At 71.6% G+C, this 55,398-nt stretch carries 56 protein-coding genes (1 of these 56 only partly in view); 40 read left to right on the top strand and 16 right to left on the bottom strand.

Features of this window, described 5'->3' with window-relative positions; all coding sequences use genetic code 11:
• The 3 genes from ACFYXK_RS27050 to ACFYXK_RS27040 all read right to left on the bottom strand — a co-directional run.
• Positions 1-955, bottom strand: the 5' portion of a protein-coding gene (locus tag ACFYXK_RS27050; protein WP_389413465.1) for a catalase. Its footprint begins 503 nt before the window's first position; the window shows 955 of its 1,458 coding nt (coding positions 1-955); the start codon lies at positions 953-955; its stop codon lies off the left edge, out of view.
• Between the two features lie 230 nt (positions 956-1,185).
• Positions 1,186-2,076: a 2-hydroxy-3-oxopropionate reductase gene (locus tag ACFYXK_RS27045; protein WP_389413464.1), complete on the bottom strand. Its 891-nt coding sequence runs from the start codon at positions 2,074-2,076 to the stop codon at positions 1,186-1,188.
• Positions 2,077-2,151: 75 nt separating this feature from the next.
• Positions 2,152-2,985 carry a TIM barrel protein gene (locus ACFYXK_RS27040; RefSeq protein WP_389413463.1) on the bottom strand — a complete coding sequence of 278 codons (834 nt, stop codon included), beginning with the start codon at positions 2,983-2,985 and terminating at the stop codon, positions 2,152-2,154.
• Positions 2,986-3,111: 126 nt separating this feature from the next.
• On the opposite strand from ACFYXK_RS27040, the gene ACFYXK_RS27035 reads away from it, so the two are divergent.
• From ACFYXK_RS27035 to ACFYXK_RS27005, 7 genes are all read left to right on the top strand, one after another.
• A complete protein-coding gene (locus ACFYXK_RS27035) occupies positions 3,112-3,363 on the top strand; it encodes a thiamine-binding protein (protein ID WP_383509964.1) in 252 nt (83 codons plus the stop codon).
• Entirely contained in the window at positions 3,360-3,743 is a 384-nt protein-coding gene (locus ACFYXK_RS27030; RefSeq protein WP_266662320.1) for a helix-turn-helix domain-containing protein, read from the top strand. Before ACFYXK_RS27035 ends, ACFYXK_RS27030 begins: the two co-directional genes overlap by 4 nt.
• A gap of 154 nt (positions 3,744-3,897) precedes the next feature.
• The gene (gene uraD, locus ACFYXK_RS27025; protein ID WP_053785704.1) at positions 3,898-4,416 is read left to right on the top strand and encodes a 2-oxo-4-hydroxy-4-carboxy-5-ureidoimidazoline decarboxylase; all 519 of its coding nucleotides are present in this window, start codon (positions 3,898-3,900) and stop codon (positions 4,414-4,416) included.
• Positions 4,417-4,418: 2 nt separating this feature from the next.
• On the top strand, positions 4,419-4,808 hold the full coding sequence (uraH, locus tag ACFYXK_RS27020; RefSeq protein ID WP_007267387.1) for a hydroxyisourate hydrolase: 390 nt from the start codon (positions 4,419-4,421) through the stop codon (positions 4,806-4,808).
• A gap of 1 nt (position 4,809) precedes the next feature.
• Complete coding sequence (pucL, locus tag ACFYXK_RS27015; protein WP_030293098.1) at positions 4,810-5,733, top strand: factor-independent urate hydroxylase; 924 nt, start codon at positions 4,810-4,812, stop codon at positions 5,731-5,733.
• A gap of 191 nt (positions 5,734-5,924) precedes the next feature.
• Positions 5,925-7,328 carry an 8-oxoguanine deaminase gene (locus tag ACFYXK_RS27010; protein WP_389413462.1) on the top strand — a complete coding sequence of 468 codons (1,404 nt, stop codon included), beginning with the start codon at positions 5,925-5,927 and terminating at the stop codon, positions 7,326-7,328.
• A gap of 301 nt (positions 7,329-7,629) precedes the next feature.
• A complete protein-coding gene (locus ACFYXK_RS27005; protein ID WP_389413520.1) occupies positions 7,630-9,015 on the top strand; it encodes a nucleobase:cation symporter-2 family protein in 1,386 nt (461 codons plus the stop codon).
• A 114-nt stretch (positions 9,016-9,129) separates the two neighbouring features.
• Here the strand turns inward: ACFYXK_RS27005 and ACFYXK_RS27000 are convergent, their stop codons facing one another.
• A complete protein-coding gene (locus ACFYXK_RS27000; RefSeq protein WP_389413461.1) occupies positions 9,130-9,741 on the bottom strand; it encodes a 3'-5' exoribonuclease domain-containing protein in 612 nt (203 codons plus the stop codon).
• A gap of 219 nt (positions 9,742-9,960) precedes the next feature.
• Between ACFYXK_RS27000 and ACFYXK_RS26995 the strand changes: the two genes are divergently transcribed.
• Both ACFYXK_RS26995 and ACFYXK_RS26990 read left to right on the top strand, forming a co-directional pair.
• Positions 9,961-10,179, top strand: coding sequence for a hypothetical protein (locus ACFYXK_RS26995; RefSeq protein WP_389413460.1), 219 nt, complete (start codon positions 9,961-9,963; stop codon positions 10,177-10,179).
• 3 nt (positions 10,180-10,182) lie between these two features.
• Entirely contained in the window at positions 10,183-11,511 is a 1,329-nt protein-coding gene (locus ACFYXK_RS26990) for a cytochrome P450 (RefSeq protein ID WP_389413459.1), read from the top strand.
• On the opposite strand, the gene ACFYXK_RS26985 is transcribed toward ACFYXK_RS26990, so the two are convergent.
• On the bottom strand, positions 11,508-12,311 hold the full coding sequence (locus tag ACFYXK_RS26985) for an SDR family NAD(P)-dependent oxidoreductase (RefSeq protein ID WP_389413458.1): 804 nt from the start codon (positions 12,309-12,311) through the stop codon (positions 11,508-11,510). The two genes, ACFYXK_RS26990 and ACFYXK_RS26985, sit on opposite strands and share 4 nt — an antisense overlap.
• Before the next feature lie 113 nt (positions 12,312-12,424).
• Here ACFYXK_RS26985 and ACFYXK_RS26980 point away from each other — a divergent pair, with 113 nt between their 5' ends.
• Positions 12,425-13,021 (top strand): TetR/AcrR family transcriptional regulator, encoded by a 597-nt coding sequence (locus ACFYXK_RS26980; RefSeq protein ID WP_389413457.1) that lies wholly within the window; start codon positions 12,425-12,427, stop codon positions 13,019-13,021.
• 61 nt (positions 13,022-13,082) lie between these two features.
• Here ACFYXK_RS26980 and ACFYXK_RS26975 read toward each other — a convergent pair whose 3' ends face one another.
• Complete coding sequence (locus tag ACFYXK_RS26975) at positions 13,083-14,273, bottom strand: GDSL-type esterase/lipase family protein (protein WP_389413456.1); 1,191 nt, start codon at positions 14,271-14,273, stop codon at positions 13,083-13,085.
• Between the two features lie 275 nt (positions 14,274-14,548).
• Between ACFYXK_RS26975 and ACFYXK_RS26970 the strand changes: the two genes are divergently transcribed.
• Positions 14,549-15,568, top strand: coding sequence for a hypothetical protein (locus ACFYXK_RS26970; RefSeq protein ID WP_389413455.1), 1,020 nt, complete (start codon positions 14,549-14,551; stop codon positions 15,566-15,568).
• An 85-nt stretch (positions 15,569-15,653) separates the two neighbouring features.
• On the opposite strand, the gene aceB is transcribed toward ACFYXK_RS26970, so the two are convergent.
• Both aceB and ACFYXK_RS26960 read right to left on the bottom strand, forming a co-directional pair.
• Positions 15,654-17,282 (bottom strand): malate synthase A, encoded by a 1,629-nt coding sequence (gene aceB, locus ACFYXK_RS26965; RefSeq protein WP_389413454.1) that lies wholly within the window; start codon positions 17,280-17,282, stop codon positions 15,654-15,656.
• Between the two features lie 273 nt (positions 17,283-17,555).
• Entirely contained in the window at positions 17,556-18,185 is a 630-nt protein-coding gene (locus tag ACFYXK_RS26960) for an NTP transferase domain-containing protein (protein ID WP_389413453.1), read from the bottom strand.
• A gap of 244 nt (positions 18,186-18,429) precedes the next feature.
• Between ACFYXK_RS26960 and ACFYXK_RS26955 the strand changes: the two genes are divergently transcribed.
• Positions 18,430-19,917 (top strand): PLP-dependent aminotransferase family protein, encoded by a 1,488-nt coding sequence (locus ACFYXK_RS26955; RefSeq protein ID WP_389413452.1) that lies wholly within the window; start codon positions 18,430-18,432, stop codon positions 19,915-19,917.
• A 74-nt stretch (positions 19,918-19,991) separates the two neighbouring features.
• Here ACFYXK_RS26955 and ACFYXK_RS26950 read toward each other — a convergent pair whose 3' ends face one another.
• Together ACFYXK_RS26950 and ACFYXK_RS26945 are read right to left on the bottom strand one after the other, a co-directional pair.
• Entirely contained in the window at positions 19,992-20,621 is a 630-nt protein-coding gene (locus ACFYXK_RS26950; protein WP_383510002.1) for a response regulator, read from the bottom strand.
• On the bottom strand, positions 20,621-21,820 hold the full coding sequence (locus ACFYXK_RS26945; RefSeq protein ID WP_389413451.1) for a sensor histidine kinase: 1,200 nt from the start codon (positions 21,818-21,820) through the stop codon (positions 20,621-20,623). Before ACFYXK_RS26945 ends, ACFYXK_RS26950 begins: the two co-directional genes overlap by 1 nt.
• A gap of 134 nt (positions 21,821-21,954) precedes the next feature.
• Here ACFYXK_RS26945 and ACFYXK_RS26940 point away from each other — a divergent pair, with 134 nt between their 5' ends.
• Together ACFYXK_RS26940 and ACFYXK_RS26935 are read left to right on the top strand one after the other, a co-directional pair.
• Positions 21,955-23,043, top strand: coding sequence for an ABC transporter permease (locus ACFYXK_RS26940; protein WP_389413450.1), 1,089 nt, complete (start codon positions 21,955-21,957; stop codon positions 23,041-23,043).
• On the top strand, positions 23,040-23,738 hold the full coding sequence (locus ACFYXK_RS26935) for an ABC transporter ATP-binding protein (RefSeq protein ID WP_389413449.1): 699 nt from the start codon (positions 23,040-23,042) through the stop codon (positions 23,736-23,738). Before ACFYXK_RS26940 ends, ACFYXK_RS26935 begins: the two co-directional genes overlap by 4 nt.
• Before the next feature lie 91 nt (positions 23,739-23,829).
• Here the strand turns inward: ACFYXK_RS26935 and ACFYXK_RS26930 are convergent, their stop codons facing one another.
• Positions 23,830-24,633 (bottom strand): IclR family transcriptional regulator, encoded by an 804-nt coding sequence (locus ACFYXK_RS26930; protein WP_266662288.1) that lies wholly within the window; start codon positions 24,631-24,633, stop codon positions 23,830-23,832.
• A 329-nt stretch (positions 24,634-24,962) separates the two neighbouring features.
• Between ACFYXK_RS26930 and allB the strand changes: the two genes are divergently transcribed.
• On the top strand, positions 24,963-26,303 hold the full coding sequence (allB, locus tag ACFYXK_RS26925) for an allantoinase AllB (RefSeq protein ID WP_389413448.1): 1,341 nt from the start codon (positions 24,963-24,965) through the stop codon (positions 26,301-26,303).
• Positions 26,304-26,306: 3 nt separating this feature from the next.
• Complete coding sequence (gene alc, locus ACFYXK_RS26920; RefSeq protein WP_389413447.1) at positions 26,307-27,425, top strand: allantoicase; 1,119 nt, start codon at positions 26,307-26,309, stop codon at positions 27,423-27,425.
• Positions 27,426-27,541: 116 nt separating this feature from the next.
• On the opposite strand, the gene ACFYXK_RS26915 is transcribed toward alc, so the two are convergent.
• On the bottom strand, positions 27,542-28,282 hold the full coding sequence (locus ACFYXK_RS26915) for an SDR family oxidoreductase (protein WP_389413446.1): 741 nt from the start codon (positions 28,280-28,282) through the stop codon (positions 27,542-27,544).
• A 191-nt stretch (positions 28,283-28,473) separates the two neighbouring features.
• Here ACFYXK_RS26915 and ACFYXK_RS26910 point away from each other — a divergent pair, with 191 nt between their 5' ends.
• From ACFYXK_RS26910 to ACFYXK_RS26900, 3 genes are all read left to right on the top strand, one after another.
• The gene (locus ACFYXK_RS26910; protein WP_389413445.1) at positions 28,474-29,094 is read left to right on the top strand and encodes a dihydrofolate reductase family protein; all 621 of its coding nucleotides are present in this window, start codon (positions 28,474-28,476) and stop codon (positions 29,092-29,094) included.
• A gap of 136 nt (positions 29,095-29,230) precedes the next feature.
• Positions 29,231-30,148, top strand: coding sequence for a DMT family transporter (locus tag ACFYXK_RS26905; protein WP_389413444.1), 918 nt, complete (start codon positions 29,231-29,233; stop codon positions 30,146-30,148).
• Positions 30,149-30,226: 78 nt separating this feature from the next.
• The gene (locus tag ACFYXK_RS26900; RefSeq protein WP_389413443.1) at positions 30,227-31,420 is read left to right on the top strand and encodes a cytochrome P450; all 1,194 of its coding nucleotides are present in this window, start codon (positions 30,227-30,229) and stop codon (positions 31,418-31,420) included.
• Between the two features lie 45 nt (positions 31,421-31,465).
• On the opposite strand, the gene ACFYXK_RS26895 is transcribed toward ACFYXK_RS26900, so the two are convergent.
• Positions 31,466-32,470 (bottom strand): Gfo/Idh/MocA family oxidoreductase, encoded by a 1,005-nt coding sequence (locus ACFYXK_RS26895; RefSeq protein WP_389413442.1) that lies wholly within the window; start codon positions 32,468-32,470, stop codon positions 31,466-31,468.
• A gap of 211 nt (positions 32,471-32,681) precedes the next feature.
• Between ACFYXK_RS26895 and ACFYXK_RS26890 the strand changes: the two genes are divergently transcribed.
• The 12 genes from ACFYXK_RS26890 to ACFYXK_RS26835 all read left to right on the top strand — a co-directional run bounded on the left by ACFYXK_RS26890 (position 32,682) and on the right by ACFYXK_RS26835 (position 42,817).
• Positions 32,682-33,662, top strand: coding sequence for a sugar ABC transporter substrate-binding protein (locus tag ACFYXK_RS26890; RefSeq protein ID WP_383510034.1), 981 nt, complete (start codon positions 32,682-32,684; stop codon positions 33,660-33,662).
• Positions 33,659-34,690: an ABC transporter permease gene (locus ACFYXK_RS26885; RefSeq protein ID WP_383510037.1), complete on the top strand. Its 1,032-nt coding sequence runs from the start codon at positions 33,659-33,661 to the stop codon at positions 34,688-34,690. The genes ACFYXK_RS26890 and ACFYXK_RS26885 overlap by 4 nt, the downstream gene beginning before the upstream one ends.
• The gene (locus ACFYXK_RS26880) at positions 34,690-35,568 is read left to right on the top strand and encodes an ATP-binding cassette domain-containing protein (RefSeq protein ID WP_389413441.1); all 879 of its coding nucleotides are present in this window, start codon (positions 34,690-34,692) and stop codon (positions 35,566-35,568) included. Before ACFYXK_RS26885 ends, ACFYXK_RS26880 begins: the two co-directional genes overlap by 1 nt.
• A gap of 16 nt (positions 35,569-35,584) precedes the next feature.
• Positions 35,585-36,829, top strand: a complete 1,245-nt coding sequence (locus tag ACFYXK_RS26875) for an ROK family glucokinase (RefSeq protein ID WP_389413440.1) — start codon at positions 35,585-35,587, stop codon at positions 36,827-36,829.
• Complete coding sequence (locus ACFYXK_RS26870; RefSeq protein WP_389413439.1) at positions 36,826-37,413, top strand: hypothetical protein; 588 nt, start codon at positions 36,826-36,828, stop codon at positions 37,411-37,413. The genes ACFYXK_RS26875 and ACFYXK_RS26870 overlap by 4 nt, the downstream gene beginning before the upstream one ends.
• A 78-nt stretch (positions 37,414-37,491) precedes the next feature.
• A complete protein-coding gene (locus ACFYXK_RS26865) occupies positions 37,492-38,124 on the top strand; it encodes an MBL fold metallo-hydrolase (RefSeq protein ID WP_389413438.1) in 633 nt (210 codons plus the stop codon).
• Between the two features lie 30 nt (positions 38,125-38,154).
• A complete protein-coding gene (locus ACFYXK_RS26860) occupies positions 38,155-38,940 on the top strand; it encodes an exodeoxyribonuclease III (RefSeq protein WP_389413437.1) in 786 nt (261 codons plus the stop codon).
• A 66-nt stretch (positions 38,941-39,006) separates the two neighbouring features.
• Complete coding sequence (locus ACFYXK_RS26855; RefSeq protein ID WP_383510051.1) at positions 39,007-39,447, top strand: DUF6278 family protein; 441 nt, start codon at positions 39,007-39,009, stop codon at positions 39,445-39,447.
• A gap of 140 nt (positions 39,448-39,587) precedes the next feature.
• Positions 39,588-40,331 (top strand): amino acid ABC transporter ATP-binding protein, encoded by a 744-nt coding sequence (locus ACFYXK_RS26850; RefSeq protein ID WP_389413436.1) that lies wholly within the window; start codon positions 39,588-39,590, stop codon positions 40,329-40,331.
• An 11-nt stretch (positions 40,332-40,342) separates the two neighbouring features.
• Positions 40,343-41,275, top strand: coding sequence for a glutamate ABC transporter substrate-binding protein (locus ACFYXK_RS26845; RefSeq protein WP_389413435.1), 933 nt, complete (start codon positions 40,343-40,345; stop codon positions 41,273-41,275).
• Positions 41,276-41,291: 16 nt separating this feature from the next.
• Positions 41,292-41,936 carry an amino acid ABC transporter permease gene (locus ACFYXK_RS26840; RefSeq protein WP_389413434.1) on the top strand — a complete coding sequence of 215 codons (645 nt, stop codon included), beginning with the start codon at positions 41,292-41,294 and terminating at the stop codon, positions 41,934-41,936.
• Positions 41,933-42,817, top strand: a complete 885-nt coding sequence (locus ACFYXK_RS26835) for an amino acid ABC transporter permease (protein ID WP_389413433.1) — start codon at positions 41,933-41,935, stop codon at positions 42,815-42,817. Before ACFYXK_RS26840 ends, ACFYXK_RS26835 begins: the two co-directional genes overlap by 4 nt.
• Positions 42,818-43,058: 241 nt before the next feature.
• Here the strand turns inward: ACFYXK_RS26835 and ACFYXK_RS26830 are convergent, their stop codons facing one another.
• Positions 43,059-44,288: an Ig-like domain-containing protein gene (locus ACFYXK_RS26830; RefSeq protein WP_389413432.1), complete on the bottom strand. Its 1,230-nt coding sequence runs from the start codon at positions 44,286-44,288 to the stop codon at positions 43,059-43,061.
• 216 nt (positions 44,289-44,504) lie between these two features.
• Here ACFYXK_RS26830 and ACFYXK_RS26825 point away from each other — a divergent pair, with 216 nt between their 5' ends.
• Genes ACFYXK_RS26825 through ACFYXK_RS26800 form a run of 6 tightly spaced genes read left to right on the top strand, consistent with a single transcriptional unit; the run spans position 44,505 to position 51,329 of the window.
• The gene (locus ACFYXK_RS26825) at positions 44,505-45,674 is read left to right on the top strand and encodes a lipid II:glycine glycyltransferase FemX (RefSeq protein ID WP_389413431.1); all 1,170 of its coding nucleotides are present in this window, start codon (positions 44,505-44,507) and stop codon (positions 45,672-45,674) included.
• Positions 45,671-47,350 carry a murein biosynthesis integral membrane protein MurJ gene (gene murJ, locus ACFYXK_RS26820; RefSeq protein WP_389413430.1) on the top strand — a complete coding sequence of 560 codons (1,680 nt, stop codon included), beginning with the start codon at positions 45,671-45,673 and terminating at the stop codon, positions 47,348-47,350. Before ACFYXK_RS26825 ends, murJ begins: the two co-directional genes overlap by 4 nt.
• A gap of 40 nt (positions 47,351-47,390) precedes the next feature.
• On the top strand, positions 47,391-48,074 hold the full coding sequence (locus ACFYXK_RS26815; RefSeq protein WP_383510071.1) for a response regulator: 684 nt from the start codon (positions 47,391-47,393) through the stop codon (positions 48,072-48,074).
• Entirely contained in the window at positions 48,071-49,513 is a 1,443-nt protein-coding gene (locus tag ACFYXK_RS26810) for an ATP-binding protein (protein ID WP_389413429.1), read from the top strand. The genes ACFYXK_RS26815 and ACFYXK_RS26810 overlap by 4 nt, the downstream gene beginning before the upstream one ends.
• Positions 49,510-50,013, top strand: a complete 504-nt coding sequence (locus ACFYXK_RS26805; RefSeq protein WP_389413428.1) for a hypothetical protein — start codon at positions 49,510-49,512, stop codon at positions 50,011-50,013. Before ACFYXK_RS26810 ends, ACFYXK_RS26805 begins: the two co-directional genes overlap by 4 nt.
• Before the next feature lie 44 nt (positions 50,014-50,057).
• Positions 50,058-51,329, top strand: a complete 1,272-nt coding sequence (locus tag ACFYXK_RS26800; RefSeq protein ID WP_389413427.1) for a cytochrome P450 — start codon at positions 50,058-50,060, stop codon at positions 51,327-51,329.
• On the opposite strand, the gene ACFYXK_RS26795 is transcribed toward ACFYXK_RS26800, so the two are convergent.
• Entirely contained in the window at positions 51,289-52,014 is a 726-nt protein-coding gene (locus ACFYXK_RS26795) for a hypothetical protein (RefSeq protein ID WP_389413426.1), read from the bottom strand. The genes ACFYXK_RS26800 and ACFYXK_RS26795 overlap by 41 nt on opposite strands.
• 113 nt (positions 52,015-52,127) lie before the next feature.
• On the opposite strand from ACFYXK_RS26795, the gene ggt reads away from it, so the two are divergent.
• Positions 52,128-53,939: a gamma-glutamyltransferase gene (gene ggt / locus ACFYXK_RS26790; RefSeq protein WP_389413425.1), complete on the top strand. Its 1,812-nt coding sequence runs from the start codon at positions 52,128-52,130 to the stop codon at positions 53,937-53,939.
• Positions 53,940-53,942: 3 nt separating this feature from the next.
• Here ggt and map read toward each other — a convergent pair whose 3' ends face one another.
• Positions 53,943-54,710 (bottom strand): type I methionyl aminopeptidase, encoded by a 768-nt coding sequence (gene map, locus ACFYXK_RS26785; protein WP_389413424.1) that lies wholly within the window; start codon positions 54,708-54,710, stop codon positions 53,943-53,945.
• Between the two features lie 78 nt (positions 54,711-54,788).
• Between map and ACFYXK_RS26780 the strand changes: the two genes are divergently transcribed.
• Positions 54,789-55,040 carry a helix-turn-helix domain-containing protein gene (locus ACFYXK_RS26780; RefSeq protein WP_053786654.1) on the top strand — a complete coding sequence of 84 codons (252 nt, stop codon included), beginning with the start codon at positions 54,789-54,791 and terminating at the stop codon, positions 55,038-55,040.
• A 96-nt stretch (positions 55,041-55,136) separates the two neighbouring features.
• Positions 55,137-55,307, top strand: coding sequence for a hypothetical protein (locus ACFYXK_RS26775; RefSeq protein ID WP_389413423.1), 171 nt, complete (start codon positions 55,137-55,139; stop codon positions 55,305-55,307).
• The last annotated feature ends 91 nt before the right edge of the window (positions 55,308-55,398 follow it).

Raw genomic sequence — 55,398 nt, 5'->3', positions numbered from 1 at the left:
CGAAGTTGTTCGGGGAGAAGGCGGACTGCTCGACCTCGGCGAAGACGTTGTCCGGGTTGCGGTCGAGGACCAGACGGCCCACGCGCTGCAGCGGGTAGTCGCTGTGCGGCCACACCTTGGTGAGGTCGAACGGGTTGAAGCGGTACTCCGCGGCCTCGGCGGCCGGCATGATCTGGACGTACAGGGTCCAGCTCGGGTTCACACCGCGCTCGATCGCCTGGAGCAGGTCGGTCTGGTGCGAGTTCGCGTCCTTGCCGACGAGCTCGGCGGCCTGCTCGCCCGACAGGCAGCGGATGCCCTGGTTCGTCTTGAAGTGGTACTTGACGAAGAAGGCCTCGCCCTGCTCGTTCGTCCACTGGTACGTGTGGGAGCCGTAGCCGTTCATGTGGCGGTAGGACGCCGGTATGCCGCGGTCACCCATCAGCCAGGTGATCTGGTGCGTCGCCTCGGGGGCGTGCGCCCAGAAGTCCCAGACGTTGTCCGGCTCCTGCTTGCCCGTGAAGGGGTCGCGCTTCTGGGAGTGGATGAAGTCGGGGAACTTGATCGGGTCCTTGATGAAGAACACCGGGGTGTTGTTGCCGACGAGGTCGTAGTTGCCCTCTTCGGTGTAGAACTTCAGCGCGAAGCCGCGCGGGTCGCGGACCGCGTCCGCGCCACCCAGCGAGTCGGCCACGGTGGAGAACCGCAGGAAGGTCTCGGTCTTCTTGCCGACCGTGTTCAGGAACGCGGCGCTGGTGTACGCGGTGACGTCGTCGGTCACCTCGAAGTAGCCGTACGCGGCGGAGCCGCGGGCGTGCACCACGCGCTCCGGGATGCGCTCACGGTTGAAGCGGGCAAGCTTCTCGAGCAGCTGCTGGTCCTGGATCAGCAGCGGGCCACCGACGCCGGCGGTGGCGGAGTTCTGGTTGTCGGCGACCGGGGCGCCGGACTCGGTCGTCAGCGTGCGCTTCGACATGGTGACCTTCCGTACGGGAACCTGCTGGCGGAACGCTTATTCCGTCATGCGGAACAGCCTAATTTCAGGCCGAACGCAGCGTCAACAGTTTGTTGAACAAAGATGGAGAGAGGTGATCCGGACGGTGCCGGCGCTTGGGCGCGACAGGACAGGTGTCAGCACCGGCACCATCCGGAAACTCAGGCCCCCGAAGGGGGGAGGAGCGGCGGCCCGGCGAGCGGGCCGCGGGCTCAGATCTGGGCGCCGGAGAGGCGCTCGACCGCGCGCAGCAGAGCCGAGTGGTCCAGGCCGCCGTCACCCTGGGCGCGCAGCGAGGCGACCAGCTGGGCGACGACCGCGCCGACCGGGAGGGCCGCACCGACGTTGCGGGCGGCGTCGGTGACGATGCCCATGTCCTTGTGGTGCAGGTCGATCCGGAAACCGGGCTTGAAGTCGCGGTTCAGGAAGTTGTCCTTCTTGCGGGTCAGGACCGTGGAGCCGGCCAGACCGCCGTTGAGGACGTCCAGGGCGGCCTGGAGGTTCACGCCCGACTTCTCGAGGAAGACGACGGCCTCGGCGCACGCCTGGATGTTCACCGCGACGATGAGCTGGTTGGCGGCCTTCACCGTCTGGCCGGAGCCGTGCGGACCGCACAGCACGATGACCTTGCCGAGCGCCTCGAGGATCGGCAGCGCCGCGTCGAAGTCGGCCTGCTCGCCACCCACCATGATCGACAGGACGGCCTCGATGGCGCCGGCCTCGCCGCCGGACACGGGGGCGTCGATGACGCGGATGCCCTTGGCGGCAGCGTTCTTCGCGAGGTCGATCGAGGTCTGCGGGGTGATCGACGACATGTCGATGATCAGCGCACCGGACTTCGCGTTCTCGAGGATGCCGTTCTCGCCGTAGGAGATGGCCTCGACCTGCGGGGACGCGGGCACCATCGTGATGATGACGTCGGCGTCCTCGACGGCCTCGGCGATCGAGCCGGCGGCGGTGCCGCCCGCGGCGGCCAGGCGGTCCAGCTTGTCCTGCTCCAGCGTGAAGCCGGTGACCGAGTAGCCGGCCTTCAGGAGGTTCTCGGCCATGGGGGAGCCCATGATTCCGAGACCGATCCAGGCAATCTTGGGGAGGTTGCTCATGATGAGGGTCCTTCTCTTAATGCTTTGTACGAAAAGTTCGTGTCGTGCCTGGCTGATCGCCTGGACTTGGTCCGCCTACTGGGCGGCGCGGGCCTCGGCCGGCAGCCACGCGAAAGAGGCGGCGGCGTCGGCGGCCTTGTACTCCAGGCCTACGTAGCCCTGGTATCCGGCCTTCTTCAGCTGGTCGAGCAGCTCCTCGAGGGGCAGCTCGCCGGTGCCGGGGGCACCGCGTCCCGGCTTGTCCGCGATCTGGACGTGCCCGGTCTTGGCGGCGTACTTTTCGATGACCTCGGAGAGGTCCTCATCGTTCATCGCCAGGTGGTACAGGTCGAGCAGGAACTTGGCGTTCCCGAGGCCGGTGGCCTCGTTCACCTTGTCCACCACCTCGATGCCGGCCGGGGCGCTCACCAGCGGGTAGAGCGGCGACTCGGGCTTGTTGAGGGTCTCGATCAGGAGGATCGCGCCGACGCGGTCCGCGGCCCGGGCCGCCACGACCAGGTTCTCCAGGGCGAGCTCGTCCTGGACGGCCGGGTCCACCCCTTCGACGCGGTTGCCGTAGAGGGCGTTCAGCGCCTTGCAGCCGACCGAGGCGGCGAAGTCCGCGGCCACGTTGATGTTGGCGTTGAAGCGGTCCGACTCCTCACCGGGTACCGAGACCGCACCGCGGTCCGGGCCCGGCAGCTGGCCGGCGTAGAAGTTCAGGCCCACCAGCTGGGTGCCGGCGTCCTCGAGAGCCTTCTTGAGGGCGTCGAGCTCCGCCTGAGCGGGGGTGGGGGTCTCGATCCAGGGCCACCACAGCTCGACCGCCGTGAAGCCCGCCGCGGCGGCAGCCGCGGGACGCTCCAGAAGCGGGAGTTCCGTGAAGAGGATCGAAAGGTTCACATCGAAGCGCTGGTCCGTGTATCCCATGAGGGGTGTGCGCTCCTTCCGTATTGCGGAAGTTAGTTTCTGCTTGATGGAAGACTGCATCGGGCTCGTCGTGGATGTCAAGTGCGAACTGCCGGAAAAACGAGACGGCGGGGTAGCTTGGCCAGCGTGCGATTGAGAGTGGAGTTCACGACCGAGCCCTTCGATCTCGAAGAGGCCCCTGCCCATGCCGTGGCCGCTCGCGAGGTCATCCAGAAGGCCCAGCTGGACGCGGTGGATGTCGGCCCGTTCGGCAACACCGCCGAGGGTGACGCCGACGAGGTGCTGACCGCGGTGGCCGCGCTGCTGCGCGACTCGCTGGAGTCCGGGGCCACGCGCGTCTCGCTCCAGGTCAACGTGATCGGGGAGGACACCCCATGACCGAGCCCCGCGACCACCCGTTCGTCACCGCGGTCAAGCCGCTGGTCGATGCGATGGGCGGCGAGCTGATGGATCCGGCCCAGGCCCTGCCCGACGACGTGGTCCTCTCGTGGGAGGGCCGGGAGCTGCTGGCCGTGCGCCTGCCCCAGCTGTCCGACTCGCTGGACCACATCCTGGCGGCGCTGGAGCGCCGGCACGGCGTACCGTTGTCACAGCTCGACCGGAAGTCCAAGCAGGACGTGGTCCGGATACTGGAGGCGCGCGGCGCCTTCTCCGTCCGGCACGGCGTGGAGACGGTCGCGGGCGCCCTGGGCGTAAGCCGCTTCACGGTCTACAACTATCTGAACAGGGAAAACCCCAACAAGAACAGCAAAGCGTGAAACCTGCTTGACCCGCTGTGACGAGCCGCCGCCCAATTCATCCGGGCGGCGGCTTTTGTGTACGGGAAGTTTCAACAAAGTGTTGACGCCGTGTTGTCGAGGGCGTTAGCTATGCCCAGCCCGTCAAAGCAACAACAGGCCACGGAGGCCTACCGTGACTTCGAGTCCGACCCCGGGTCTCACCCGGTTCAACGCCTTGGACGACAGTGCGGCCACGGCCGAGCTGCACGAGGTGTGCGCCAGTTCGGCATGGGGGAGCAAGCTGCTCGCCCAGCGCCCCTTCGCCACCGCCGACTCCCTGTTCTCCGCGAACGAGGCCGCCATGGCCGAGCTCACCGCCGAGGACCTGGCCGAAGCGATGGCAGGCCACGCGCCGATCGGCCGGCCGAAGCCGGGAGACCCGACCTCCGCCCGCGAGCAGCGCGGTATGGCCGGCGCCTCGGAGGAGCTCAAGAACGAGCTCCTCGAACTGAACCTGGCGTACCAGGAGAAGTTCGGCCACGTCTTCCTCATCTGCGCCACCGGTGCGACCGGTGAGTTCATGCGCGACGCGGTCAAGGTCCGGATCGACAACTCGCCGGAGCAGGAGCGGGAGATCGCCCGCGGCGAGCTCGTGAAGATCAACCGCATCCGTCTGACCCGCCTCGTCGAACTCGCAGAAGAAGGAGCGTGAGCATGAGCACCGAGACCACCGCGTCGGTGTCCACGCACATCCTGGACACCAGCATCGGACGCCCCGCCGAGGGCGTCGCCATCTCCCTGTCGGCCCGTGCGGGTCTCGACGGCGAGTGGGCGGCCCTGGGCGGCTCCGCCACCGATGCGGACGGGCGCTGCAAGGACCTGCCGGCGCTGCCGGAGGGCACCACCCACGTACGTCTCGACTTCGAGACCGAGACGTACTTCTCCAAGAAGCAAGCCGAGGCGCAGCAGGACGCCCCCCGCGTAAGGGACAGCGGTGCGTTCTTCCCCGAGGTCACCATCACCTTTGCGGTGAACCCGGGCGAGCACTACCACGTACCGCTGCTGCTCAACCCGTTCGGCTACTCCGTTTACCGAGGGAGCTAGCATGGCCACGATTCTGGGCCAGAACCAGTACGGCAAGGCAGAGAACCGCGTCGTCAAGATCACGCGGGACGGCGACACCCACCACATCAAGGACCTGAACGTCTCGGTCGCCCTCTCCGGCGACATGGACGACGTCCACTACTCCGGCTCGAACGCCAACGTCCTGCCGACCGACACCACCAAGAACACGGTGTACGCGTTCGCCAAGGAGTACGGCATCGAGTCCGCCGAGCAGTTCGGCATCCACCTGGCGCGCTGGTTCGTGAACAGCCAGGAGCCGATCCAGCGTGCGCGCATCCGGATCGAGGAGTACGCCTGGGACCGGATCGCCACCTCGGACGCCAACTCCAAGTTCATCGGCTCCGACGAGGTCAACCACTCCTTCGTCCGCAAGGGCATGGAGACCCGCGTCACCCAGATCACGTACGACGGCCAGAACTGGGAGGTCATCTCCGGCCTCAAGGACCTGATCGTCATGAACTCCACGAACTCGGAGTTCTGGGGTTACGTGAAGGACAAGTACACGACCCTGCAGGAGGCGTACGACCGCATCCTGGCCACCCAGGTGTCGGGCCGCTGGCGCTTCAACTGGTCGGACGACGAGCAGCGGATGCCCAACTGGGAGAAGTCCTACGCCGAGACCAAGAAGCACATGCTCCAGGCCTTCGCGGAGACCTACTCCCTCTCGCTGCAGCAGACCCTGTACCAGATGGGTTCGCGCATCATCAACCACCGCTCGGAGATCGACGAGGTCCGCTTCTCGCTCCCGAACAAGCACCACTTCCTCGTCGACCTCGAGCCGTTCGGCCTGAAGAACGACAACGAGGTCTACTTCGCCGCGGACCGCCCGTACGGTCTGATCGAGGCCACGATCCTCCGGGACGGCGCTGACGCCCGCATCCCCGTGGACATGACCAACCTCTGAGCGCGGCACGCGCGTCCCGGGGCTCCGCAGTGGCCCCGGGACCGCGCGACACGTTTCAACTTCCTGAATCGGCACCCGGACGCACCACGCGGGACGGCAGTACTGTCAGCTGTCGAGGTCCCCGGCTCCGGCACTCAAATCCCCTGGGTCCTGCCGTGCCCGCACCGCCACTGAAAGCACGAGGAAGTCCCATGGCAGCATCGGCAGCGCATGACAGCGCCGTAGAGCGCATCGTCATCGAGAACTGTGCGATTGCGACCGTCGACGCGAACGACACCGAGTACGCCTCGGGCCACGTGGTCGTCGCCGGCAACAAGATCGAGTCGATCGGTGCGGGCAAAGCCCCCGAGAACCTCGATAATGTGGTCCGCCGCATCGACGGCACGGGTCACCTCGTCACCCCGGGTCTGGTCAACACCCACCACCACTTCTACCAGTGGATCACCCGTGGTCTGGCCACCGACCACAACCTCTTCAACTGGCTCGTCGCCCTGTACCCGACGTGGGCGCGCATCGACGAGCAGATGGCCTACACGGCGGCCCAGGGCTCCCTGGCGATGATGGCCAAGGGCGGCGTCACCACCGCCATGGACCACCACTACGTCTACCCCAAGGGCTCCGGCGACCTCTCCGGCGCGATCATCCGCGCCGCGTCCGAGATGGGCGTCCGCTTCACCCTCGCCCGCGGCTCCATGGACCGCAGCAAGAAGGACGGCGGCCTGCCCCCGGACCACGCCGTCGAGACCCTCGAGGGTGCGCTCGCCGACACCGAGGCGACGGTCAAGAAGCACCACGACTACTCCTTCGACGCGATGACCCAGGTCGCCGTCGCCCCCTGCTCCCCCTTCTCGGTCTCCACCGAGCTGCTGAAGCAGGGCGCCGAGCTGGCCCGCCGCCTCGGTGTGCGCATGCACACGCACGGCAGCGAGACCGTCGAGGAGGAGCAGTTCTGCAAGGAACTGTTCGGAATGGGCCCGACCGACTACTTCGAGTCGACCGGCTGGCTCGGCGAGGACGTGTGGATGGCGCACAGCGTCCACATGAACGACTCCGACATCGCCGCGTTCGCCCGCACCAAGACCGGCGTCGCGCACTGCCCGTCCTCCAACGCCCGTCTGGCCGCCGGCATCGCCCGCGTCCCGGACATGCTCGCCGCCGGCGTCCCGGTCGGCCTCGGCGTGGACGGCACCGCCTCGAACGAGTCCGGTGAGCTGCACACCGAGCTGCGCAACGCGCTGCTGATCAACCGGCTGAACCCGGTCCACCGCGAGGCCGCCCTCAATGCGCGCCAGGCCCTGCGCCTCGGTACGTACGGTGGCGCCCAGGTGCTCGGCCGCGCCGACAGCATCGGCTCGCTGGAGGTCGGCAAGTGCGCCGACCTGGTGATGTGGAACCTCAGCACCCTGGCCCACTCCTCGATCGCCGACCCGGTCACCGCGCTGGTCTTCGGCGCGGCCGCCCCGGTGACCCTCTCGCTGGTCAACGGCAAGCAGATCGTCGAGAACAACCGCCTTCTCTTCGCCGACGAGGACGCCATCGCGGTGTCCACCCGGGAAGAGGCCCAGCGCCTCGCGCGGATCTCCGCGCAGGGCTGATCCCACGGAGTCCGGCCGGGGGGGACGGCCCCCGGCCGGCGGTCGCGGACCCGAGCGGGGTCCGCGGCAGCCGTTCCCGGGAAGCGCCCGAGGGATTCCGAGGGTGCTCCCGGGGCGGTGACTCGTGCCACCGCTGTCTTCGTCTGCTGCGCGAACGACTCGGGCGAATCGTTTCCGCATGCCGTGGACCACGGCGACCACGGCACCCCACAACTGCATACAAGGCTCGACTCGCACCGCTTTCGCACCACCTCCAAGACACCACGTCCCTGCCGGCGTGTTCAACCGAACGGAGGAAGCCGTGGCCCAGGCGCCCAGGTTTCGCAAAGATGCAGTCGCAATACCGGAGGAGAAGCACCCGGTCGACGAGACCCTGCCTCCGCTGAAAATGTTCACGAGCGGACTCCAGCACGTGGCCGCCATGTACGCGGGTGTCGTCGCCCCGCCCATGATCGTCGGCCCTGCCGTCGGACTCTCCGCCACCGAGACCGCGTTCCTGATGGGCGCCTCGCTCTTCACCGCAGGGCTCGCCACCCTCCTCCAGACCCTCGGCTTCTGGAAGATCGGCGCCAAACTCCCCTTCGTCAACGGCGTCTCGTTCGCCGGTGTGACCCCGATGATCGCCATCGGCAAGGGTGAGGGCGCGGACGCCGTCCCCGTCATCTTCGGCGCGATCATCGTCGCCGGGCTCGTCGGCTTCCTCGCCGCCCCGTACTTCGGAAAGCTCGTCCGCTTCTTCCCGCCCGTGGTCACCGGTACGGTCATCACCCTGATCGGCGTGTCCCTGCTGCCGGTGGCCTTCAACTGGTCGCAGGGCGGCAACCGCACCGCCACCGACTACGGCTCGATGAAGAACATCGGCATGGCCGCCGTCACCCTCGTGACCGTCCTGCTGATGCGCAAGTTCCTGCGCGGCTTCCTCCAGCAGATCTCGATCCTGCTCGGCCTGGTCGCGGGTACGCTGATCGCCCTCCCGCTCGGCATGACCAGCTTCGACGCCGTCAAGAACGCCTCCCTCGTGGGCTTCCCGACCCCGTTCCACTTCGGCGCCCCGCAGTTCCAGGTCGCCGCCATCGTCTCCATGTGCATCGTCATGCTGGTCTGCATGACCGAGTCCACCGCCGACATCCTGGCCCTCGGCAAGATCGTCGGCCGCCCGGCGGACGCGAAGACCATCGAGGGCGGGCTGCGCGCCGACACCCTCGGCAGCGCGCTCAGCCCGCTGTTCAACGGCTTCATGTGCAGCGCCTTCGCGCAGAACATCGGGCTCGTGGCGATGACCAAGGTGCGCAGCCGGTTCGTCGTCGCCGCGGGCGGCGGCATCCTGATCCTGCTGGGCCTGTGCCCGGTCGCCGCCTCCGTCATCGGAGTGGTCCCGCTGCCGGTCCTCGGCGGCGCCGGCATCGTCCTGTTCGGCTCGGTCGCGGCCAGCGGGATCCAGACCCTGGCGGGCGCGGCCATGGAGAAGGGCGAGAACGCCCTGATCGTCGCCGCCTCGGTGGGCATCGGCCTGATCCCGATCGCGGCGCCGGACTTCTACCACGCGTTCCCGAAGGACCTGCTGGTCGTCCTGGACTCGGGCATCAGCACCGGCTGCGTGGTGGCCATCGCGCTCAACCTGGCCTTCAACCACTTCGGGGCCCGGCGGGCCGGGGCTGCCGCCCCGGAACCGGTACCCGTGCACTGACCCCTCACGGGGTCCGGCCTGCCACGACCGGTGCGTACGCCACCCACTGCGGGTGTGGCGTACGCACCGGCCGTCTTTCCGCGCCCGTCAGGGCCGAGGGGGCAGCCGGGGGAGTCAGCCCGCGGCGCCGGGGCCGACCGGAGGCGTCCAGAGCATCAGATTGCTCATCAGCTCGGCCTGCTCGATCGCGTCGTCGAGCGCGTGGTGGGTGTGCCGGCGGCGGGAGAGCAGCTGCTTGGGCATCCGCCCCTTCACAGCGGCGCGCAGCGGGACCCGCGCCTTCGCCGCGTACAGGGTCTTCATGTCCAGGCAGCCGGAGTGCCCGAAGGGGCTGTCACCGCCGAACCGCATCAAGTACCAGTACAGGAAGGTCCAGTCGAAGGAGGCCGGGTAGCCGCACATCACGGGCTGGGCCCCGGCGGAGACTTCCCGCACCCAGGCGCGGAACTCGGCCATGGCCGCCGCGGGTTCGGCGCCCTCCCGGACCAGCCGGTCCCGGTCGAGGCCGCTGACGGCGAGCGCCTCGGGGACGTACTCGTCGCCGATCGGCCGGAGTTCGCGGTAGAAGGTGTGCTGCTCGGGGTCCGCGGCCGTATACGAAGCGCCGTCCTGCCGCCCCGCGACGGCGGCCCCGAAGCTGATCATCGAGTACGGGCCGGGGATCGGGCCGTCGGCCTCGATGTCGACGGAGATGTAGAGGCTGGGACGTGCGCTGCGGACTGCCATGCGCCCGAGCATGCCAGCCCGCACCGCGAGAGATCATCCGGATTTCCGGTGGCCGGGTGGCCAGGGGCCGGCGGGCCGCGGGGCGGGCATGGTGCCAGGTCCAGGGGGTTCGGGGCACGTCACGAGAACGCGTGGCATGACCCGGGGTCCCGGGCCCCGCGCAATGGAGGGCACGAACCGGGCGGACCCGCCGTCCGGAATTCCGGAAGGAGGACGGCCATGGCTGCCCTGAACCCCCTGCGCAAGGCGATCGTGGTCGCGGTTTCCGCCGCGGCCGTGCTGATCGGTACCGGATCGGCCTTCGCCGCATCCGGTGCCGCCCCCCTGGCCGACGACCCCTCGGGAGCGAAGCTCCTGCGGAACACGTCGCTGAAGGCCGCGCTCGGCGCGAACAAGGCCCGCCTGAGCACGTACTACTACTACATACAGGGGTGGTGACCCGTGCGGTCGCCCGCCGTGCCGCCCGGCCCCGAAGGAACCGGGCGCCACGGCAGCAACAGGCGCGCGTTCGAACGCGACCAGCTCGGCTTCCTGCTCGACCAGCGGCAGTACGGCGACCTGGTGCGCTTCGACGACGAGCTGTACATCGTCAACTCGCCGGTCCTGGCGGAGGAGGTCCTCAAGCACACCAACACCGCCTACACCATCAATCAGGACCTGCTGGGCCAGGCGACCGACGGAGGCCACGCCTCGCAGGACCTGGCCCGGTGGATGCGTGCCCGCAGCCTGGCGGGACGCGGCCTGAACCGCAGCAGCCTGCGCGCCGCCGAGGAGCGCATCGCGGCGACGGCGGCCCGGCACGCGCACACCTGGCAGGCCCGGGGCAGGATCGAGGCGATCCCCGCCCTGGAAGACCTCAGCGCCCACCTCATCGCCGAGTTCTGCCTCGGACCCGACACCGGTGAGGCCACCGTCCGGCTGGCCCGGCTGCAGGACGCGCTGCTGCCCGCGGCCGTGCCCCTGCCTGCCCGCTGGCCCTCGCTGCACCGGCGGCGCCTGCACCGAGCCGGCCGCGACCTGGCCCGGGAGGTGTCCCGGCTCATCCGGCAGCGGCGCAGAACGCGGCAGGACGGCTCACCCCCGGTGGTCGCCGACCTCCTCAACACCGCGTGCGACGAAGGAGCCCTCACCCACGACGGTGCGATCAGCATCGTCGTCTCCACCCTGTTCGCCGCCCACGAGACCACCGCCGCCGCCCTGGCCTGGCTCTTCCTCGTCCTCGACCAGCACCCGGCGGTGCACGAACAGGTACGGGCCGAGGCCGACCGGGAGCTCGCAGGCCGGCTGCCGACCGCGGCCGATCTGCCCCGCCTGGCCGTCACCGAGGCCGTGGTGAAGGAGGTGCTCCGGCTCTACCCGCCGCTGTGGCTGCTCGAGCGGACCGTCGACCGGCCCACCCGGCTCGCCGGCTACCCGCTGCGCCCCGGCCGGCGGGTCGCCGTCAGCCCCTTCGTGCTCCAGCGGGACCCGCGCCACTACGACCGGCCGACGGCCTTCCGCCCCGAGCGCTGGACGGAGCACCCCGCCACCCCGTTGCCCAAGTACGCCTTCATGCCCTTCGGCGGCGGACCGCGCACCTGCCTGGGCGCTCACTTCGCGATGGTCGCGATGGTCACCGCCACCGCCACCGTCGTCGCCCGCCACCGGGTCACCCGTGCCGCGGGCACCACGCCCGTGTTCAGCACGCGCACCATCCTGCAGCCCGGCGGCCTCACCCTCGACGTCGCAGCCCGCACCCCGGTCCGCCACCCCCAGGGGGTGTCCGGCTAGGGGGTGCGCGGCGTGGTCATGCGGCCCACGATCCGTACGACCGTGCGGCGGCTCGCGAACCGTCCGCTGAGGGTCATGATGCGGTTCAGGGCCCCGGAGACCACGCTCGGCGGCGGGTTCTTCCGGTCCAGCGCCTTCAGCGCGGTGCGTACGACCTCCTCGGAGGTCTGCATCTTGGTGCCGCTGGCGGCGTCCTCGGTGCCGACCACGTCGAAGAACTCCGTCCTGGTCGCGCCCGGCGACAGCGCCAGCACGCGCAGCCCGTTGCCCCGGGACTCCTGCCAGAGGGCCTCGGTGAAGCTGAGCACGAAGGCCTTGGTGGCGCCGTAGACGGCCATGTTCGGGACGGGCTGGTAGGCGGCCGAGCTGGCGACGTTGACCAGGACGCCCTCGCCGCGGCTGCGCAGCGGGCCGATGAAGGCACGGCTGATGTCGACGACGGCCATCACGTCGAGGCCCACTTCCTGGCGGAGCCGCTGCGGGTCCTCCTCGTGGAAGAGCCCGTACGTGCCGAAGCCGGCGTTGTTGATGACGCTGGAGACCGTGATCCCGCGCCGTTCCACCTCGGCGGCCAGCCGTTCACCGCACCCTTCGACGGCCAGGTCCATGGCGATCACTTCGACGCTGACGCCGTGCGCCGCCGACAGCTCCCCGGCGAGCGCCTTCAGCCGGTCCTCCCGGCGGGCGACGAGCACGAGGTCGGAGCCTCGCGCAGCGAGCTGGCGCGCGAATTCGGCGCCCAGGCCGGAGCTCGCGCCGGTGATCAGGGTGGTCCGGTCCCGGTAATCGACCGCGTTCACAGTGGCTCCTGCTCATGGGGGACATCGTCTTGCCATCACTGTATGCCCGCTTGGCAGTGACTGCCAAGCGGGCAGTGAGAGCAAAACTGGCGGTCCGCCTATATGCTGGGCGGATGGTGACCACCGCAACGCAGCCGAGCCTGTGGGACCGCTCCCGGCAGGCCGTGGTGGCGAGCATCTTCGAGACGGCCATGCGGCTCTTCGCCGAGCAGGGCTACGAGGCCACGACGATCGCGCAGATCGCCAAGGAAGCCGGGATCTCCCAGCGGTCGCTGTTCCGGTACTTCGGTACCAAGGAGGACATCGTCTGCGGGGAGCAGGAGGAGCTCGGCGAGCTGCTGCGCGCGACGGTGGAGGCCCAGCCCGCCACCGCCACCGCGTGGGAGGCCCTGCGCGCCGGCTTCGAAGTGCTCATGGACGCGCACGGCGCCCCCGAAGAGCTGCTGGAGATCACGGCGCTGATCTTCGACACCCCGTCGCTGCGCGCCCGTTACACGCAGAAGCGGCTGCGCTGGCAGGAGATGGTCCTGCCCGCCGTCACGGTCCGGATGGGCGCGGGGGAGGGCCTGATCCCCGAAGTCCGCGCCGCTGCGGTCGTCGCGACCGTCTTCGCCTGCGTGGACGCCGCCACCGAAGCCTGGGTCCGCAGCGGCGGCAGCGCCGACCTGGCGGCCCTCTACGACGAGGCGCTGGCAGCCGTACGGGGCTGACCGCACGCGAAAAGGGCGTCCGCGAGCACTCCGCGGACGCCCTCGACCTGTACGTCGTGCCTTAGACGGCGGGCGTCAGGAACATCCCCGTCTGGTCCGCTCCGGCGGTGTTCTTGCAGCCGGAGGCGGAGTTCGCGGGCTGGGCGACGGCCAGGGCCAGACAGCGGCCGACGGCGAGCTGGCCGAAGTAGTTCGGGTGCATGGACTCCTGGACCGGCCCCTGCGTCTCACTGCTGTCGATCCAGCGCGCCCACTCGCTCGTCTTCGCCGACGCGGGCGCCGAGGTGCTCACCAGCTTGCTGGCCTTCGCGCACACCTCGCGGCCCTGCAGCATGTCCCGCAGGTCCAGGAACTGCACGCCCTTGGCGGCGGCAACTCCCTTGAGGCGATCGGCGATCTGCGGCACGAGCGAGTCGCGCGCCCAGTCCGAGTCCCGGTTCCAGAACGGGCAGCCGCCGGTGTTGAGGCGGCTCCAGTCGCTCTGCGTGTAGCGGTTCTCGGCGCCGCGCGGGATCGGCGACGGATAGGACTGGAGCACGATCCGGTACGAGGAGTCGGCGTACCCGGCGGCTCGCATCACGGCGCGGATCTCGTCCACGGACTTGCCGACGTTCGCCATGACGCCGTCGATCTTCCCGTCGACCCCGGACTGCTGGTCGTCGTAGCAGTACGAGTTCCAGAGGACGAAGTCGAGGGCGCACTCCTTGATGATGTCGGCGAAGCCGAGGTCGTTGCCGCCGATGGACAGCGCGATGACCTTCACGTTGTTCGCGGCGGCCACCGCGGCCAGCTGATCGGCCTGCGGGGCTTCGCCCTTGAAGGGCACTCCGCCGTTGGAGGCGCGGAAGACGTTCTCGGAAACGGCCCCGGAGCAGGCCAGGTTCACGGCCACGTCGGCGATCGCCCCGGCGCTCTTGACCTCGGCGGAGTCGGATCGGTGGCACCCGCCGGCGGTGCTCCCGTACACCTTGGCGGGGTCGTAGGTGCTCCCGGAGACCCACGCGCGGTCGGTCCCGGTGCGATTCCCGCTGTTGGTCAGGCTGTTGCCCTTCCAGCGGCCGGCCTCGCCGGAGATGTAGCTGTCGCCCATGGACACCACGGCGGTGGGCCCGGTCCCGGGGCTGGCCACGGAGGTCCCGGCGGAGCCGGCGAGCAGCGCGCTGACGGCGAGCGGCAGAACCATCCCGGCCCCGGTGAGCCGTCGCACGCGACTGCGGGCCCGGTCCTTGCTGGCGGTGCGGAATCCGATCACGGCGGAACTCCTGCGGTCGGCCATGGCAGAGCCGGAGAGAACTCCGGTGCATGGCTGGGGAAGTGGGGGTACCGCCGGCCGGTGGCATCGGAAAGGTGACACGGCGCGCGTTGTTACCGCTAGGTACAGGAAAGTTACGATGGAGTAACAACCGATCGATCGGTCGGCCCGCCAACCCTCCCCGCCCTTGGCCGGATTGCGCTGTTCCCTCGCCGGCCGTTCGCGCCCACCCTGTGAACAGAAGCGCAACCAAGGCGGTCAACGGGGGAGCCACCATGGTCGAGCCGCTCTACGTACCCGTCCTGCCGGTGCGCCGCGGCCCGCTCGCGGCGTACTCCCGGCTGGCGCCGTCCCTGCAGACCGCCGTCTCACCGCTGTGGACGATTCCGCGGCGCCCGCATCCGGCCGGGCCGGCCGGCCCGCCGGGCGCCGTCGTCGCCGCCCAACGGGCCACGCCCGCCTGGGTGGACGCCCGGCACCTCGAGGGCGAGCCGCGTGCCGTCACGGAGGGGCTCTGGCCGTACCTGCTCCGCACACCGCTCCGGCCGGTCACCGGCCCGGGGCGGCCGCACTGGCAGCAGTCCGCCTGCGCGGACTTCGCCCGGGCGGGCGGGAACGGCCTCGGGCTGCGGGTCCGTGCCGCCGCTGCCGCCTCGGAGCAGGGCGCCGAGGAGGTGCGCCGGCTCGTCGAGCGGCTCGACGGACCGGACCTCGCCCGGGACCTGCTGCTGGACCTGGAGGCGGTCACCGAGGAGGACCACCGGGCGGACAAGTGCGCCCTGCGCGCCCTGGAGCTGCTCGGCCCGCTCACCCGGTGGCGTTCGATCGTGCTGCTGGCCGGTTCCTTTCCGCCCGCCGCGCCCGAGCCGGCGGGGTGGGGGCCGATCGAGGCGCACCGGCACGACTGGGACGTGTGGCACATGGTCCGTCACGCCCGGCCGCAGCTCCCCGTCGACGTCACCTACGGGGACTACGGCGCCCACCACGCCTTCGCGGCCGACACCGGCGCCGGCGGCGGCCCGCCCTGGGGCGTCCTGCGCTACACCACGGACCGTACGTTCATCCTGGCCAAGGCGCCCACGGTCGGGGAGGGGCATGCCGAGGAGGTGCGGGAGATCGCCCGCCGGATGATCGCCGAGCCCGACTTCCGGGGAGCCGGGTTCAGCGAGGGCGACCGCTGGCTGCACGAGTGCGCCACCGGCCGGGGAGCCCCCGGCGTCGGCAACGCCGAGTGGTGGATCCGGGCGGGCCACAGCCAGCACCTCGCCTACGCGGCATGGCGGTTGACCGCTTGACGCGCGCAAACGGCTCCGCCCCCGGGCCTGGTGGCGCGGGGGCGGAGCCTGGTCGACTGCTGTGCGATCCGGTCGACGCCGGGGGTCAGCCGACGAGCTGGTCGTACGCGGGCAGGGTGAGGAAGTCCGCGTAGTCCGCGTCCAGGGAGACCTGGAGGAGGAGGTCGTGGGCCTGCTGCCACTTTCCGGCCGCGAAGGCCTCCTCGCCGATCTCGGCGCGGATCGCGGCCAGCTCCTCGGCGGCGATCTTGCGGGTGAGGTCGGCGGTGGCCGTCACGGGCTCGCCGTCGTGCTCGAAGACGACACCGGCGTTGATCCACTGCCAGATCTGCGAGCGCGAGATCTCCGCGGTGGCCGCGTCCTCCATCAGGCCGAAGATGCCGACGGCGCCCAGGCCGCGCAGCCAGGCCTCGATGTAGCGGATGCCGACCTGGACGGCGTTGCGCAGGCCCTCGTACGTCGGCCGCGCGTCCAGCGAGTCGATCGCGATGAGCTCGCCCGGGGCCACCGAGACGTCCTCGCGGAGCCGGTCCTTCTGGTTCGGCTTCTCGCCGAGGACCGCGTCGAAGGAGGCCATCGCGATCGGGACCAGGTCGGGGTGGGCGACCCACGAACCGTCGAAGCCGTCGCCCGCCTCGCGGTCCTTGTCGGCCTTGACCTTCTCGAACGCGACCTTGTTGATCTCGGCGTCCTTGCGGGACGGGATGAAGGCCGCCATGCCGCCGATGGCGTGCGCGCCGCGCTTGTGGCAGGTGCGGACCAGCAGTTCGGTGTACGCCCGCATGAACGGGGCCGTCATCGTCACCGCGTTGCGGTCCGGCAGGACGAACTTCTCGCCGCCGTCGCGGAAGTTCTTCACGATCGAGAACAGGTAGTCCCAGCGGCCCGCGTTCAGGCCCGCCGCGTGGTCGCGCAGCTCGTAGAGGATCTCCTCCATCTCGTACGCGGCCGTGATGGTCTCGATCAGGACCGTCGCGCGGACCGTGCCCTGCGGGATCCCGACGTAGTCCTGCGAGAACACGAAGATCTCGTTCCAGAGGCGCGCCTCCAGGTGCGACTCCGTCTTCGGCAGGTAGAAGTACGGGCCCTTGCCGAGCGCGATGAGGCGCTTGGCGTTGTGGAAGAAGTACAGGCCGAAGTCGACCAGGGCGCCGGGGACCGGACGGCCGTCGACCTGGAGGTGGCGCTCCACCAGGTGCCAGCCGCGCGGGCGCATCACGACGGTCGCCAGCTGCTCGGCGGGCTTGAGGGCGTACGACTTGCCCGTGCGCGGGTCCGTGAAGTCGATGCGGCGCTCGTAGGCGTCGATGAGGTTGAGCTGGCCGAGGACGACGTTCTCCCAGGTGGGGGCGGAGGCGTCCTCGAAGTCGGCGAGCCAGACCTTGGCGCCCGAGTTCAGGGCGTTGATGGTCATCTTGCGGTCCGTCGGACCGGTGATCTCCACACGGCGGTCGTTCAGCGCGGCCGGGGCCGGCGCGACCTTCCAGTCGCCCTCGCGGACCTGTGCGGTGTCCGGGAGGAAGTCGAGGTGGGAGGTGCGGGCGATTTCGGCGCGGCGCTCGGCGCGGCGGGCGAGGAGCTCGTCGCGGCGGGGGGTGAACCGCCGGTGGAGCTCGGCCACGAACGCGAGGGCCGCCTCGGTCAGGACTTCGTCCTGCCGGGGCAGGGGCTCGGCGTCGACGATGGCCAGCGATGACGGCGCTGGTGCGGACATATCTGTCACTCCTTCAGCGGCGGTGCCTGGCGGCCGCGGGGAATGCTCGCGCAGGACGGCACGCAGTGCCGTCGGGTGTGGAGAGTTCCGGGATACGGTCGCGGGCGCCGTCTGGGGGTTCAGGGCGCTTCTGACCAGTGGATAGTAATTTCCTTATGGTGGAAGTTCAATGGTTTGTTGATGTCGAGATTCTCTGAGTCGACAGACTCCGGCGCCCGGTGGCCCTCAGTGCCACCTTCGTCACTGCCTGCTCAACTGCCGCTCGACCTCCGCTCAAGCCAGTCGTGCCAGGTCGGGCGGGGTGTCGATGTCGAAGGCCTCGGCAATGTCCCCGCACTCCACCAGCGTGAGCTCGTTCGCGTGTTCTGTCAGATGAACCCGCGCACCCTTGTCCCCGGTCGCCGTCGCCGCGATGTCCGCCCAGCGGTCCGCGCCGAAGAGCACCGGATGGCCGCGCTCCCCGCCGTAGGCCGCCGCGACCAGGCTCGCGGGGGAGCGGTAGGCCCCCCGGACCCGCGCCACGGCCGCGGGGCCGATGCCCGGCTGGTCCACGAGCGAGACGAGGGCTGCCGAGGCGCCCGTACCGGCGAGCGAGGCGAGGCCGACACGCAGGGACGAGCCCATGCCCTGCGCCCAGTCGGGGTTGTCCACGACCACGCACCCGGTCAGGTCCGCCCGCTCGCGGACCTCGGCGGCAGAGGCGCCGAGCACCACGTGCAGCGGACCGCAGCCCGCCTCGCGCAGCACCCGCACCGCGTTCTCGACGAGCGGGCGGCCGCGGTACTCGAGCAGGGCCTTGGGGCGGCCGCCCAGGCGGCGGCCGCCGCCGGCCGCGAGGAGCAGGCCCGCGATCACGGGGCCAGGGGGCCGGGGGGTCGGGGTCGAGTCTGCGTTGGCTGGCATGTCAGCGATTCTCGCCCCTGCGGGCCGGTGCGCGGCCGCCGTCTCAGCAGGCGCCGTACCGCGGCCAGACCGGGTCCGAGGCGCAGCGGCGCGGAGATCCGGTTCTCGACGGCAGCCGCCAGGGCGCGTTCATCGCGGTCGGTCAGGGGGGTCGGCATGGCGCTCTCCTTGCCAATCGGGGGCCAATACCGCGATTCTGGACCTGGATTGGCCTGGCGGGCAGAGCCAATCAGGGGAGGTTGGCATGGCAAACGGGCGAGTCGTCCAGACGGCGGACAGAACCATCGGCAGCCGCCAGCTCGCGGCCCTGCTGCCCTCCGAGGTGCTGGCCCGGCCCGGTTACCGGTCCCTCGCAGACGCCGTGCGGACCCTGATCCTGGACGGCCGGATCGCCCTGCACGTACGGCTGCCCGCAGAGCGCGAGCTCGCCGAGGCGCTCGGCGCCAGCCGCGCCACCGTCACCGGGGCCTACGACCTGCTGCGCGAGAGCGGCTACGTCCGCAGCCGGCGCGGCTCCGGCACCTGGACCGAACTCCCCGAGGGCCACGGACCGGTCGGCGCGCACCTGCTGGTCGGCTCCGGCGGCTACATCGCCGACGGCGATCCCGGGATCGACCTGGCCATCGCCGCCCTGGGCGCCCCGCAGGACGCCCTCGCCGAGGCCCTCGCCCGGGCCGCGACCCGGCTGCCGGGCCTCGCCCGGAGCCCCGGCTACAACCCCTTCGGGCTGCCCGACCTGCGCAGTGCCGTCGCCGAGCGGTTCACCCGGCGGGGGTTGCCGACCCGCCCCGAGCAGATCCTGGTCACGGCCGGTGCGCAGCAGGCGTTCTCGCTGGTCGTGAGCCTGCTGTGCCGGCCCGGGGACCGGGTGGTGACCGAGAACCCCACGTACGCGAACGCCCTGGACGCCCTGCGGCACGCCCGGCTGCGCACCGGGTCGATCGCCGTCTCCGACGCGGGCTGGGACATGGAGATCGCCGAGTCCACGCTGCGGCAGACCGTGCCGAGGATGGCGTACGTGATCCCGGACTTCCACAACCCGACGGGTCTGCTCATGCCGCAGGAGCAGCGGCTGCGGCTGCTGTCGGCGACGCGGCGCACCGGGACCTGGCTGGTGGTCGACGAGACCATCGCCGACATCGCCCTGGACGTGCCGCCGCCGGCGCCGCTGGCCTCGCTGGCGCCGAGGGGAGGGGCGGACCACGTGGTGACGATCGGTTCGCTCAGCAAGACGCACTGGGGCGGGCTGCGGGTGGGCTGGGTACGGGCCACCGCAAAGATGATCACGGAGCTGACGGCGGTGAAGGTGGCCGCGGACATGACCGGGTCGGTACTGGACCAGCTGGTGGCCCTGCCGCTGCTGGAGGGGCTGGAGCGGACCCTGCCGGCGCGGCTCGCGCAGTTGCGCGGGCAGCGGGAGGCGCTGGTGCGTGCCCTGGAGCGGCACACTCCGGAGTGGTCGTGGCAGGTGCCGCCGGGTGGGCTGTCGCTGTGGGTGGACCTGGGGGAGTCGGTGAGCTCGGCGCTTGCGGAGCGGGCGGGGGCCTGCGGCGTGCACATCGGGCGGGGGGCGCGGTTCGGGGTGGATCCCGGAACGTTCGAGCACCGGCTGCGGATTCCGTACACGCTGGCCGAGGGTCGGCTGGACGAGGCAGTACGGCGCCTCGCGGCGGCCTTCCACGACGGGGTCCCGCTGGCTCCGGCGGTGGAGCGGCCGCACTGGGTGGCCTAGGTGTGTTGTGGATCAGGCCGCCGGGGAGCCCGGGGGAAGGCCCGTCCCCGGGGAGGACCGTCACCCGCAGGCGCCTATGGCGTGCGGATCAGGCGGCGGGTGGTGGCCGCGGCCACCGCCGAGGTGCGGGAGTCGACGCCGAGCTTCGCGTAGATGTGGACCAGGTGGGATTTGACCGTGGCCTGGCTCAGGAAGAGCTTCTTCGAGATCTGCTGGTTCGACAGGCCGTCCGCCACCAGCTGGAGCACCTCGAGCTCCCGCTTCGTCAGTGCCTCCGCGGGCGTGCGCATCCGGTCCATCAGGCGCAGCGCCACCGCCGGGGCCAGCGCCGACTGGCCCGCCGCCGCGGTGCGGACCGCTGCCGCCAGCTCCTCCGGCGGGGCGTCCTTCAGCAGGTAGCCCGACGCGCCCGCCTCCACCGCCGCCAGGATGTCCGCGTCCGTGTCGTACGTGGTCAGGACCAGGACCCTGGGGGCGCCGGGCCGGGCGGTGATCGCCGCCGTCGCCGCCGAGCCGTGCATGCCCTTGCCGAACTGGAGGTCCATCAGGACCACGTCCACCGGCTCCGAGGCGGCCAGCTCCACCGCCCGCTCGGCGGTGGCGGCCTCCGCGACCACCGCGAAGTCCGGTTCGGTGTCCAGCACCGCGCGCAGCCCGGCCCGGACCACCGGGTGGTCGTCGGCCAGCAGCAGGCGGATCGTCATCAGGATGCCTCCAGGGGCAGCGGCAGGGTGACGGCCACGGCGGTGCCCTGGCCCGGCGCGGACTCCACGGTGAACAGCCCGCCCAGTGTCTCGGCCCGCGAGCGCATCGCCGGCAGCCCGAACCCGCCCTCGCCGCCCGGAGCGCAGGACGGATCGAAGCCGGTCCCGTCGTCCACGATGTCCAGCGTCACCGAGGCGTCCATGAAGGTCAGGGTGATCTCGGCGCGGTCCGCGCGCGCATGGCGCACCACGTTGGCGAGCGCCGACTGCGCGATCCGCAGCAGGGCCACCTCGTACGGGGTGGGCAGGACCCGGGGCGCACCGCTCAGGCAGAACCGGGCCCGCGGCCCCGGAGCGGCCGTGCACAGCCGCTCCAGCGCGGCGGCGAGGGAGCCGTGCTCCAGATCGGGAGGGGTGAGCGCGCGTACGAAACGACGCGCCTCGGCGAGGTTCTCCTGCGCGGCCTCCCGGGCCCGGCCGATGTGCTCCAGGGCGGGAGCGTCCTGTGGAAGTGACCGTTCCGCCGCGCGGAGCAGGAGCTGGATCGAGGACAGGCCCTGGGCCAGGGTGTCGTGGATCTCCCGGGCCAGGCGTTCCCGCTCCGCCAGGATGCCCGCGTCCCGCTCGGCCGCGGCGAGCTCGGCGCGGGTGGCGATGAGCTCCTCGATCAGCTCGCGGCGCCGTTCGCTCTCGCGGTACAGCGCCTGGTAGCCCAGTACGGTCGCCACCGCCACGGCCCCGCCGAGCAGCGGTCCGAGGAAGGCCCCCGGCGACACCGCGCTGCTCTGCGCGTGGGCCAGGAAACCGCCGATCGCCGCGCACGCGGTCACGGCGACGGCCGCGACGCCCCAGCGCAGCCGCAGCAGGTGCAGCTCCAGGAAGTACAGCGGGAAGGCGATCCACAGCCCGTCGGGGGAGACCACCAGCAGCCCCGCCCATGCCGCGCCCAGCCCGGCCAGCCACACCGCCCCGGCGCGCGGCGAGCGGTGCACCGCGGGAGTCAGTACGCCGGCCGCGTACACGGCGGCCAGCACCGCGCAGGCGGCGACCACCCAGCCGGCGCGCGGCGCGGAGTCGGTGACGGCCCGCCCGGCGGCCAGCGCGAGCAGCCCGAACAGCAGCGCGTGCAGGCACAGGCGCAAGACGCGCGAGACTGGGGTGAGGGGACGTGGAACGGGGGATTCCGCAATAACAGCCATGGCCTGAACAGCCTAAGCGGGGGCCGGCGGCGCCCGGTCAATCGAAAGTTTGATGTCCGGATGCGTCCTTCGATACCAGGATCACTACCGTGGCGCGATGCCCTGGGCCCGCGCCGACGACCAGGGTGGGGATCATGTTCGTCGCATGGAGAGATCTACGGTTCGCCAAGGGCCGCTTCGCCCTCATGGGCTCGGTCGTACTGCTGATCACGCTGCTGGTCGGCCTGCTGTCCGGGCTCACCGCCGGCCTGGCCCGGGAGAACATCTCGGCCGTCACCGGCCTGCCCGCCACCCACCTGGCCTTCGCCGCGCCGACGGGGGACCAGAAGGTGTCCTTCACCAACTCCCAGGTGCCCGAGAAGGCCTGGCAGGCCTGGCGCACGCAGCCCGGCGTGAAGACGGCGCAGCCGCTCGGCATCCGCACCACCAACGCGGCGGCGGGTGAGCGCACCGCCGCAGTCTCGGTGTTCGGCGTCGACCCGGCCGGCCCCCTCCCGCCGCGCGGCAGCGGCCTCGCCCAGGGGCAGGTGGTCCTCACCGAGAAGGCCGCGAGGGAGCTCGGCGGCCTCGCCGCCGGCGGCAAGGTGAAGATCGGCCCGCTCGAGCTGACCGTGGCCGCGGTCTCCGGCACCGCCGCGTACAGCCACACCCCGGTCGTCTGGATGGACCTGGGCGACTGGCAGCGCATCGGCAACCCCGGCACCTCCATCGACACCCTCGCCACCGTGATCGCGCTCGACACCTCCGGCTCCGCCGACCTCGCCGCCGGCGACAAGGCCGCCGCCACCAAGGCCCAGACCGTCGACGAGGCCCTCGGCGCCATAGGGTCCTACCAGGCCGAGAACGGCTCGCTCCAGCTGATGCGCGGCTTCCTCTTCGTCATCTCGGCCCTGGTCATAGGGGCCTTCTTCACCGTCTGGACGATCCAGCGCAGCGGGGACGTCGCCGTGCTGAAGGCGCTGGGCGCCTCCACCCCGTACCTGCTGGGGGACGCGCTCGGCCAGGCCGTGGTCATGCTCGCGATCGGCACCGGTCTCGGTACGGCGCTCGCCGCCGGGATCGGCGCGTTGATCAGCGGGGGCGACGTGCCCTTCGTCCTCGACACCGCGACCGTGCTGGTGCCCGCCGCGATCATGATCGTGCTCGGTGCACTGGGTGCGGCCCTGTCCATCCGGCGGATCACCGCCGTCGACCCCCTGACCGCCCTAGGGAGCGCCCGATGACCCTCCTCGTGCACGACGTGACGCTCACCTATCCGGACGGCGAGGGCAGGCTCACCGCCCTCGACCGGGTCCGGCTGGAGGTGCCCGCGGGCACGCTGGCCGCGGTGATCGGCCCCTCCGGTTCCGGCAAGTCCAGCCTGCTGGCGGTCGCCGCCACCCTGGTCACCCCGGACTCCGGGCAGGTGGTGGTGGCCGGCCAGGACACCGCGCGGCTGAGCGCGGCCGAGAAGTCGGCCCTGCGCCGCGAGAAGATCGGCATCGTCTTCCAGCAGCCGAACCTGCTGGCCTCGCTCACCGCCGCCGAGCAGCTCCAGGTGATGGCGCACCTCTCGGGCCGCCCGTCGCGGACACTGCGCCGCCGGGCGCTGGAACTGCTGGACGCGGTGGGCCTGGCCGACAAGGCCGACAAGCGCCCCCACCAGCTCTCCGGCGGCCAGCGCCAGCGCATCAACATCGCGCGCGCCCTGATGAACGAGCCGGCCGTGCTCCTGGTCGACGAGCCCACGAGCGCCCTGGACCACGAGCGCGGTGCGGCCGTCCTCGACCTGCTGGTCACCCTGACCCGCGAGCGCTCCACCGCGACCGTGCTCGTCACCCACGACCACGCCCACCTGGAGCGGATGGACCGGACGGCGACGATGACGGACGGCCGCCTGACGCAGGCGGCGTCGGAGGAATCCGTCCCGGCCGCCTGAGCGCCCGTACGCACGCGAAGGCCCCGCCCCCCTCGCACCGGAGGGGGCGGGGCCTTCGCGTACGTACGGGGGCCGGGGCCCGGGCCGGAGGCTACGCGGGGTTCTGGCTCTGCAGGGCCACGGACAGGTCGGCCGCGACGTTCTGCAGGATCGGCACGAAGGACTCGGCCACGGCCTCGGTCACCCGGCCGGCCGGACCCGAGATGGAGATCGCGGCGGCGGTCGGCGAGTTCGGCACCGACACGGCCAGGCAGCGGACTCCTATCTCCTGCTCGTTGTCGTCGACCGCGTAGCCCACCTTGCGCACCTGCTCCAGGGCCTCCAGGAAGCCCTCGGGCGTGGTGATGGTCTTCTCGGTCGCGGCCGGCATCCCGGTGCGCGCCAGCAGGGCCCGTACCTCGTCGGCGGGGGTGTACGCGAGCAGCGCCTTGCCCACACCGGTGGAGTGCGGCAGCACCCGGCGGCCGACCTCGGTGAACATGCGCATGGAGTGCTTGGACGGCACCTGGGCGACGTAGACGATCTCGTCCCCGTCGAGCAGGGCCATGTTCGCCGTCTCGCCGGTCTCCTCGACCAGACGGGCGAGGTACGGCCGGGCCCAGGTCCCCAGCAGGCGCGACGCGGACTCGCCGAGGCGGATCAGCCGGGGGCCGAGGGAGTACCGTCGATTGGGCTGCTGCCGGACGTAGCCGCATGCCACGAGGGTGCGCATGAGGCGGTGGATGGTCGGCAGCGGCAGACCGCTGGCGGTGGAGAGCTCGCTGAGGCCGACCTCGCCCCCGGCATCGGCCATGCGTTCGAGCAGATCGAAGGCGCGCTCAAGGGACTGGACGCCACCGCTGGCGGCGGTGGGCTTGGCGGAAGCGTCGGTGGTGCTGGCGCTGGACGTCGGCACGGCGCGGTCCTTTCGGTGCTGGCAGGCAAGGAAGCAGCCTACCGGTCGGTCGGCGTCGGCCCTAGAGCCGGGTCGAAGCCGTCCCCGCCGGTCAGAGGGGGTTTGTCCGGGTGGCGGACGTCCTCGACAAGTTACCCGCCCGCCCCCCGGTGGTGATAGCTACATTCTGGATAGTGAAATCTTAATTCCACCCTGTGGAAACATCCAATTGCGACTCCGGTGTGTCAGTGCTCTGTCCGGGCGCTCTTGACTGGCTCCGGATCGGCGGCGAGACTCCGTCAACAGAACGTTGAATTTCGCTCTGTGGAAGTAGATGGGGAGGTTCCGGCGTGTCCGACGACGTGGAACTGGTACTGCGCTCGACTCGTGTCATCACCCCCGGGGGGACGCGCGCCGCTACGGTCGCCGTCGCCGCCGGGAAGATCGTCGCCGTACTGCCGCACGACGCCGAGGTACCGGCCGGCGCCCGGCTCGAGGACTTCGGCGACGACGTCCTGCTCCCCGGCCTGGTCGACACCCACGTGCACGTGAACGACCCGGGCCGCACCGAGTGGGAGGGCTTCTGGACGGCCACCCGCGCCGCCGCGGCCGGGGGCATCACCACGATCCTCGACATGCCGCTGAACTCCCTGCCGCCGACCACCACGGTCGACCACCTCCGCGTCAAGCAGGAGGTCGCCCGGACCAAGGCGCACGTGGACGTCGGCTTCTGGGGCGGCGCCCTGCCGGACAACGTCAAGGACCTGGCGCCGCTGCACGACGCCGGCGTCTACGGCTTCAAGTGCTTCCTGTCGCCCTCCGGCGTCGACGAGTTCCCCGAGCTCGACCAGGAGCAGCTGGCCACCTCCCTCGCCGAGATCACCGGCTTCGGCGGCCTGATGATCGTGCACGCCGAGGACCCGCACCACCTGGACTCCGCCCCGGTCGTCCCCGGCCCCAAGTACGCGGACTTCCTCGCTTCCCGCCCGCGCGATGCCGAGAACACCGCGATCGGCAACCTGATCGCCCAGGCGAAGCGGCTGAACGCGCGCGTCCACGTACTGCACCTGTCCTCCTCCGACGCGCTGCCGCTGATCGCCGCCGCCAAGGCCGAGGGCGTCAAGATCACCGTCGAGTCCTGCCCGCACTACCTCACCCTCACGGCCGAGGAAGTGCCCGACGGCGCCAGCGAGTTCAAGTGCTGCCCGCCCATCCGCGAGGCCGCCAACCAGGACCTCCTGTGGGACGCGCTCGCCGACGGCACCATCGACTGCATCGTCTCCGACCACTCTCCCTCCACCGCGGACCTGAAGACCAGCGACTTCGCCACCGCGTGGGGCGGCATCTCCTCCCTCCAGCTGGGCCTGCCGGCCATCTGGACCGAGGCGCGCCGCCGCGGCCGGACCCTGGAGGACGTGGTCCGCTGGATGTCCGCGGCCCCGGCCGCCCTCGCCGGCCTGGCGCAGAAGGGCGCGATCGAGGTCGGCCGCGACGCCGACTTCGCCGTGCTCGCCCCCGAAGAAACGTTCACCGTGGACCCGGCCGAACTCCACCACCGCAACCGGGTCACGGCGTACGCGGGCAAGACCCTGCACGGCGTCGTGAAGTCCACCTGGCTGCGCGGTACGCAGATCGCCGACCACGGCACCCCGACCGAGCCCACGGGCCTCCTCCTCGAAAGGCAGAACTGACCAGTGGCGATTGAATCCTTCACCGGCAACGCGAACCCGTACGGAGGCGGCGACCCGTACGCGGACTACCGCACCGCGGACTTCCCCTTCACCCAGTACGCGAACCTCGCCGCCCGTGAGCTGGGCGCCGGTGTCATCGCCGCCAACGACGAGTTCTTCGCCCAGCGCGAGAACCTGCTGATCTCCGAGGCCGCGCACTTCGACCCCGAGGACTTCGGCCACAAGGGCAAGGTCATGGACGGCTGGGAGACCCGCCGCCGCCGCGGCGTCTCCGCCACCCAGCCCTGGCCGACCCCCGAGGACCACGACTGGGCGCTCGTACGCCTGGGCGCCCCCGGCGTCATCCGCGGCATCGTCGTCGACACCGCCCACTTCCGCGGCAACATGCCGCAGGCCGTCTCCGTCGAGGCCACCAACTGGGCGGGCGCCCTCGCGCCGACCCCGGAGGAGCTCCAGGGCGACGACGTGAAGTGGACGACCATCGTCCCGCGCACCCCTGTCGGCGGCCACGCGGCCAACGGCTTCGAGGTGGACGTGGAGCAGCGCTTCACGCACCTGCGCGTCAACCAGCACCCCGACGGCGGCATCGCCCGCCTGCGCGTCTACGGCGAGGTCCTGCCCGACCCGAAGTGGCTCGACGCGCTCGGCTCCTTCGACGTCGTCGCCCTGGAGAACGGCGGCTCCGTCCAGGACGCCTCCAACCGCTTCTACTCCCCGCCGACCAACACCATCAACCCGGGCCGCTCCCGCAAGATGGACGACGGCTGGGAGACCGCCCGCCGCCGCGACAACGGCAACGACTGGATCCGCTACCAGCTGGTGGCCGACTCCGAGATCCGCGCCGTCGAGATCGACACCGCCTACCTGAAGGGCAACTCGGCCGGCTGGGCCTCGCTGTCCGTCAAGTCCGGCGAGGAGGGCGAGTGGACGGAGTTCCTGCCGCGCACCCGCCTGCAGCCCGACACCAACCACCGCTTCGTCCTGGACACCCCGGCGGTCGGCACCCACGTGCGGATCGACATCTTCCCGGACGGCGGCTTCTCCCGCCTGCGCCTGTACGGCTCGCTGACGGAGGCCGGCGCGGCCGCGCTGAGCGCCCGCAACCAGGAGCTGGGCGGCTGATTCCGCCCCGGTGACTGCCCCGGGGGCCGACACCCCCGGGGCCCGCACGGCCCGACGGGGCGCACCGCAGCAGCGGTGCGCCCCGTCGGCGTGTCCGCGCGCCGGGGGTCCGGCGGCTACGCCGCGTGGCCGCCGTCCACCGCGAACTCGGCGCCCGTCACATAGGCGGCGTCCGGACCCGCGAGGAAGGACACCAGGGCCGCCACCTCCTGCGCGGTGCCGAAACGGCCGAGGGCCGTCAGTGCGCTCTGCGCGGCGGCGTGGGGGCCGTCCGCCGGGTTCATGTCCGTGTCCACCGGCCCCGGGTGCACGAGGTTCGCGGTGATGCCGCGCCCGCCGAGCTCCCGCGCCAGCGCCTTGTTCAGGCCGGCCAGCGCGGCCTTGCTCATCGCGTACAGGGTGCCGCCCGGGCCGGGGACCCGCGAGGTCATGCAGCTGCCGATGGTGACGATCCGGCCGCCGGATCCCATCCGTGCGGCCGCGGCCCGGGTGGTCAGGAACGCCCCGCGCACGTTGACCGCCAGCACCCGGTCCACGTCGGCCAGGGTCAGGGCGTCCAGCGGCCCGAGTACGCCGATGCCCGCGTTGTTGACCAGGGCGTCGATCCGCCCCAGGCCCCGTACCGTCTCCTCCACGGCGGCGACCGCCTGCGCCGGGTCGCCCGCGTCGGCCCGGACCGCCAGCGCGCGGCGGCCGAGCGCCTCGATCTCCCCCACGACCCCGGCCGCGGCCTCCGCACCGTTGACGTAGGTGAGCGCGACGTCGATGCCGTCCTGCGCCAGCCGCAGGGCGGTGGCCGCCCCGATGCCGCGGCTGCCGCCGGTCACCAGTGCCACCGCCGCGTCGTTGGTGCTCATGGTCCTTCTCCCTGCTCTCGCCCGATAAGTCGTTGCGGATTCAATGAAATAGGGGGAGGGGGGCGGGCGCTGGCGGGAATCGGACCTCGCGTTCGCGCGCGCCGCCCCGATGACTTCCGGGGCGGCCGGGAGTCTGAACCCGTGCAGGAGAAACCAGTGCAGGAGACACCGGACGCAAGGAGCGCAGAGCCATGGGCAAGCTGACCCTCACCACCTTCGTGACCCTCGACGGAGTGATGCAGGCACCCGGCGGTCCGGAGGAGGACCCCAGCAGCGGGTTCGGGTACGGCGGCTGGATGGTGCCGTTCTACGACGAGGGCGTGGGTGCGTTCACCACCGAGCTGTTCGACCGGGCGGGGGCCTTCCTGCTCGGCCGCCGGACGTACGACATCTTCGCCGCCTACTGGCCGAAGAGGACCGATCCCACCGACCCGATCGCGAGCCGGCTGAACGGCCTGCCGAAGTACGTGGCCTCGACCACGCTCAAGGAGCCGGCCTGGGCGGGGACCACCGTCATCGACGGGGAGCAGCTCCAGAGCGAGATCATGCGGATCAAGGACGCGCTGGAGGGGAGCCGGGAGCTCCAGGTGCACGGCAGCGGGCAGCTGGCCCAGTGGCTGCTGGCACGGGACCTCGTGGACGAGCTGAACCTGGAGGTGTACCCCGTCTTCCTGGGCGCCGGGCGGAAGCTGTTCCCGACGGGCGGGCTGCCCACGGCCTTCGAGCTGGCCGCCTCGCGCACGACGCCGAACGGCGCCGCCATCCTCACCTACCGCCCGACGGGCCGGGCCACCTTCGCCACGTTCGACTGATCCCGTCGGCGCCGGCCGGGGCCCGGGCGGGCCCGGGGGAAACCGCTCGACCGCCGTGATCGGCTCCGGTACGGTGAGCCGCGCCCGAGGGAGCCGCCGAAGTCTCCACCCGCTTCACGCCGATGGAGAGTCCCCGGTGAGCTCGTCCGCCCTCCTTGCACGCACTGCCGCCCCCCACCGGGCCTGGCTCGCCGATCTGCCCGTCCTGGCCGTCGCCGTCGTCTGGGGCGGCAGCTACCTCGCCGCCAAGGGCATCACCACGGGCCACACGGTGGTCGCGGTCCTCGTGCTGCGGTTCGCGCTCGTGCTGCCCGTGCTGGCCGTCGCCGGGTGGCAGCGGCTGCGGGCGCTCACCGCCGGGCAGTTGCGCGGCGCGGGCCTGCTCGGGCTCGTACTCGGCGGGATCTTCCTGCTGGAGACCTACGGTGTCGTGCACACCTCCGCCACCAATGCCGGGCTGATCATCAGCCTGACCATGATCTTCACCCCGCTCGCCGAGGCCGCCGTACGGCGCAGGGCCCCCTCGGGCGCCTTCCTCGCGGGAGCCGCGGTCTCCGTCGCCGGCGTCGTCCTGCTCACCCAGGGCGCCGGGTTCACCGTCCCGGGCGCCGGCGACCTGCTCATCCTCGGTGCGGCGCTCGCCCGGACCCTGCACGTCCTGCTGATGGCGCGGATCAAGGCCGTCCATGAAGCCGACTCGTTGTCGCTGACCACCGTTCAGTTCGGCGGGGCCGTCCTCGTCTTCGCCGTACTGGCCGCCGTGCCCGGCACCGGCGACAGCCCCTGGGCGACCGCCGCCGGCTTCGGGGCCGCCGAATGGGCGGGGCTCGCGTTCCTCTGCCTCTTCTGCACGCTCTTCGCCTTCTTCGTGCAGATGTGGGCCGTACGCCGCTCCTCGCCCTCCCGGGTCAGCCTGCTGCTCGGCACCGAACCCCTGTGGGCGGCCGCGGCCGGTATCGCCATCGGCGGCGAACACCTCGGCCCGGCCGGCCTCGTGGGCGCCGCCCTCGTCCTCGGCGGCACCGCCTGGGGCCGCCGCGCCGTGGCCGGATGACCTCGGACGCCGTCCGGCCACGGCGCGTGACCGGAAATCGATGGTCCCAGCACCGAGCGGTCACATTAATGTGACTGCATGCCACAACCGGACATCAGCGTGAACGACGCGGACTTCCACGCGGACCCCTACTCCTTCTACGCCCGGCTGCGCGCGGCGGGACCGGTGCACCACGTCGAGGTCACGGCCGCCGAGTACGCGCCGACCTTCCTGGTCGTCGGCTACGAAGAGGCCCGCCACGCCCTCAACCACCCGGGTCTGTCGAAGAACTGGATCAGCAGCGCAGTCCTGCCGGGCGTAGCGACCACCCCCGCCAACAGCAACATGCTGGAGGCGGACCCGCCGCACCACACCCGGCTGCGCCGCCTGGTCGCCCGCGAGTTCACCGCCCGCCGGGTGCAGGCGATGCGCCCCCGCGTCCAGCAGATCACCGACGATCTGCTCGACGCGATGGCCGACCGCCCGCAGCGCACCGCCGACCTGATCAAGGCCCTGGCCTTCCCGCTGCCCATGACCGTCATCGGCGAACTCCTCGGCGTCCCCGACCTGGACCGCGAGCGCTTCAGCCACTGGTCCAAGGAAGTCCTCGCACCCACCTCCGTCACCCCGAGCACCGACGCGCACCGGAAGCTCGGCGACTACCTCGCGGAGCTCGTCGAGGCCAAGGCCAAGGAGCCCGGCGAGGACCTGCTCAGCGCCCTCATCCGGACCCGCGACGAGGACGGCGACGCCCTGTCGCCCGACGAGCTGATCGGCATGGCCTTCCTGCTGCTGATCGCCGGCCACGAGACCACCGTCAACCTGATCTCCAACGGCACGCGCGCCCTGCTGGCCCACCCGGACCAGCTGTCCGCCCTGCGCGCCGACTACGACGGCCTCCTCGACGGCGCGATCGAGGAGATGCTCCGCTACGACGGCCCGGTGCAGAACACCACCTACCGCTACGCCCGCGAGGACATGGAGATAGGCGGCACCGCCGTCCCGGCCGGAGCCACCGTCCTCGTCTCGCTGGCCGGCGCGGACCGCGACCCCGTGCGGTACGAGGCCCCCGACACCTTCGACATCCGGCGCGCCCCGCAGGGCCACCTCGCCTTCGGGCACGGACTGCACTTCTGCATCGGCGCCCCGCTGGCCCGCATGGAGGGCCGCATCGCGATCCGCGGCCTGCTGGAGCGCTTCCCGGACCTCGCCGAGGACCCGGCCGAGGAGGCGCCGACGTACATCGGGGGCAGCCTGATCCGGGGCGTGACCCGACTGCCGGTGCGCTGGTAGCCGCCGCCCGTGGCAGACCCCGTACCGCACCCGTCCCCGCGGCCCCTACAGGTCCGGGAGCTCCTCCATCCGCACCGGGCGGTGCTCCCGGCGCGAGCGCTCGCAGGCCTCCGCGATCCGCAGCGCGGCAAGCGCCTCCCGGCCGTCGCACGGATTGGGGCCCTCGCCGCGCACCAGCCGGACGAAGGCCGCCAGCTCCGCCTCGTACGCGGGGGCGAACCGCTCCAGGAACCCCGTCCACGGTTTGCTCGCCGGGGGCGGGCCCTGCGGTTCGGTCGAGGCGATCGGCGTACGGTCGTCCAGCCCGGAGGAGACCTGGTCGAGCTCCCCGGCCAGCTCCATCCGCACGTCGTACCCGGCGCCGTTGCACCGGGTGCCCGTACAGGTGGCCAGGGTCCCGTCGTCCAGAGTGAGCAGGGCGACGGCGGTGTCCACGTCGCCGATCTCCCGGAACATCGCCGGACCCGCGTCGGAGCCGCTCGCGTAGACCTCCGTCACCTCGTGCCCGGTGACCCAGCGGACCATGTCGAAGTCGTGCACCAGGCAGTCCCGGTACAGGCCTCCGGACGTCGCCAGGTACGCGGCGGGCGGCGGCGCCGGGTCGGCGGTCATCGTCCGTACGGTGTGCAGCCGGCCCAGGGCTCCGGAGCGCACCAGCTCGCGCGCGGTGAGGCAGCCCGCGTCGAAGCGGCGCATGAAGCCCAGCTGGAGCACCCCGTTGGCGGCGGTGACCTCGCGCAGTACGGTCAGCGTCCGGGCGAGGTCGGTGGCCAGGGGCTTCTCGCAGAACACCGGGAGTCCGCCGCGGATCGCCCGCAGGACCAGCTCCGCGTGCCCGTCGGTGGCGGTGGCGACCACCACGGCGTCCACACCCCACTTGAAGACCTGTTCCACGGAGGGCGCGGCGGTCGCCCCGAGCCGGTCGGCGATGCGCGCCGCCCGCGCGGGATCGGCGTCGGCGAGCAGCAGCGAGCCGGCGTCCGGGTGGCGGGCCAGTGCCGCCGCGTGGAAGGAGCCGATCCGGCCCGTTCCGATCACCCCGATGCGCATGCACTCAAACTGACCCCGTCAGGGGGAGCTGTCAATCTGCCCGACAGTACCCGGATGGCCCAGATGGCCTCGAAGGCCCCGATGACCGCACATGGTCCACTGTGGCGGATACTGAGCGGCTGGAACCGGAATGACCGCTTTGACATCAGCAGCATGCAGGACGAGGGAAGGGCACGCAGACGTGGCTAGGGTTCGGACAGGGGTACGCGTCGTGGGCGCCGTGCTCGCGACGGTACTGGGAGCCTCCCTCGTGGGCTGCAGCAGTACGGGCGGCAAGCGTGCCGAGGACCGGGCGAAGGCCGCCCAGGCGGGCCGGCCCGCCGTGTCCACCCCGCGCTGGACCTTCGCGATGGTCACCCACGCGGGCGATGGCGACACCTTCTGGGACATCGTCCAGAAGGGCGCCAAGGAGGCCGCGGCGAAGGACAACATCAACTTCGTCTACGCCCACGACGACCAGGCACAGCAGCAGGCCCAGTTCGTGCAGAACGCCATCGACCAGAAGGTCGACGGGATCGTGGTGAGCCTGGCCAAGCCCGAGGCGCTCAAGGACGTCATCGGCAAGGCCGTCAAGGCCGGCATCCCGGTGATCACGGTCAACTCCGGATCCGCGCAGTCCGCCGAGTACGGCGCCCTCACCCACATCGGGCAGGACGAGACGATCGCCGGCGAGGCGGTCGGCACCGAGCTGACCAAGCGCGGCAAGAAGAAGGCGGTGTGCGTCCTGCACGAGCAGGGCAACGTCGGCCACGAGCAGCGCTGCGCCGGGGCGAAGAAGACCTTCGGCGGGGTCATGGAGAACCTGTACGTCGAGGGCACCAACATGCCCTCCGTCCAGGCGGCCGTCCAGGCGAAGCTCCAGGCCGATCCGTCCGTCGACGCGATCGTCACCCTCGGGGCCCCCTTCGCCCCGACCGCGATCAAGGCGAAGGACGCGGCGGGCAGCAAGGCGGAGGTCGACACCTTCGACCTCAACGCGTCCGTCGCCCGCGACCTCAAGTCCGGCGCCCTCGGTTTCGCCGTCGACCAGCAGCCCTACCTCCAGGGCTACGAGGCCATCGACCTGCTCTGGCTGTACCGCTACAACGCGAACGTGCTCGGCGGCGGCCGCCCCGTACTCACCGGACCGCAGATCGTGACGGCCGACGAGGCCGCCAAGCTGGAGGAGTTCATCAAGCGGGGCAGCCGATGAGCACGCACGCCGCCGTCGACGAGCGGCTGGCACCGACGTCCGTCGTGCGCAAGCTGCTCGCCCGCCCGGAGCTGGGCTCCGTGGTCGGCGCCGCCGCCGTCTTCGTCTTCTTCTGCATCGCCGCGCCCAGCTTCCTGCAGGCCTCCAGCCTCAGCACGGTCCTGTACTCGGCCTCCACCATCGGGATCATGGCCGCTCCGGTGGCCCTGCTGATGATCGGCGGCGAGTTCGACCTCTCCGCCGGTGTCATGGTCACGACCTCCGCGCTGGTGAGCTCGATGTTCAGCTACCAGATGACGGCCAACGTCTGGGTCGGCGTCGCGGTGTCCCTGCTGGTCACGCTGGCCATCGGCTTCTTCAACGGGTTCATGCTGACCCGCACCAAGCTGCCCAGCTTCATCATCACGCTCGGCACCTTCCTGATGCTGACCGGCCTGAACCTCGGCTTCACCAAGCTGATCAGCGGTTCGGTCTCCACCAAGACCATCGCCGACATGGAGGGCTTCTCCTCCGCGCGGGCCCTCTTCGCCTCACAGTGGAACATCGGCTCGGTCACCCTCAAGGTCACCATCCTGTGGTGGCTGGCCATCGTCGCCGTGGCCACCTGGATCCTGCTGCGCACCCGCGCCGGGAACTGGATCTTCGCGGTCGGCGGCGGGGCGGACGCGGCCCGCGCGACGGGCGTCCCGGTCGTCAAGACCCGTATCGGCCTCTACATGGGCGTCGCCCTGTGCGCCTGGATCTCCGGGCAGCACATCCTCTTCTCGTTCGACGTGGTCCAGTCGGGCGAGGGCGTGGGCAACGAGTTCCTGTACATCATCGCGGCCGTCATCGGCGGCTGCCTGATGACCGGCGGCTACGGCTCCGCCATCGGCTCGGCCGTCGGCGCCTTCATCTTCGGCATGACCAGCAACGGCATCGTCTACGCCCAGTGGAACCCGGACTGGTTCAAGTTCTTCCTCGGCGCGATGCTCCTGCTGGCCACGCTGCTCAACGCATGGGTCCGCAAGCGGGCGGAGGCGAAGTGATGACCGAGACCGTGCCCACGACCGCCTACGGGAAGACCCCCGCGCCGGCGCTCGTGAAGATGACCGACATCAGCAAGTACTACGGCAACATCCGCGCGCTCCAGGGGGTCTCCCTGGAGGTCCACGCCGGCGAGATCACCTGTGTCCTGGGCGACAACGGCGCCGGCAAGTCCACCCTCATCAAGATCATCGCGGGGCTGCACCGGCACGACGCCGGCAGCTTCGAGATCGAGGGCGAGGAGACGGCGCTCGCCAACCCGCGCGCCGCCCTCGACCACGGCATCGCCACCGTCTACCAGGACCTGGCCGTCGTCCCGCTCATGCCCGTCTGGCGGAACTTCTTCCTCGGCTCCGAGCCCACCAGGGGCCGCGGCCCCTTCCGCCGCCTCGACGTGGGGTTCATGCGCGAGACCACCCGCGCCGAGCTGCTGCGCATGGGCATCGACCTGCGCGACGTCGACCAGCCGATCGGCACCCTGTCCGGCGGTGAGCGGCAGTGCGTGGCCATCGCCCGCGCCGTCTACTTCGGCGCGAAGGTCCTCGTACTCGACGAGCCCACCGCCGCCCTCGGCGTGAAGCAGTCCGGCGTGGTCCTCAAGTACGTCGCCGCAGCCCGTGACGCGGGTCTCGGCGTGGTCCTCATCACCCACAACCCGCACCACGCCTACCTGGTCGGGGACCGGTTCGTGCTGCTCAAACGCGGCACCATGGCCGGCAGCCACACCCGCGACTCGATCACCCTGGACGAGCTCACCCGGCAGATGGCGGGCGGCTCCGAGCTGGACGAGCTGAGCCACGAACTGGAGCGGGTGGCAGAATCAGGACCGGACCACCCGTCCGGAGCAGCCGATCCGGCGTCCGGCCCCACCGCACCCTGAGGGACGACACGACTCGATGAGCACGTACCGGGACTTCACGCTCACCCACCGGGGGTCCGCGCGAGGCACCGTCCTGCGGACCATCGGGACCCGTGAGCGCCGGTCGCACCTGACCGCCCCGCGCGTCCCGACCGTCGGCATCGACATCGGCGGCACCAAGGTGATGGCCGGCGTCGTCGACGCCGACGGGATCATCCTGGAGAAGATCCGCACCGAGACCCCCGACAAGTCCAAGAGCCCCAAGGTCGTCGAGGACACCATCGTCGAGCTGGTCCTCGACCTGTCCGACCGGCACGACGTCCACGCCGTGGGCATCGGCGCGGCCGGCTGGGTCGACGCCGACCGCTCCCGCGTCCTGTTCGCACCCCACCTGGCCTGGCGCGACGAGCCGCTGCGCGACGCGCTGCAGTCCCGCCTCGCCGTCCCGGTCATGGTGGACAACGATGCCAACACCGCCGCCTGGGCCGAGTGGCGCTTCGGCGCCGGGCGCGGCGAGGACCACCTCGTCATGATCACCCTGGGCACCGGCATCGGCGGCGCGATCCTCGAGGGCGGCCAGGTCAAGCGCGGCCGCTTCGGGGTCGCCGGCGAGTTCGGCCACATGCAGGTCGTCCCCGGCGGCCACCGCTGCCCGTGCGGCAACCGCGGCTGCTGGGAGCAGTACAGCTCCGGCAACGCCCTGGTGCGCGAGGCCCGGGAGCTGGCCGCCGCCGATTCCCCGGTCGCGCACGAGATCATCGCCCGGGTCGGCGGCAACGTCTCGGAGATCACCGGGCCGCTCATCACCGAGCTGGCCCGGGAGGGCGACGCCATGTGCGTCGAGCTCCTCGACGACATCGGCCAGTGGCTCGGCGTCGGCATCGCCAACCTCGCCGCCGCCCTCGACCCCTCCTGCTTCGTCATCGGCGGCGGCGTCAGCGCCGCCGACGACCTGCTGATCGGTCCCGCCCGGGACGCCTTCCGGCGCCACCTCACCGGCCGCGGCTACCGCCCCGAGGCCCGGATCGCCAAGGCCCAGCTCGGCCCCGAGGCCGGCATGGTCGGAGCCGCCGACCTGGCCCGGCTCGTCGCCCGCCGCTTCCGCCGCGCCACGCGCCGGCGCGTCGAGCGGTACGAGCGCTACGCGCAGTGGGGCCTGATCGACTCCCCGGCCACCGCGAACCGCAAGGCCGCGGACGCCAAGGGAGCAGACCCCAAGGCCGCGGACCCGACGACCGCGGACCCGACGACCGCGGACCTCACGGACGGGGACACGCAGTGACACCGCCCACCCTGCCCCGCCAGGCACCCGCCCCCGACGAGGGGCGCACGCCGCTCCCGGCGGAGGACCGCAAGCACGTCGTCCGGCGCCGCTGGATCACGGCGATCATCATCCTGCTGCTGGTCGGCGTGCCCGCCGGCTACCTCGCCGTATCCGCCCAGCAGAGCCGCGAGAGCGGGCGCGACAAGGCCGCCAAGGTGGGCGCGACCAAGGTGCGCCCCGGCTGGCCGTCCAAGGTGCAGCGCAGCATCTACGAGGTGCCGATCCCGCCGAAGGCCTGGCGCGTCGGGTTCCTCGAGACCAACAACTGGCGCACCAGCCGGCTGTACGTGCAGTTCGCGGTCACCCCCGCCGACCTCGACTCCTTCCTCGCCGAGGTCGGCACCAGCCGGGCCGAGCTGAGCCGCGAGGTCTCCGTCGGGGCGCACGACGCCGCGGTCGCGGGCTGGAGCTGGGGCCCGCAGAACTCCTGGTACGGCACCACCCTGGAGCAGTCGAACCCGCGCCCGACCCGGGACGTCACGGTCGACCTCACGGACCCGGAGAAGCCCCGGGTCTACGTGGTGTCCACGGCGACCCCGTAGCGGCCGGCCCGGCAGCCCCGCGCGGCGGCCCTCGGCAAGGCCCCGGTGGCCGCGTCGTCCCGCCGCTAGCCTGGGATCATGAAGCTCACCAAGCGGCTGCACTCCTGTGTCCAACTGGAGAAGGACGGGCGCGTGCTCGTCATCGACCCGGGCGCCTTCAGCGAGCCCGACGCGGGGCTCGGGGCGGACGCCCTGCTCGTCACCCACGAGCACCCCGACCACTTCGACGAGGGCCGGCTGCGAGCCGCCCTCGATGCGAACCCGGCCGCCGCGCTGTGGACGCTGCGCAGCGTCGCGGAGCGGCTGGCCCCGGCCTACCCGGGCCGCGTGCACACCGTCGGCCACGGGGACGCCTTCACCGCCGCCGGGTTCGAGGTCCAGGTGCACGGCGAGCTGCACGCCGTGGTCCACCCGGACATCCCGCGGGTCACCAATGTCGGCTACCTGGTGGAGGGTTCGCTGTTCCACCCCGGTGACGCGCTGACCGTGCCCGAGGTGCCCGTGGACACCCTGATGCTGCCGGTGCACGCGCCCTGGAACAAGGTCTCCGAAGTGATCGACTACCTGCGCGAGGTCAAGCCGCGCCGGGCCATCGACATCCACGACGCCTACCTCTCGGACATCGCCCGGCCGATCTACGACCACGCCCTGGCCGCCCTGGGCGGCACCCACCACGGGCGGCTCGCCGCCGGAGAAGCCGCGCAGCTGTGACTGTCGGAGCCGGGCGGTAGGTTGGACGGCATGCGTATCGCCACGTTCAACGTCAACTCGATCACCGCCCGGCTGCCGCGCCTGCTGGCCTGGCTGGAGAGCTCCGGCACCGATGTCGTGTGCATCCAGGAGACCAAGTGCTCCGCGGAGCAGTTCCCGCACGAGCAGCTGCGCGAGCTGGGCTACGAGGCGGCCGTCAACGCCACCGGCCGGTGGAACGGGGTGGCCCTGATCTCCAAGGTCGGCCTGGAGGACGTGGTCACGGGCCTGCCCGGCGGCCCCGATTACGAGGGCGTCCAGGAGCCCCGGGCGATCTCCGCCACCTGCGGCGGGGTGCGCCTGTGGTCGGTGTACGTGCCGAACGGCCGCGAGGTCGAGCACGACCACTACGGCTACAAGCTGGACTGGTTCCGCGCGCTGACCACCGCCGTCGCCGAAGACGCGGCCGGCCCCCGCCCGTTCGCCGTGCTCGGCGACTACAACGTGGCCCCCACCGACGAGGACGTGTACGACCCGGCGGTCTTCGCGGGCCTGACCCACGTGACCCCCGCCGAGCGCGCCGCCCTGGAGGCACTGCGTGCCGCCGGGCTCTCCGACGTGATGCCGCGCCCGCTCAAGTACGACCGGCCGTACACGTACTGGGACTACCGCCAGCTCGCCTTCCCCAAGAACCGGGGCATGCGCATCGACCTGGTCTACGGGAACGAGCCCTTCACCAAGGCCGTCACCGACGCCTACGTCGACCGCGAGGAGCGCAAGGGCAAGGGCGCCTCGGACCACGCCCCGGTGGTCGTGGACCTGGCGCTGGACGCGTAGCCGGTCCCCGGACGGATCCCGCGCGCCCTGTGGCCAGCGCGGGATCCTGGTGCCAGGCTGGTCGGTATGAACATCCCCTTCCTGGACAACTGGCTGAACCGGAACGAAACGGAACGGGGTGCGGGGCTCGCCGCCGCCCTCGCGGACGACCCCGAGGGCATCAACGAGTTGTTCTCGGAATGCGAGATGCTGCGCGTCCACGCGCGGGCGGCCGGGCTGGAACTCGACGAGAGCCCGGCCTCGTTGGAGGCGCTCGACCAGCTGATGCCCCGCTGGCGCCGGGACCCGGAGGTCGTTCCCTGGCTCGGCAACGACGCGGGCCTCTACCTCGGGACGGTGATCATCCGGACCAAGCTGGGCTCCGCCTGGCGGGTGTGGCCCAACGGCCAGCCGGTGATCCGCCTGGCCTCGGGCCGCGAGCTGAACGTGGTGGAGTCGGGGGTGTCCTGGGCGATGACCGGATCCCCCGAGCTCTCCCAGGCCTACGCCGAAGCCTCCGAGGGCTGAGCCCTTCCACGGGAACGGCCAGGCCGTTTCATCACCGCGTGGGCTTTATGCCCTCTTTAGGCGTGTCGAGGCGAAGTGCTCTTCCGCGGCTGGATAGTTTGCGCTGACCTCGAGATTCCGACAGGTGGGCAGGGCAGCGCATGGCCGTCGATCCGTTGATCGAGCTGCGGGGCGTCAACAAGCACTACGGGGCGCTGCACGTACTCCAGGACATCAACCTCACCGTCGGCCGCGGGGAGGTGGTGGTGATCATCGGTCCGTCCGGTTCCGGGAAGTCGACCCTGTGCCGGGCCATCAACCGCCTGGAGACCATCGAGTCGGGCACGATCAGGCTCGAGGGCAAGCCGCTGCCCGACGAGGGCAAGGAGCTGGCCGCGCTCCGCGCCGACGTCGGGATGGTCTTCCAGTCCTTCAACCTCTTCGCGCACAAGACCGTCCTCGCCAACGTCTCGCTCGCGCAGACCAAGGTCAGGAAGCGCAAGAAGGACGAAGCCGACCAGCGCTCCCGGGAGCTGCTCGCCCGCGTCGGCCTCGCCGACCAGGCGCCGAAGTACCCCGCCCAGCTCTCCGGCGGCCAGCAGCAGCGCGTCGCCATCGCCCGCGCCCTGGCCATGGACCCCAAGGCGCTGCTCTTCGACGAGCCCACCTCCGCCCTCGACCCGGAGATGATCAACGAGGTGCTGGAGGTGATGCGGCAGCTCGCCGCCGAAGGCATGACCATGGTCGTGGTCACCCACGAGATGGGCTTCGCCCGCTCCGCCGCCAACCGCGTCGTGTTCATGGCCGACGGCAGGATCGTCGAGGACCGGACACCGGAGGCCTTCTTCACCGCCCCGGAGAGCGAGCGGGCCAAGGACTTCCTCTCCAAGATCCTCAAGCACTGAGGGGCGGTCCGATGAAGCCGACCCGCGGCGCGCGGCCGCGCGCCCGCCTGCGCCGCCTCCTGCTCGCCGCCGCCCTGCTGGCGGCCCTCGCCGGCTGCGGCAAGGAGGGCAGCCCCCCGGTCAAGGGCCCGCAGCCCGAGGACCTGCCGGCGTACGAGGTCGCGACGGACTTCCGGCTGCCGCAGTCCCCCACCTGGGAGAAGGCCCGGAAGCGCGGCCACCTGGTGGTCGGGGCCAAGGAGGACCAGCCGTACGTGGGGGAGAAGGACCCGGCGAGCGGCCGCTACTCCGGCTTCGACATCGAGATCGCCAAGATGATGTCGGCCTCGCTGGGCTTCGACCCCAAGACGATCGAGTTCAAGACGATCTCCTCCGCCAACCGCGAGACCGCCCTGCGGAACGGCCAGATCGACTACTACGTCGGCACCTACACGATCAACGACAACCGCAAGAAGCAGGTCGGCTTCGCCGGCCCGTACTTCATGGCCGGCCAGTCCCTGCTCGTCCGCAAGGACGAGAAGGACATCAAGGGCCCCGAGGACCTCGCCGGGAAGAGGGTCTGCTCCGCCGCCGGCTCCACCCCCTACCAGCGGCTCCAGAAGGACTACCCGCAGGCCGTCCTGGTCGCCTACGACACCTACTCGGTCTGCGTGGACAACCTGCTGACCTATCAGGTCGACGCCGTCTCCACCGACGACTCGATCCTCCTCGGCTACGCGGCCAAGGTCCCCGAGGAGCTCAAGGTGGTCGGCACGCCGTTCTCCCGGGAGCCCTACGGCATCGGCGTCCCGCGCAGCGACGACGCCCTGCGCTTCGCCCTCGACGACGCCTTGGAGGCGCACGAGAAGAACGGCGACTGGAAGAAGGCGTACGAGGCCACGCTCGGCCTCTCCGGCGTGCCCGCCCCGAAGCCCCCCGCCATCGACCGCTACCCGGCGAGCTGAGGGAGAGACCGCCACCATGGACGTACTCACGCAGAACTTCGCGCTCTACGGGAAGGGCTTCCTCGGGACGGTGCAGCTCACGGTCTACGCCTCGCTCCTCGCCCTGGTCCTCGGTTTCGTGATGGCCTCCTTCCGCGTCGCGCCCGTCGGCTCCCTACGTCTCTTCGGTACGGTCTGGGTCACCGTGTTGCGCAACACCCCGCTCACCCTGCTCTTCTTCGCGGTGCTGCTGGGCCTGCCGCGCTTCGGGCTGGTGCTGCCGTTCCAGGTCTTCGCGGTCCTGGCGCTGGGCTGCTACACCTCCGCCTTCATCTGCGAGGTCCTGCGCTCGGGCATCAACACCGTGCCCAAGGGCCAGGGCGAGGCCTCCCGCAGCCTCGGCATGACCTTCACCCAGACCCTGGGCGGGGTGGTGCTGCCGCAGGCCTTCCGCAGCGTCATCCCGCCCATCGGCTCGACCCTGATCGCACTCGCCAAGAACTCGGCGATCGCCGGCGCCTTCAGCGTCAACGAGCTGCTCGGCACGTACAAGACGCTCGGCGAGCTGGGCTACGGCGTCGTCTGGACCTTCGTCTGGATCGCCGTCGGCTACCTGATCATCACCCTGTCCATCAGCGCGCTCTTCAACGTGCTGGAGAAGCGCTGGGGGATCGTCCGATGACCGCGCACGCGCTCCACGGGGACCTCGAGTCCACCGCCCTCTACGACCTGCCCGGCCCGCGGGCCCGGCGCCGGCACTTCCTCTACGGGATCGCCTCGACGGTGGTGATCCTCGGTCTGCTCGCCTGGATCCTCTACCTCCTCTTCGACACCGCCCAGTTCACCGCCGCCAAGTGGAGCCCCTTCACGTACAAGGGCATCCAGGAACTGCTGCTCAGGGGGCTGGGGAACACCCTCAAGGCCTTCCTGTACGCCTCGGTGTTCTCGCTCGTCCTCGGCGCGGTGCTCGCGGCCGGGCGGCTGTCCGTGCACCGGCCGGTGCGCTGGGCGTCGACCCTGTGCGTGGAGTTCTTCCGGGCCATGCCGGTGCTGGTGATGATCTTCTTCATCTTCGTCGCACTGAAGGTCCAGCCGCTGCCCGCGCTGGTGGCGGGGCTGACCCTGTACAACGGCTCCGTCCTCGCCGAGGTCTTCCGTACGGGCATCGACTCGGTCGACAGGGGCCAGCGGGAGGCGGCGTACGCGCTGGGCATGCGCAAGACCCAGGTCATGACGTTCGTGCTCGCCCCGCAGGCGGTCCGGGCGATGCTGCCCACGATCATCAGCCAGCTGGTGGTGGCCCTGAAGGACACCTCGCTCGGGTACCTGATCACGTACGAGGAGTTCCTGCACGCGGGCAAGCTGATCGCCTCGAACCTCGACTACGACCTGCCGTTCATCCCGGTCGTGATGATCATCTCCCCGATCTACATCGGGATGTGCATGCTGCTCTCCTGGTTCGCCGGCTGGGTGGCGCGGTTCGAGCGGCGCAGCCCGAAGACCGAGGCGGTCGGCGTCGTCGAGGCCGAACCCGGAACGGTGCTGCCGGGCGCTCCACGGTAGCTCCGAAGAGCCGCCCCGTCCGGCAGCAGCCGCAGATCACTGCTCGCGCAGAGGTACCGAGACGTACGAGGGATCGGTGCGCGGCGAGGAGAAGGTCAGCTGTGCGCCGGTGGGGTCGTGCTCGGTGTCGCCCCGGTCGCCGCCCGGGCCTGGTGGAGGGCCAGGCCCAGGGCGGTCGCCGCCGGTACGGCCGCCACGGCAGCCGCGGCGGGGGTGGTGCGGACGGTGCGGACCTGCGGGATCAGCCGTTCTGCGGAGCGCCGCCCGCGCCGCCGGCCAGGGCGCTCTTGGCCTTCCACTCGTCCCAGGACAGGTTCCACTCGCCGTAGCCGTTGCCGATCTCGGCCTTGCCCTTGGAGCCGTCGCCGGTGACCTCGACCAGGTCGCCGACCTGGGCCATGGCGAAGAGCGCCTTCGCGTCGGAGTCGCTCATCCCCACGCAGCCGGAACTGGCATTGGCACGGCCGAAGTTGCCGGAGTTCCACGGCGCGGCGTGGATGTACATGCCCGACCAGGTCACCCGCATCGAGTAGTCGACCATCTTGTCGTAGGAGTCGCCCAGGCCCACCGTCTGGGAGTCCATCCGGATGGTGCCCTCCTTGGACATCAGCACCATCTTCCCGGACCAGGAGGCCTTCTGGCCGCCGGGCGTGCCCGCCGAGACCGGGATGGTCTTCACCGCCTGGCCGTCCTCGGTCACCGTCATCTTCTTGGTGTCGAGGTTCACCTGGAGCCGGCGGTCCTTGCCGATCTTGAATGCGGTGTCGTAGTCCTTGACGAACATCCCGCCGCCCTGGCCCGAGTCCACCCCGTTGAGGTTCATCTCGACCTTGACGTCGGTCCCGGACTTCCAGTACTCCTTCGGCCGCCAGTCCACCCGGTCGTTGCCGGTGTAGTCCTTGAACCAGCCCCAGGAGCCCTCGGTGTTGTTCGAGGTGGTGACCTTCAGGTGCTTCTCGACCTCGGCCTTGTTCTTCACCGGGTTGTCGAACACGATCGAGATCGGCTGGGCGATGCCCACCACCGGGTTGGCCTTGCCCGGGTTGATCGTGACCTTGTTCACCTTGTCCGCGGCGACCGTCTTGAACTGGGCGCTCGCGCTCTGGCTGTCGGTGTTCTGCGCCTCGACCTTGTAGTCCGTGCCCGGCGAGGCATTGCGCTCGGACGTCCAGGACTTGCCGTCGTCGGCTATCTTCCCGGGCAGTTCACCGCCCTTGCCGTCGGACACCTTCACCAGGGACAGCTTCCCCTCGGTCAGGGTCACCTTCACCGGCTCGCCGGGCTTGGCCTGATCGCCCGTGAGGTTCACGGATATCGCCATGTCTGGCTTCTTCTTCATCTCCGCCTTGCCGGAGTCGCTCCCGCCGCTCCCGCCGGAGCCGCCCCCGCAGGCGGTCAGCGCGGCGGCCATGAGTGCGGTCCCGGCCAGCATGGCGTGGCGACTGCGTGCGATACGGCGTGTGCGGCTCAACGAAACCCCTCCAAGTAATGATCGTTCGCAAAAGGAGATGCGAACGGCACGACTGTAGGTTGCACAATCCGCCGAAAAGATCCGACTTTCGGTTGTGACGTGGACCGCAGCGAAACGGTCATCGTCCGGTCACAATCGCCGCGCACTGCGGTCACGGGCGCCTGTGAGAGTCCTGTGCGTCCTGCTTCCCCGGACGTACAGGAAGGCCGATCCGCCGTGTGCGCACTGCTCGTGACCCCCGCCCAGCGAAACCAGTCCCCGGAGCGGGAGCTGAGTGTGCGTTCGCTGTCCGTTGCGGAATACCAGGCCTTCCTTTCGCGAAACCGGAATGCCAGCTTTCTCCAGTACCCGTCGTGGGCCGCGGTCAAGGACCTTTGGCGCTCGGAACGGGTCGGATGGCACTACCCGGACGGGCAAATGGCAGGTGCCGGACTCGTCCTTTACCGCCAATTCCCCGGCACCCGCAAATATTTCGCCTACCTCCCCGAGGGCCCCGTCGCCGACTGGTCCGACCCCCACATCGACCGGTGGTTGGACCCCCTCAAGCGCCACCTGCGCGCGGCCGGCGCGTTCGCCGTCCGGATCGGGCCCACGCCCGCCTACCGTCGCTGGGACGCCGCCGACGTCAAGTCCGCCACCGGCCCCGGCCTGCAGATATCCGACGTGCTCGCCACCGAGGTCGACCCGGTCGGCGCGGCCCTCGCCGACCGGCTGCGCACCCGCGGCTGGACGCGCTGCGGCGGCGAGGACGACGGCGACGCCCAGCCGCGCCACGTCTTCCGCGTGCCCCTCGCCGGCCGCTCCCTCGACGAGCTGTGGTCCGGCCTCAACCAGGAGTGGCGGCGCAACGTGCGCAAGGCCGAGAAGTGCGGCGTGGAGACGATCCTCGGCACCGCCGCCGACCTGCCCGAGTTCTACCGGCTGCTGCGCATCACCGAGGAGCGCGACGGCTTCCGGCTCGGCCGCTCGCTCGCGTACTACCAGCAGCAGTACGAGGCCCTCAACGCCGAGTCGCCCGGCCGCATGCGCCTCTACCTGGGCATCCACCAGGGCGAGATCCTCGCCGCGCACACCATGATCGTGGCCGGGCGCCGGGTCTGGTACCAGACCGGCGCCTCCGCCGACCACCGCCGCGAGGTCCGCCCCAGCAACGCCCTGCAGTGGCGCATGATGCGCGACGCCCACATCCTCGGGGCGGACGAGTACGACATGCGCGGGGTACCCTCCACCCTTGACCCCGACGAACGATCTTTCGGGCTGCTGCGCTGGAAGCTCGGCACCGGCGGGCAGGTCGTCGAAACGCTCGGCGAGTGGGAGACCCCGATGGACGGCTACACCAACACGGCCCTGTACAAGGCCTTCCAGGCCTACATGGCCCGCCGGTGACCTCCACCGACACGAGAACGGCCCCCGGCCCGTCCGCCGACGGCGCGGCCCGCCCGGCACCGGCGAAGACCTCGGTGCTGCGCAGCGGCGCACTCATGGCGGCCGGCTCGATCGTCTCCCGCGCCACCGGCTTCGTCCGCTCCGCCGTCGTCGTCGCCGCACTCGGCACCGAGCTGCTCGGCGACAGCTACGCCGTGGCCAACACCGTTCCGAACATCCTGTACATGCTGCTCATCGGGGGCGCGCTCAACGCCGTCTTCGTCCCCGAGCTGGTCCGGGCCGCCAAGGAGCACGAGGACGGCGGGGCCGCTTACACCGACCGGCTGCTGACCGCCTGCACCGCGGCGCTCGTCGTGCTGACCGCCGTCGCCGTGCTGGCCGCACCGCTGATCGTGTCCACGTACACGCCCTACACCGGCAGCCAGGCGAGCACCACCGTGGCCCTGGCCCGCTACTGCCTCCCGCAGATCCTCTTCTACGGGCTGTTCACCCTGCTCGGCCAGGTCCTGAACTCCCGCGGCCGGTTCGGCGCGATGATGTGGACCCCCGTCCTCAACAACATCGTGATCATCGGCGTCTTCGGGCTCTTCCTCTACCTGTCACACGGCTCCGCGACCGGTCTCACCGCCGGCGAGACCCGCCTGCTCGGCCTCGGCACCACCGCCGGCATCGTCATCCAGGCCCTCGCCCTGGTCCCCTCGCTGCGCGCCGCCCGCTTCCGCTGGCGCCCCCGCTTCGACTGGCGCGGCCAGGGCCTGGCCCGCCCGCTGCGCAACGCGGGCTGGCTGGTCATGCTCGTCTTCACCAACCAGATCGGCTACTGGGTCGTCACCCGGCTCTCCACCGCCACCGGAAACCGCGCCGTGCTGGCCGGCCTCGCGGGCGGCGCCGGGTACACCGCCTACAGCAACGCCTACCAGCTGTGGATCGTCCCGCAGGGCATCGTCACCGTCTCGCTCGTCACCGCCCTGATGCCCCGGATGAGCTCCGCGGCCTCCGACGGCGACCTCGGCGCGGTACGCCGGGACGTGTCGTACGCGCTGCGCTCCAGCGCCGCCCTCGTCGTCCCCGCCGCCGCGCTGTTCGCCGCGCTCGCCCCCTGGATCGTGGGCAGCGTCTTCGGGTACGGGCGCACCGGCGCCGCCGACATCGAGGTCATGGCGGGCATGCTCCTCGCCTTCGCGCCCGGCCTGATCGCCTTCTCCGGCCAGTACGTCCTCTCGCGCGCCTTCTACGCCCTCTCCGACACCCGGACCCCGTTCTTCCTGAACCTGGTCATCGCCGCCCTGAACGCCGGGCTGTCGGCCGCCGCCTACGTCCTGCTGCCGCTGCGCTGGGCCGTCACCGGCATGGCGGGCGCCTACTCCGTCGCGCTGTTCGCGGGCCTCGCGGTCACCGCGTACACCCTCGCCCGGCGGCTCGGCCCGCGCACGGGGACCCGTACCGAGCGCCGCACCACCGCGGTCCGCACCCACCTGAGGCTGCTGGCCGCCTGCCTGCCCGGCGCCGCCGCCGGGTACGCGGCCGCCCGGGCCGCCGACGGCCTCGGCGACTTCGCCGCGCTCGGCGCGGGAACCGCGGCGCTCGCGCTCGTCGTCGTACTCCTCGCCAGGCCGCTGGGCCTCACGGAGATCACCGACCTGCTGGACTCGCTGCGACGGAAAATCGGCCGTTAGCAGGAGAACGAGCCTTCGAACCACCTTGGATAATGACCGGATGCCACGCGTACTGCTGATCGAGGACGACCCTTCCATCCGGGAAGGGGTGGGCCTCGGCCTGCGCCGCCGCGGCCACGAGGTGGCCGCCGCCGAGACCGGCGAGGCGGGCCTCGCGCTGATGGGGAGCTTCGTCCCGGAGCTGGTCCTGCTCGACCTCATGCTGCCCGGGATGAACGGCGTGCAGGTCTGCCGCCGCATACGCGAGACCAGCCAGCTCCCGATCATCATGCTGACCGCCCGCGGCGACGACTTCGACATAGTCGTCGGCCTGGAGGCCGGCGCCGACGACTACATCGTCAAACCCGCCCGCACCGAGGTCATCGAGGCCCGCATCAAGGCCGTGCTGCGCCGCCTCGGCGCCCCGGCGGGCAGCCGCCCCGAGATCGAGTTCCACGGCGAGCTCGCCATCGACCGCGCCGGGCTGACCGTCGCCAAGAACGGCGAACGCGTCCCCCTCGCCCCCAGCGAGATCAAACTCCTGCTGCACCTGTCCGCCTCGCCCGAACAGGTCTTCTCCCGCCAGCAGCTCCTCGAATGCGTCTGGGACCACAGCTACCACGCCGACGCCCGCCTCGTGGACGCCTGCGTACGCCGCCTGCGCACCAAGGTCGAGGACGGCGACGGCAGCCCCCGCTACATCCAGACCGTGCGCGGCTTCGGCTACCGGTTCGGCCCGCTGTGAGGCGCATCGCGCCCCTCGGGCTGCGCACCCGGCTGATCGCGGCCTTCCTCCTGGTCGCCGCGATCAGCGCGGTGACCACCGCCGCACTGACCTACCAGCAGGCCCGCACCGCGATCCTCAAGCAGAGCCAGGACACCGCGGTCATCACCCTGCGCGACGTCCTCGGCACCCAGCCCCTCGACCTGCCGCTGGACCAGGAGCAGCTCCAGCGCGTCGTCAACGACCTGGCCAAACGGGGCAAGCCGAACCCGTGGAACATCTTCGCGGAGTACGGCACCCTGCGGGCCTCCAGCACCACCGCGCCCACCTCCACCGTCGTGACCGAGCAGCTCCGCCGCCAGGTGACGGCCCATCCGCACGGCGCCTTCCAGCGGGTGACCGACGCCTCCGGCACCCCGTACCTCACCGTCGGCATGCCGGCCGTCTTCGTCCACAACGAGACCCGGGAGCCCACCGGCCTGGTCATCTTCGCGACGATGCGCCTGACCACCGAGGGCAAGACGATCGAGGCCATGGTCCAAGCCGCCAAGCGCGGCGCCGTCCCCGGCCTGGCCATCGCCGTCGTCCCCGCCCTGCTCGCGGCGCGCAGCGTACTGCGCCCCGTACGGGACATGCGCCGCGCCGCCCAGCGCCTCGGCCGCGGCCGCCTCGACACCCGCATCGAGGTCCGCGGCGCCGACGAGCTCGCCGGACTCGCCCGCACCTTCAACGAGACCGCCCGCGCCCTCGAACAGTCGGTGAACGAACTGCGGGACGCCGAGATCCGGGCCCGCCGCTTCGCCTCCGACGTCTCCCACGAACTGCGCACCCCGCTCTCCGGGATGCTCGCCGTCACCGAGGTCCTGGACGAGGACGCCGAGCGCCTCGATCCCGACACGGCCGCCGCCCTGCGGCTGGTCAGCGCCGAGACCGGCAAGCTCGCCGTCCTCGTCGAGGACCTCATGGAGATCTCCCGCTTCGACGCCCGCGCGGCCGAGCTCAACCTCGACGACGTGGACATCGCCGAGGCCGTGCGCAAGACCCTCGAGCTCCGCCACTGGGACGACGGGCGGGTGGTCACCGAGCTGCCGCGGCAGGTCCGCGCCCGGCTCGACCCGCGCCGTTTCGACGTGGTCCTCGCCAACCTCGTCGGCAACGCCCTCAGGCACGGCGGCGCCCCCGTCCACGTCACCGTGCGCACCGAACCACGGCCCGGCGGCCCCCGGATGCTGATCGAAGTCGCCGACAGCGGGCCCGGTATCGCCCCCGAGGTGCTGCCGCACATCTTCGACCGCTTCTTCAAGGCGGACGCCGCCCGTACCCGCTCCGCGGGCAGCGGCCTCGGCCTCGCCATCACCCTGGAGAACGTCCGGCTGCACGGAGGCACCCTGCGCGCCGCGAACGGACCGGCCGGGGGAGCCGTGTTCACCCTCGACATGCCGCTGGAGGCCGACGCATGACCCCGCCCAGGACGGCCGCGGCCGCCGCCTTGCTGCTGGGCGCACTCGTGCTCACCGGCTGCGGGATCAAGCCCACGGGGGTCATCGAGAGCGGAGACGCCGCGAAGGTGGTCTACCCCGACGCCCACACGAAGGGGACCGTCTACTTCGTGATGGCCGACGGGCGGCTCGCCCCCGTACCCGAGAAGGATCAGCCCGCGGATTCGCCGGTGTCCGTCCTCATGCGGCTGCTCATCGGCCCCCTCGACCAGGAGAAGGCCGCGGGCCTGCAGACCCAGGTGCCCGCGCCGCCCGACAGGAAGCCCCCCTTCGGCCTCTCGGCGAGCATCGTGTCGGGGGAGACCCTGGAGGTCCGGGTGCCGTTCGCGGTCGCCGGCCTGTCCGAGACGGCCCGCCGCCAACTCGTGTGCACGGCGGCCTCCGTCAACCCGCGCTACGGCGTGGTCCTGCACGGCCCGGACACCTCGGTCGGACCCGCCCGCTGCGACCTCGGCGGCTGATCGCCCCCTTGCGGGACGGTCGCCGGTCCCGCCACCGTGGCCCCATGGACCCCGCCGCGTACGTACCCGACGTCTTCGACCCCCGGATCCACGGCGCCGGGATCCCGTACGAGAGCTACCGGCTGCTGCGGGACCGGCACCCGGTCGCCTGGCAGGAGGAGCCGGAGATCCGGGGCTGGCCCGCCGGCCCCGGCTTCTGGGCCGTCACCCGGCACGCCGACGTGGTCCGGGTGCTGCGCGACCACGCCACGTACTCCTCCTGGCTCGGCGCCACCCAGATCCGCGATCCCGACCCGGCCGACCTGCCGTTCCTGCGGCGCACCATGCTCAACCAGGACCCGCGGCGCAGCGCGGGCGACCACGGCCGGCTGCGCCGGCTCGTCTCCCGCGCGTTCACCCCCGCCCGCGTCGACGCCTTCGCGGGCCGGGTCCGCGACCGGGCCCGCACCCTGCTCGCCACCGCCCGCGCGAAGGCCGAGGGCGGCGCCGCCGACCTGGTCCGCACGGTCACCGACGAGTATGCGCTGCTCAACCTGACCGACCTGCTGGGCGTCCCGGCCGCCGACCGGGGCCTGCTGCTGGAGTGGACCGTACGGATCATCGGCTACCAGGATCCCGAGGACGCGCCCGCGCCCCTGCTCGGCCCTGACGGAAAGCCGCTCAACCCGCGCTCCCCGGCGCTGCTCGGCGAGATGTTCTCGTACGCCCGGGAACTGGCCGCCCACAAGCGCGCACACCCCGGCGACGACGTCATGACCGCGCTCGCCGAGGCCGGACTGGACCCGGCCGAGCTGGAGATGTTCTTCTTCCTGCTCACCGTCGCCGGCAACGACACCGTACGCAGCGCCGCCCCCGGCGGACTGCTGGCCCTGGCCCGCGACCCGGGCGCGTACCGGCTGCTCGCCGAGGGCCGGGCCCCGATGCACACCGCGGTCGACGAACTGCTGCGCGTCCACCCGCCGGTGCTCAGCTTCCGCCGCACAGCCGCCGTCGACACCGAACTCGCCGGGCAGCCGGTCCGCGCCGGGGACAAGGTCGTGGTCTTCCACGCCTCCGCCAACCACGACGAGCGCGTGTTCACCGACCCGCAGCGCCTCGACCTGGGCCGGACGCCCAACGCGCACGTCTCCTTCGGGGACGGCCCGCACGTCTGCCTCGGCGCGCACTTCGCCCGGCTCCAGCTGCGCGTGCTCTACGAGGAGTGGCGGGCGGCCATGCCGGCCCCGGAACTCGCGGGCCCGCCGCGCCGGCTGGTGTCGAACTTCATCAACGGGATCACGCGGCTGCCGCTGCGGGTGTCCGGGCCGGCCGGGTGACGTCGGCGAGCAGCTCGACCACGTCCGGGCCGTACGCATCGGAGTTGTTGACCTTCAGCACCACGCAGAAGGAGTCCCCGCGGTAGCGGCGCGCCAGGTCCTTGTGGTGGCGTGCCAGGTAGCGGGCGCCCGCCTGGTTGCTGATCGCGGTCTGCCCGGAGACCAGGAACACCGGCCGGCTCCCCGGCCCGCTCGTCAGCCGGGCCAGCAGCACGTGGTCGATCTGGCCCTTCTGCCAGCGGTACGTCTCCTCGCCGACGCGGATCGCGCCGCGGTCCGGACCCGGCTCGGTGGACAGGTCGACCCGGACGCCCGGCAGCATGGAGGCCAGGTGCGCCGCCGTCCGGGCATTGGACACCGGCCCGCCCACGCAGAACTCGGCGCGCTCGCCGAAGCCCTGGCGGACCGAGTCGTGGGAGACGATCTGGAGATTGGCCCCGCAGTCCTTGATCAGGGCGGATATCTCCAGCAGCGCGAACGCGTCGTTGCGGTGCACCGACCCCTCGGTGCCGCCCATCTGCCGGTTGACGACGAACAGGCAGTCGGAGCCGGTGGGCAGGCCGAAGAAGGCCTGCTTGCGGCGCAGCGTACGGCGCCACAGATAGGTCCGGGAGAACCAGCCGAAGCCGCCGCTGATGGCGGTGGCCACCACGCCGAGCACGATGTTGCGCACGTCTTCGTTCATGCGCGGATGCTAGCCCGCACCGGGTCTTCCTGACGCGGGGGGTGCGGTGAAGTTACAGTGCCGAGTTCAGGCCTGTCCGGTGGGGTCCGACGGGCCGTCGACTGGAGGTACGGATGCATCGTTCCGCCACACGTCAGTTAGCGCTCGTCGCCCTCGCCGGAGCGCTGGTGTCCACCGGCGCGGCGGCCCCGCCGTCACAGCCGGCGTCCGCGGGGGGCACTCCCGCCAAGGTCCCGGTCGCCGCCGGATACGGCGGGGCCGTCGCCAGTGTCGACGCCGACGCCTCCGCCGCCGGCATCGCGGTCCTGCGTTCCGGCGGCAACGCCGTGGACGCCGCCGTCGCGACGGCGGCCGCGCTCGGGGTGACCGAGCCGTACTCGGCCGGCATCGGCGGAGGCGGCTACTTCGTCTACTACGACGCCGAGTCCCGCCGGGTGCAGACCATCGACGGCCGCGAGACCGCGCCCGCCACGGCCACCGCCGGCCTCTTCCAGGAGAACGGCGTCCCCATCCCGTTCGAGCAGGGCCAGACCAGCGGCCGCTCCGTCGGCGTCCCCGGCACCCCGGCCACCTGGAAGAGCGCCCTCGACGCCTGGGGCACCCGCCCGCTCGGCCAACTCCTGAAGCCCGCCGAGAAGCTGGCGCGCGACGGGTTCACCGTCGACCCGACGTTCCGGGCCCAGACGGAGCTCAACCAGAGCCGCTTCAAGGACTTCCCCGACACCAGGAAGCTCTTCCTGCCGGGCGGCGCCCTGCCGGTGGTCGGCTCCACCTTCAAGAACCCCGACCTGGCGGCCACGTACGCGGAACTGGCCCGCAAGGGCACGGGCGCGCTGTACCGGGGCCCGATCGCCGAGGACATCGTCCGGGCGGTGCGCAAGCCCCCCGTGGACCCGGCCGCCACCCGGATCGTCCGCTCGGGCGATCTGACCACCGGCGACCTGCGCGCGTACGAGACCAAGCGGCAGGCCCCGACGCAGGTGAGCTACCGGGGCCTCGACGTGTACAGCATGGCGCCCTCGTCCTCGGGCGGCACCACCGTCGGCGAGGCGCTCAACATCCTCGAGCGCACCGACCTCTCGAAGCTGTCCGAGACCCAGTACCTGCACCGCTTCATCGAGGCCTCGCGGATCTCGTTCGCCGACCGCGGCCGCTGGGTCGGCGACCCGGCCGCCGAGGACGTGCCGACGCGTGAGCTGCTCTCGCAGCGGTTCGCCGACTCGCGCGGCTGCCTGATCTCCCCGGACCGGACGCTGACCAGCCCGCTGGCCCCCGGCGACCCGCGTCACCCGGCGGCCTGCGGCGGCTCCGGCCAGGCCGCCCCGACCACGTACGAGGGGGAGAACACCACGCACCTGACGGTCGCCGACCGCTGGGGCAACGTCGTCTCGTACACCCTGACCATCGAGTCCACGGGCGGCAGCGCGATCACCGTCCCCGGCCGCGGGTTCCTGCTGAACAACGAGCTGACCGACTTCTCCTTCGCCCCGGCGGCCCCCGGGGTCCCGGACCCGAACCTGCCCGGCCCCGGCAAGCGGCCGCGCTCGTCCATGTCCCCGACCATCGTGCTGGAGCACGGGCGGCCGGTGCTCGCGGTGGGCTCCCCGGGCGGGGCCACCATCATCACCACCGTCCTGCAGACCCTGACCGGGCACCTGGACCGGGGGCTGCCGCTGGTCGACGCCATCGCCGCGCCGCGGGCCAGCCAGCGCAACCAGACCACCACCGAGCTGGAGCCGGGCCTGTGGAACAGCCCGCTGCGCACCGAACTGGAGGCGCTGGGCCAGGGGTTCCGGCAGAACCCGGAGATCGGCGCGGCCACCGGGGTCCAGCGGCTCCCGGACGGGCGCTGGCTGGCCGCCGCCGAGACGAGTCGGCGGGGCGGGGGCTCGGCGATGGTGGTCCACCCGCACGGCAAGCCGTAGGAGTCAGGGTGTGGTGAGGATCCTCGGGCCGTCGGCGGTGATCGCGACCGTGTGCTCCGCGTGCGCGGCGCGACTGCCGTCGACGGTCCGCAGGGTCCAGCCGTCCCCGTCGCAGCGGTAGTCGTCCGTACCGCCGGCGACCAGCATGGGCTCGATCGCGAGGACCATGCCGGGGCGCAGCTTCATGCCGCGCCCGGGGCGGCCCTCGTTGGGCACGCCCGGGTCCTCGTGCATGCTGCGGCCGATGCCGTGGCCGCCGAACCCGTCCGGGACGCCGTAGCCGGCGGACCGGCAGAGCGAGCCGATGGCGTGCGCGATGTCCCCGATCCGGTTGCCGGGCAGCGCGGCGGCGATGCCGGCCGCGAGGGCCGCCTCGGCGGTCTCGATCAGCCGCAGGTCGGCCGGGCGCGGCCGGCCGACGGTGAAGCTGACCGCCGCGTCCCCGACCCAGCCGCCGAGCTCCGCCCCGCAGTCGATGCTGACCAGGTCGCCGTCGCGCAGCCGGTAGGTGCCGGGGATGCCGTGGACGATCGCGTCGTTGACCGAGGTGCAGATCACCCCGGGGAAGGGCACCGGCGCGAAATCCGGCCGGTAGCCGAGGAACGGCGAGCTCGCGCCCGCCCCGGCGAGCACCTCGCGGGCCACCCGGTCCAGGTCCAGCAGGGACACCCCGACCCGTGCGGCCTCCCGTACGGCGGCCAGGGCCTCGGCGACGACCCGGCCCGGGGCGCGCATGGCATCGATCGACTCTTCCGTCTTCAGTTCCACCATGCCAATAACTATACCGGTATATCTATCCCGGTATAACTTTCACGGGATAGTTATTGGGGGAGCGGGTAGGATGCAGGCATGGTCCGCACCCCTCTCACCCCCGAAGAGCGCGAGCGCGGCGAGCGCCTGGGCGCACTGCTGCGCGAGGCCCGCGGCGGCCGCAGCATGGTCGAGGTCGCGGCGAGCGCCGGCCTGTCCGCCGAGACGCTCCGCAAGATCGAGACCGGCCGCGCGCCGACCCCGGCGTTCTTCACCGTGGCCGCCGTGGCCGAGGCGCTCGGGCTGTCCCTGGACGAGGTGCTGCGCCGCTGCGCGTTCGTGCCCGCCTGACGCCGCGCGGACCTGCGGGTTCTTTCGGGCGGGCCCGGCGGGCCGAACGGCCCAATCGGTGGTGGGAGCGGCCGGGCGCGGGGCAAGCGTGAAGGCGTGTCAGCCTCGAACGCTTCCAAGCGACTCGCCTTCGCGCTCCTGGGCGCCCTCCTGGCGGCGGGTCTGCTGCTTGCCGTCTGCGCGGCGCCGCAGGGCCGGGCCGATGCCGGGCGCCAGGGCGAGGCGGCTCTCCGCGGCGCGGGCGCCGCGGTGCGCCCGACCCCCTAGGGGGTGTCGTCAAAGTAGCGTCGTCCGCCCGTGAGGGCGGGGTCGGCGGGGTCTGGTGCGTGTGATCGCAAGGCGGAGGAGGGAGGCGACG

The organism is Streptomyces sp. NPDC002209 (assembly GCF_042890265.1).
Lineage (GTDB): Bacteria > Actinomycetota > Actinomycetes > Streptomycetales > Streptomycetaceae > Streptomyces.
The sequence above is the reverse complement of the archived record's forward strand: the minus strand, read 5'-3'. Positions and strand labels throughout refer to the sequence as shown.

Excerpts from the sequence above, each read along its gene's own strand:
- ACFYXK_RS27045 (WP_389413464.1), bottom strand. The coding sequence starts at position 2,076 with ATGAGCAACCTCCCCAAGATTGCCTGGATCGGTCTCGGAATCATGGGC.
- ACFYXK_RS27040 (WP_389413463.1), bottom strand. The coding sequence starts at position 2,985 with ATGGGATACACGGACCAGCGCTTCGATGTGAACCTTTCGATCCTCTTC.
- ACFYXK_RS27030 (WP_266662320.1), top strand. The coding sequence starts at position 3,360 with ATGACCGAGCCCCGCGACCACCCGTTCGTCACCGCGGTCAAGCCGCTG.
- uraH (WP_007267387.1), top strand. The coding sequence starts at position 4,419 with ATGAGCACCGAGACCACCGCGTCGGTGTCCACGCACATCCTGGACACC.
- pucL (WP_030293098.1), top strand. The coding sequence starts at position 4,810 with ATGGCCACGATTCTGGGCCAGAACCAGTACGGCAAGGCAGAGAACCGC.
- ACFYXK_RS27010 (WP_389413462.1), top strand. The coding sequence starts at position 5,925 with ATGGCAGCATCGGCAGCGCATGACAGCGCCGTAGAGCGCATCGTCATC.
- ACFYXK_RS27000 (WP_389413461.1), bottom strand. The coding sequence starts at position 9,741 with ATGGCAGTCCGCAGCGCACGTCCCAGCCTCTACATCTCCGTCGACATC.
- ACFYXK_RS26995 (WP_389413460.1), top strand. The coding sequence starts at position 9,961 with ATGGCTGCCCTGAACCCCCTGCGCAAGGCGATCGTGGTCGCGGTTTCC.
- ACFYXK_RS26980 (WP_389413457.1), top strand. The coding sequence starts at position 12,425 with ATGGTGACCACCGCAACGCAGCCGAGCCTGTGGGACCGCTCCCGGCAG.
- ACFYXK_RS26970 (WP_389413455.1), top strand. The coding sequence starts at position 14,549 with ATGGTCGAGCCGCTCTACGTACCCGTCCTGCCGGTGCGCCGCGGCCCG.
- aceB (WP_389413454.1), bottom strand. The coding sequence starts at position 17,282 with ATGTCCGCACCAGCGCCGTCATCGCTGGCCATCGTCGACGCCGAGCCC.
- ACFYXK_RS26960 (WP_389413453.1), bottom strand. The coding sequence starts at position 18,185 with ATGCCAGCCAACGCAGACTCGACCCCGACCCCCCGGCCCCCTGGCCCC.
- ACFYXK_RS26955 (WP_389413452.1), top strand. The coding sequence starts at position 18,430 with ATGGCAAACGGGCGAGTCGTCCAGACGGCGGACAGAACCATCGGCAGC.
- ACFYXK_RS26950 (WP_383510002.1), bottom strand. The coding sequence starts at position 20,621 with ATGACGATCCGCCTGCTGCTGGCCGACGACCACCCGGTGGTCCGGGCC.
- ACFYXK_RS26945 (WP_389413451.1), bottom strand. The coding sequence starts at position 21,820 with ATGGCTGTTATTGCGGAATCCCCCGTTCCACGTCCCCTCACCCCAGTC.
- ACFYXK_RS26940 (WP_389413450.1), top strand. The coding sequence starts at position 21,955 with ATGTTCGTCGCATGGAGAGATCTACGGTTCGCCAAGGGCCGCTTCGCC.
- ACFYXK_RS26935 (WP_389413449.1), top strand. The coding sequence starts at position 23,040 with ATGACCCTCCTCGTGCACGACGTGACGCTCACCTATCCGGACGGCGAG.
- ACFYXK_RS26915 (WP_389413446.1), bottom strand. The coding sequence starts at position 28,282 with ATGAGCACCAACGACGCGGCGGTGGCACTGGTGACCGGCGGCAGCCGC.
- ACFYXK_RS26910 (WP_389413445.1), top strand. The coding sequence starts at position 28,474 with ATGGGCAAGCTGACCCTCACCACCTTCGTGACCCTCGACGGAGTGATG.
- ACFYXK_RS26900 (WP_389413443.1), top strand. The coding sequence starts at position 30,227 with ATGCCACAACCGGACATCAGCGTGAACGACGCGGACTTCCACGCGGAC.
- ACFYXK_RS26895 (WP_389413442.1), bottom strand. The coding sequence starts at position 32,470 with ATGCGCATCGGGGTGATCGGAACGGGCCGGATCGGCTCCTTCCACGCG.
- ACFYXK_RS26885 (WP_383510037.1), top strand. The coding sequence starts at position 33,659 with ATGAGCACGCACGCCGCCGTCGACGAGCGGCTGGCACCGACGTCCGTC.
- ACFYXK_RS26880 (WP_389413441.1), top strand. The coding sequence starts at position 34,690 with ATGACCGAGACCGTGCCCACGACCGCCTACGGGAAGACCCCCGCGCCG.
- ACFYXK_RS26875 (WP_389413440.1), top strand. The coding sequence starts at position 35,585 with ATGAGCACGTACCGGGACTTCACGCTCACCCACCGGGGGTCCGCGCGA.
- ACFYXK_RS26865 (WP_389413438.1), top strand. The coding sequence starts at position 37,492 with ATGAAGCTCACCAAGCGGCTGCACTCCTGTGTCCAACTGGAGAAGGAC.
- ACFYXK_RS26860 (WP_389413437.1), top strand. The coding sequence starts at position 38,155 with ATGCGTATCGCCACGTTCAACGTCAACTCGATCACCGCCCGGCTGCCG.
- ACFYXK_RS26855 (WP_383510051.1), top strand. The coding sequence starts at position 39,007 with ATGAACATCCCCTTCCTGGACAACTGGCTGAACCGGAACGAAACGGAA.
- ACFYXK_RS26850 (WP_389413436.1), top strand. The coding sequence starts at position 39,588 with ATGGCCGTCGATCCGTTGATCGAGCTGCGGGGCGTCAACAAGCACTAC.
- ACFYXK_RS26845 (WP_389413435.1), top strand. The coding sequence starts at position 40,343 with ATGAAGCCGACCCGCGGCGCGCGGCCGCGCGCCCGCCTGCGCCGCCTC.
- ACFYXK_RS26840 (WP_389413434.1), top strand. The coding sequence starts at position 41,292 with ATGGACGTACTCACGCAGAACTTCGCGCTCTACGGGAAGGGCTTCCTC.
- ACFYXK_RS26835 (WP_389413433.1), top strand. The coding sequence starts at position 41,933 with ATGACCGCGCACGCGCTCCACGGGGACCTCGAGTCCACCGCCCTCTAC.
- ACFYXK_RS26815 (WP_383510071.1), top strand. The coding sequence starts at position 47,391 with ATGCCACGCGTACTGCTGATCGAGGACGACCCTTCCATCCGGGAAGGG.
- ACFYXK_RS26805 (WP_389413428.1), top strand. The coding sequence starts at position 49,510 with ATGACCCCGCCCAGGACGGCCGCGGCCGCCGCCTTGCTGCTGGGCGCA.
- ACFYXK_RS26800 (WP_389413427.1), top strand. The coding sequence starts at position 50,058 with ATGGACCCCGCCGCGTACGTACCCGACGTCTTCGACCCCCGGATCCAC.
- ACFYXK_RS26795 (WP_389413426.1), bottom strand. The coding sequence starts at position 52,014 with ATGAACGAAGACGTGCGCAACATCGTGCTCGGCGTGGTGGCCACCGCC.
- ggt (WP_389413425.1), top strand. The coding sequence starts at position 52,128 with ATGCATCGTTCCGCCACACGTCAGTTAGCGCTCGTCGCCCTCGCCGGA.
- map (WP_389413424.1), bottom strand. The coding sequence starts at position 54,710 with ATGGTGGAACTGAAGACGGAAGAGTCGATCGATGCCATGCGCGCCCCG.
- ACFYXK_RS26780 (WP_053786654.1), top strand. The coding sequence starts at position 54,789 with ATGGTCCGCACCCCTCTCACCCCCGAAGAGCGCGAGCGCGGCGAGCGC.